This window comes from Pseudomonas salicis, assembly GCF_057128705.1.
The window spans coordinates 114,504-172,174 of the sequence record NZ_JBSKHU010000008.1; the positions used below are offsets into that span (position 1 = coordinate 114,504).

A 57,671-nucleotide genomic window follows, 5' to 3' on the forward strand; every position below is an offset into this window, starting at 1 on the left:
ACCCAGCCCCAGGGCGAGAACAGCGACACGTAGGAGGTTTTCTGCACTGGCTCGCTGGCGCCCGGTTTCGGCCAGCGATAGTTGACTGTACCCGCGCCTTTGGCCTTGACCACGGCCACGATTTCATTGAAGACCTGAAAACCGTCCGGGTCCTTGATGCCCGAGAGGTCCTGTCCCACCAGCTTGGGGTTGGCGGGGTGCATGATCATTACCGGGCGCAGGTCGTTGATCCAGAAATAGTCAGTCTGGTTGTAGCGCAGGCCTCGAATGGCATCCATCGCCTGCTGCTGCGCCTGTTCGCGGGTCAGCTTGCCGGTGGTTTCCAGGCCCTGGTAATAGTCGAGCAGGCCCGCAGCTGTCTGCACCACGTGCATGGTCTTCTGCGCCTTGGCGTCGTACAGGTCGTCGTGGATTTGCTTGAGCATGGCCACCGCCAGCGTGAACAACATCAACACAGCGACGATGAGGATCAGCCACAGCCGGCGGCTGATGGAGAAGTTGCGCATATTCATGACCGTCACTCCGTTCATTGTTCTTGTTATGACGCGGGCTGCGTGTTTGAGACCAGCCCCCGAGACGGAAAATCATCCACAGCCAAGGCCAGGCGATTCATTCCCGTCATAAAGCATCTCGGCGCTGCGAAGCCAAACCTGAGAGCCCTGTGAAGTTATTTACGGTAATCAGGCGAGTGTGTTTCGAAGGTTTGCCAAATGCCCAAAAAATGACGTCAGAATGTTTACACGTATAGCCAAAGGCTTACACGAAATGGAGCGTTTCGCTCTATGTTGGATCCCATCGAAGCAGTACATTGGATCCATCAACTGCAGCAAAGGATGACTGCAGGATCAAGGATGATCGACCGTTGCCAAGGTACTGGCGGCCAACAGGAAGTTGGACGGTGTTGCACAAACCCGCTTCGGCGGGTTTTTTTATGCCCGCGAAAAACGCCGTTTGGCATGCGTATGCATCCCGGTCTCCGCTACATTCCCCCGTCAGGCATTTGCTCGTACGCGCGCGTGAAACATTCATTTGGATCAAATCTCATCAGCCGATGGAATTTCCAGCGCTGGCGCCGTTCACAGTACCGACAACACCCGAGTCCAGGACAGGGCCGGCCGGGCAGGCAATGGGAAAAATTATGGTGGATGCAGCGCAAATGGCAGCAAACGTGCAACAAAAAGGACTGATCCTGGTGGTTGAGGATGAGTCCATCATTCGTGATTTCGTGTGCGAGATTCTGGGCGATGAGGGGTTTACGACCCATGCGCTGGAAAACGCCGATGACGCCGCGAAGTTTCTGGATGACCACGCAGGCAGGGTGTCATTGTTGCTGACAGATATTCTTATGCCCGGCACGTTGAACGGCGCCGACCTCGCCAACCTGTCCGGCAATAAATGGCCCGAGATTCCGATCCTGATCATGTCCGGCCATGAAACGCCGGAAAGCTCCGGGGTACAGCATGCGGTGACGTTCATCCGAAAACCGTGGAGTTTCGGTCAGTTGCTCGACGGTGTCGACAAGGCGTTGCAGACCCGAAACCCGGCGTGACGCGGGCTAGCGGTCCGGTTCACACCCTTTTAGCACCAGACGGATGATGGTCTGGGCGGCGGCCTCGTAATCGGCGTCGTCCAGTTTGCTCTTCCCGGTGACCGTGGAAATCTGCCAGTCGAAATCCGCGTAGGTCTGGGTCGCGGCCCAGATGCTGAACATCAGATGATGAGGATCAACGGGCGCAATCAGCCCGTCGTCGATCCAGCCCTGAATACACTCGATGTTATGCCGTGCCTGACCGTTGAGCTGTTCGACCTGCTCGGGCGTCAGATGCGGCGCGCCGTGCATGATTTCGCTGGCAAACACCTTGGAAGCGAAGGGCAGGTCCCGCGAGATGCGGATTTTGGAGCGGATGTAGCCGCTCAAGACTTCGGACGGAATGCCTTCGCGATTGAAGGGCGTCGACGCCTGCATGATCGGTTCGATGATGCTTTCGAGCACCTCGCGGTAGAGGTTGTCCTTGGATTTGAAGTAGTAATAAACGTTGGGCTTGGGCACACCGGCCTTGGCGGCGATGTCGCTGGTCTTGCTGGCGGCGAACCCTTTGTCGGCGAATTCTTCACTGGCTGCGCGCAGGATCAGTTCTTTGTTGCGCTCGCGGATGCTGCTCATAAAGCGGAATGTCCTTGCCTGCTCGGCGGTGGCGAATGTTAGCACCGGCTTCGCGACAGGCTCAAGATTGCTGCAAATCCCTGAATCCTCACTGTTTGTCCCCTGTGGCACCGGGGAGTGCCGGTGGTATTGTGTGCGGGTGGAGACGGGAGTGGAAAAAGGGGGCGCCTTTACGGGGCCTGAACGGGTATTCGGTGACGAGGTGTCGGCTTATGAACAGCCCTTTGTTTTCCAGCGTGGTCGCCTATGCCCAACATTGTGAGCGGCAATTGGTGGAAATCCTGCATCGCCGACCGACCCTCGACCGGCAGCAGGTCATGACCTGGGTCGACGAGCAGAGTCATGCGATGAAAGACCGTGATCCTCTGGATCTGCTGCGTGCGCTCAATGCCAAGGTCCGGGCGGGAAAGCCCTTGCCGTGGGAGTCGCATTGATGCGCCGATCCGGGGATTGCTGCTGCCGGAACGCCGTGCGCTGATTCCCCTGTGGGAGCGAATTCATTCGCGAAGGATCTTCCGGCGACGGAGGTGTGTTGCCTGTACCGGCTTTTCGCGAATGAATTCGCTCATACAGGTTGGATTGCTGTGAATGTCTGTGCTGTCAGTTGTCTGCGATCTGACCGTAGGCCTTTTCTGGTCTGCGGTTGTAGAACGTCGCCAGGCCCACCAATACCACCAGAATGGTCAGCAACACCAGCGATGATCCCACGGTGCCGAAGTCCAGACCGCCTTTGTCGTAAGGCTTGGTCAGCACGTCGCCCAAGGTCGCGCCAAACGGCCGGGTGAGGACGAAGGCGATCCAGAACAGGGCCACCGACGACAGCCGCGTGGTGTAGTGCAGGAGGGCGACCAGCGCAATGGCCGAGCCGATCAGCAGCGCGCCGCCCATGAAACCCAACCCCGAATCGTCCGCCAGGAAATCCCCCAATGCGGTGCCGAGGGTGTTGGAAAACAGGATCGCGAACCAATAGAACAACTCGGCCTTGAGCGTGGTCACGCGGGTGACCGACAGCGACTTCTCGCTCAGGTACCAGACTGAAAAAATCGCCAGCAGAATCGCCACCAGAATCGCAGACCCCGCCGCGTAACCCAGCCCCAGCGTGCGGTCCATGAAATCCGACATCGTGGTGCCTGCCGTGCTGGTGGACAGGATCACCAACCAGTACAACGCCGGGTTGTATCGCTTGGACGCCAGCTGTGTCAGCAGCGTGACCACGAACACGCTGATCAGAATCAGCGAACTCACCAAATAGCCCACGTCCAGCGTCATCGACAACAGGTCGCCTGCGGTTTCCCCCAGCGTCGTGGCACAGATTTTCATGATCCAGAACGCAAGCGTGATCTGCGGAAGTTTATTCATCGTTCATACCCGAGAAGGTCGGACAGCATTGTTCGAAATAGGGCACCTCAGCCATTGGCTGACGGTGGCTCATGATCCCGAGGCCGGTGTTAAAAATAGGTCGAACAAAGATGAAAACGTCATGAAAGCGTGCAGGCCGCCATTGACTTGGGATTCAGTTCCGGACAGAGGGCGCATCCGGAGTGCTGCGCCGGTGTAAACTTGCTGTCGGCGACTCGATGGATCGAACAGCCGTGAATACATCGATGATCTGGAAGAGGGAGATTGACCCATGCATGGATATGGCATGTCCGGCGACTTGTTACACCTGGCGCTTTATTTATTGACGATCGTGGCTTGGCTCTATTTGTGGCTGGTCTGCGTGTTCAACGCCCGAATACCCTTCAAACAAAAACTGGGCGCCCATGCCCTGTTGATCTGTGCGCTGGGCATCCCGAGTCTGGCAACGATCATGGTCGGCGGCGCGTTCCTGGTGTTTGGCCTTGAATACCTGTTGTGGAGTCTGATGATCGTCGGTGTGGGTGTCCCGGTGGCCAGCGCCCGTTTGGTTCAACGCCACACAGCCTGACCATACGTCACCTGCAGTCCTGTGTTGCCGCGTTTGTGTCTAGCCTTTGATCAAGGCTTGGACACGGACGTCGGCACATGAATCTCTGCTCCCATACTCCCAGTCTCAGCGTGGTTGACTCGCGCGGCTTGCCCGTGCGTCAAGTCGGTTTCTACCGTGCCGATGTGCAAGATCGCCCCGAACTCCGGATGACCCGCCAAGCGTTCGACGTGTCAGGGCGCCTCTTGGCAACCACCGATCCCCGCCTTGATCGACCCTCGACTTCCACTGTTTACAGCCTCTCTGACCAGCCGTTGTTGACCGATAACGTCGATGCGGGATGGCGCCTGACGTTGTTCGGCGAAGCGGGGCAGCCGCTGGAAAACCGCGACAGCCGGGGCACGCTGTTGGCGTTTGAATACGACGAGTTGATGCGGTCTGTGGCGATTGCCGAAACGCTCGATGGAGAACTCGCTCGGGTTTCTGACCGGTTCATCTATGCCGACGCCAGCGCGCAATGGTTGGCGCACAACCAGTGCGGCACGTTGCTGCGACGTGACGATTCAGCGGGGTCTGTGTGGTGTTCGGCGTACGGCCTGACGGGGGCCTTGTTGCATCAAGAACGGCGATTTCTCGCACCAACAGAGCGCGTTGACTGGCCGCAAGAGCCTTCGCAACGTGACCTGTTGCTTGAAGCGGAGCGCTTTATCTCGACGAGCGCTGTCGGTGCTGACGGGGATGTCATTGTGCAGACCGATGCCCGAGGCAATTGCCGGTTTCTGACGTACGTCTGCTCAGGGGAACTCCAGAGCACCGGTCTTCAATCGTCGGGCAGCGATAAGGTGCACGTTTTAGTGAGCGATATTCACTACGACGCAATGGGCGCCGCCGAACGGGAGACCGCAGGCAATGGTGTCGTCAGCACTGCGACGTACGATGCGGCAGATGGGCGGCTGACCCGGCTGTTGGCACTCACTGGCGAGGGACAGGTGCTACAGGATCTGAATTACGGCTACGACCCCGTTGGGAATGTCGTGAGCGTCGAGGATGCTGCGCAGCCGGTCTCGTTTTTCAGAAACCAGCGCGTTGATCCGGTCAACCGTTACGCCTACGACAGCCTTTACCAACTGATCGAAGCCACTGGGCGGGAAGTGGCGCCGGTTTCCCATCTGCCCGGACTGCCCGACCTTCAACCCCTGCCGCTCGATCCCGGCAACCTCATCCATTACACCCAGCGCTTTGAATACGACGCAGGTGGCAACCTGGTGGCTCGGCACCATTCGGGCGGTGAAACCTGGCGTATGGCGGTGTCGTCGACGAGCAACCGCAGCCTGCCACAGCGGGCTGACGGGAGGCTGCCTGATGAGGGGCAGATCGCCGAAGCTTTCGATGGCAATGGCAACCTCAAAGAGCTGCAACCGGGTCAGGCAATGAAGTGGGATGCGCGCAATCAGTTGAGCCAAGCGACTTTGGTGAAGCGCGACGATGGACCTGATGACAGCGAGCTTTATCGCTACGACGGTGGTGGTCAGCGGGTCCGAAAGGTGCGGGTAAGTCAGGCGCGCAGTCACACGCTGACGGCTGAAGTGCGTTACCTGCCGGGGCTGGAAATACATCGCAACGAGGCAACCGGCGAAGTGCAGCATGTGCTCACGGTCGAGGCGGGGCGTAGCAGCGTGAGGCTATTGCATTGGGAGTCCGGCAAACCCGACGGCATCGAGAATGATCAGTTGCGCTATAGCCTCAGTGATCACCTGGGCTCCAGCACCCTCGAACTTGATCGAGACGCGAAGTTGATCAGCCACGAAGGTTATTACCCGTTTGGCGGCACCGCGTGGTGGGCGGCGCGAAGCGCTGTTGAGGCTAAATACAAGACCGTGCGGTATTCCGGCAAAGAGTGTGATGCGACGGGGCTTTATTACTACGGGTTCAGGTATTACGCGCCTTGGATGCAGCGGTGGGTTAGTCCGGACCCGGCGGGGGATGTGCAGGGAGTGAATCGGTATGGGTTTGTTGGTAATTCACCGGTAAGAAATCTCGAAGTAAACGGTGCAGTTTATGAAGGGCTCAATGATCGAGTTGAAAATATGTTGGAGAGGGGAGGGGACCGCATTATTTGGAGAGGCCTGGGTGAGCTACAAACCATTGATGCTTCTGGGGCGCAAGCGGTCAGGCTCGCATTAGCGGGCGTTGATCAAGTTTTAAAGGGTGCCATTGCTGCTGCTCAAGATTCGAACTGGGACAGGTCTTCCGTTAGCATGAAATATTTTGGTTATTATCACAACGAAGCGATGCCATACGTCTTGCGTGATTGGCAGCGAACGCAGGCGTTGGTCTCTGATTATCGCAGTCTTGAGGGGTACGATAAATTCGTAGGGATAGAACCCAAAGAGTCCGAGGAAACAGCCAGTGTGGTGCGAAATGACCCACACGGACGGGTTTTTCTGAATGTGGATAAGTTACGGAACTCTGAACTTCAGAAAACAATAGCTCACGAAATGTCGCATCTGGGGAAGGTCAGTGGTTTACACAATCATGAGGGATCAAGGACGGTGGATAGCTTTTATTTGAATGATCAATTTGCGATATATTTGCCTTCAATCGGAAGCAGGCCAGATATAGGTGAGATTTCGAGCGCTGTGGTGAATGGGCAATTGACATCAACCTACCTTGAGAGAACGTTATCCCCAGTGGCATTTTTTACTGATCAGGTGCAAGCGCTGCATCATAATGTTGGACGGCAACATGACTTGCCGGCGATCATTCATGATTTCAATCAATCTCCTCATATTGCATCTGTAATGGCCTCTCGGAACGCCGACAGCGTTACCGAAGCGGCATATGATTTTTACCACGCCCGAGGAAGGCGATTACTGGCTGAACGCAGCAACGGCTCGTTGCGATAATCCTTGAAGGGGTGCGAGTCAATCACTCGCACGCCCAGTGACGCTTTAAAAAAACACCTTCACCAACAAACTCGCGGTGTTCTGATCCGTATCAAAATACCGGGTGTCATTGATCCCGTATTTGTTGGTCCAGTAGTCATACTCGATCCCCACGTACAACTGCCGCTCCGGCAAATTCATCGCCTTGCCCAAGTCATATTTGATCTGCGGGTTGAAGTGCAGGTTAGAGTGGTAGTCGCCTTTGGTATTGGACTGTTTGTTGTCCACGACCCAGTCCATGAAACCGTCGATCAAAATGTCCGACTTGCCCACGGGGATGGTGTACGACCAGACCGGGGTGATCTGCCAGGCGCCATAACCCGCACGGTGGCCATCGTTGTAGCGCTTGTAGAAGTTGAGTTGGAAGTAGTCGAAACCGGGGATGTTCAGGTCGAAGCCGGGGCCGATCAGGTACGACTCGACGTCGCCTTCACCAAACTCGTAAGTACCTGCCAACAGCACGTCCTTGATCGGGCCGAGCTCGAATTTCTGGTCGAATATCTTGCCCAGCGACAGGCGAGGGGAGAACTCGCCGTATAGCGTGTTATTGCCCACGCCCGGATCTTTCTTGCCGTTGTAGAAGATGTTGTCGACGAACAGGAAGTTGTCGCCGTATTTCCAGCCGTCTGCGTGTTCGAAAGTAAAGGTCTGCTGGGTATCCGGGTTGACCTCGAAATTCTGGCCGTACAGATACGTCAGGCTGTTGCTCTGCCATTGCAACAAATCGCCAGACATCGCGGGGGTGGCGGCCAGCAGGCTACTGGCGGCCAACAGGCTGGAAAGCGAACGGTTCATGCGGTACTCCCTTGGGTTCAAAGTCGGTGTTGCGATGAGTTGGCGCTCTGTCTTGGCGCCTTTCTTTGCTGCTTTAGTTGTCCAACTGATCAACTTTTTACAGATAGCAATCTCTACGGCAACCCTCTGAAAAAAGACAAAAAAGCCTCGTCGGCTGTTATTGAAAACAGTCGATTCCATGATTTTTCGAGCGAGGCGCGGCTGGACGGCAACTTGGCCGTTCGGTCAGATTATTGTATGCGGGTGGTCAAGCCCTGTTTTTCGAGGCGCGGTCGAGCGGCGGCGGAGGATACTGACTCGCGCCGCATCGCTCAAGTGCGCTGCAAAAGAGCGGTGCGTCTAAAACAGGGCACCCACGATTAGTGCGAGTGCAGCGGCCCGGCCATCGCGGCACGCTCGGCACCGCCGAGCACGTTGAACAGCAGGTTCAGCAGCACGGCACTCAAGGTCGCCATGGCAATGCCGCTGTGGGTGATGGGCCCCATCCAGTGCGGCAACTGGCTGAAGAACTCCGGCCGGACGACCGGGATCAGGCCCATGCCGATGCTCACCGCCACCAGCAGTTGATTACGACGATCCGAGATGTCGGCCTCTTGAAGAATCTTGATGCCGGTCGCCGCAACCATCCCGAACATGGCAATCGCCGCGCCGCCCAGCACCGCTGGCGGAATCGAGGCCACCAGATAGGCCGCTTTCGGCAGCAGGCTCAGCAACACCAACAAGCCGCCCGCGACCATGGTCACCGAACGGCAACGCACGCCGGTCATCTGCACCAGGCCAATGTTCTGCGCGAACGAGGAGTGGGTGAAGGTGTTGAGGAAACCGGCGAGAAAGGACGCGGCCGCGTCGCACAGCAAACCGCGACGCAGCATGCCCGGCGTGACTTCGCGGTCGGTGATCTTGCCCAGCGCCAGGAACATCCCGGTGGACTCGACGAAGATGATCACCACCACGAGACACATCGAGAGAATCGGCGCGAGGCTGAAGGTCGGCATGCCGAAGTGCATCGGCGTGACCACTTTCACCCAGTCCGCCTGAGCCAGACCGCTCAAATCCACCATGCCGATGAAGCCTGAAAGGATGTAGCCCAGGCCCATGCCGATCAGCACCGAAATGTTGACCCAGAAGCCGCGCATGAAGCGGTTGATCAGCAGGATCGTCAGCAGCACCAGCGCCGCGACGCCCAGGTACAGCGGGTCGCCGAAACTCATCGCCTTGCTGCCGCCGCCCGCCCAATTCACGGCGACGGGGAACAACGACAAGCCGATGGAGGTGATCACCGTGCCCGTGACCAAAGGCGGAAAGAAGCGAACGATTTTCGACATGAACGGCGCGATCAGCATGCCGAAGAAACCGGCCGCGATGGTCGCGCCGAAGATCCCCGGCAAGCCCACGCCCTGCATGCCCGCCATGGCGACCATGCTGCCGACGGCGGCAAAACTGGCGCCCATCATGATCGGCATGCGAATGCCCAAAGGACCGATGCCGAACGACTGCACGACCGTCGCGATGCCCGCGACGAGCAGGTCGGCGTTGATCAAAAAGGCGATTTCTTCACGGGAAAGGCCAGCGGCCTGGCCGATGATCAGCGGCACCGCGACGGCACCTCCGTACATCAACAGGACGTGTTGCAGGCCGACCAGGATCAGTTGCATCAGTGGCAGGGGCTGTCGTGGTGGCGCAGCAGGGATGCGCGCGTGAGTTGACTCGGACATGCAACACCTCATTGTTCTTATTTTTGAGTACGCCCGTTGCGGCTGGGCGGTGGAACCTCGACTTCGGCAAACACGCCCCTGTAGGAGTGAGCTTGCTCGCGATGGCGGTGAGTCAGTCGACAATGATGAAACTGTCAGACCGCGATCGCGAGCAAGCTCACTCCTACAGGGATCGGCGACATCAGGCAGATCCGGGGCATCAAGCGACGCCCCCTTACATCAATTCGTCTGCGCCCCCTTGTCAATCCACTGCCCCAGCAAGTCACGCTCCTGCTGTGTCATCTGGGTGATGTTGCCCAGTGGCATGATTTGCGCGGTCACGGCCTGGGCCTGGATGCGCGGGGCGAGTTGCTGGATCTGTTGCGGGGTGTCGAACATGATCCCGGCCGGCGCACTGCTGAACAGCGGGCTGGTCGGTTTGGCCGAATGGCAGACCGCGCAGCGTTCTTGAATCACGCTGTGCACCTTGTCGAAATCCACGTCACCAGCATTGCTCGCTTGAGCGGGAGCGGCAGGCGCAGCAGGGGCTGGAGTGGGCGCGACCTCAGGTTTCGGCTCGTCGGCACGGTGTCCGCCAATTGCCGTACCGGGCAGCGGCTGGTACTGGATGTTCGCCGCGACGTCCGGACCGCGTTGCATCTGCGCAGGCCCCGTGACGTACGCCAGGCAGATCATGCCCAGTGCGCCGACCGGCAAGGCCCATGCAAATTTGTGGCTGTCGTGACGGGTGTTGAAGTAGTGACGCACCAGTACCGCACATACCGCGATGGCCGCCAGGATCAGCCAGTTGTACTGACTGCCGTAGGTGCTCGGGAAGTGGTTGCTGATCATGATGAACAGCACGGGCAGGGTGAAGTAGTTGTTGTGACGCGAACGCAGCAGGCCTTTGGCGGGCAGGGTCGGGTCCGGTGTGCGGTTCTCGGCGATGGCCGCCACCAGTGCGCGCTGGGCGGGCATGATGATGCGGAACACGTTACCGACCATGATGGTGCCAATGATTGCGCCGGTGTGCAGGTACGCACCGCGACCGCTGAACACCTGGCTGAAGCCATAGCAGGCGCCGATGACCAGCACGAACAACACCAGGCCCAACAGGCCAGGACGCTTGCCGAGCGGGGAGTCGCAGAGCAGGTCATAAATGAACCAACTGGCGATCAGTGCGCCGACGCCGATGGCGATGCCTTCGCCGCCGCTCAAGGTGCTGCCGGGGGCCAGCAGGTAAAGGGTGGGGTTGGAATAGAACACAATGCACAACAGCACGATGCCCGACATCCAGGTCCAATAGGCTTCCCATTTGAACCAGTGCAGGTTGTCCGGCATGGTCGGTGGGGCCAGCTTGTATTTTTCCAGGTGGTAGATCCCGCCGCCGTGGATCGCCCACAGGTCACCGGACAGCCCGTCGCGCGGGTTGGCACGGTTGAGGTTGTTCTCCAGCCAGACGAAGTAAAAGGATGCGCCAATCCAGGCGATCCCGACGATCATGTGAATCCAGCGCACGCCCAGATTCAGCCATTCCATCAGATGTGCAGCCACAGTCTTTACCGTTTGCCTGTCGTCACTGGCGGACGCTTAGGCCCTTCTTATTAGTGGGGATCGAGAATCATCATCTGACTCTCTTCGAAGAAATGCTCATCGCAGTTATTGCCACTGCCACTGCGATCAACCACCAGGAAGTCATCCCGCTTTTCGATCGTCAGCACCGGGTGGTGCCAGACGCCGCGATGGTAATTGACACCCTGCCTGCCGTTGGTGAGGAAGGCGCGGGTCAGCTCCGGGTCAGGTGCATCGCCAAGTGGCGCGACCACGACCAGAAAAGGGTTGCCGAGCAGCGGTATGAACGCCTGACTGCCCAGCGGATGCCGCTCCAGCATGCTCACGGTCAGTGGCATCTCCAGCGCTTCGGCGCGGAAGATGCTGATGATCGCGTGATCCTCCGGCGTTGCCGTTTCCACGGTCGCCAGCTTGTGAAAGCGCATGGTCGAGCCGTTGTTGATCATGAAATGATCGCTGCCATCGGTTTCGATGACATCACCGAAAGGGGCGAAGGCTTCTTTGGTCAACGGCTCGATAATCAGTGTGCGCATGCGGGTTCTTCTGTTCTCTTGATTGACGGGTCATTTGTAGGAGTGAGCTTGCTCGCGATTGCGTTATGTCGGTCACGCCTGTGTTGTCTGATCCGACGCTATCGCGAGCAAGCTCACTCCTACAGATTCATGGGGTGTCCGTTCCGGCATCAGTGCGGGAACGGCACTCTGTTATTTGGCCACCTTACCCAACACACGCAAGCGGCTCACGCCACCATCCGGGAACACGTTCAGGCGGATGTGGGTGATCGGGCCGAGCGCCTTGATCTGCTCGACGAAGGTGTGTTCAGCGTGCATCTCCAGTTTCTGGCTCGGCAGCAGTTCGCGCCAGAACAGGCTCTGGGTTTCGATCTGGCTGTCGGTGCCTCCTTTGACGAATGCGCCCTGGATCGAGCAGCTGTCCGGGTAGTTGCCCTTGAAGTGCAGGGTGTCGACGACGATCTGCTCGACTTCACCGGCATGGCCCAGCGCGACGATGACCCAGTCGTTGCCCGGCGTGCGGCGACGTGCGGTTTCCCAGCCGTCGCCCATGTTCACGCCACGGCCCGGGTTGAGGATGTTGCTCATGCGGCCGAAGTGTTCGTCGGAACAGGCCAGGGCGCGACCACCGTTCAACGCGGCGACCAGGTCCACTTGCTCGTTGTCGCCCACCGCCGACCAGTCGCGGTGCGGCACGCCGTACACGCGCAGACGCGCCACGCCGCCGTCCGGGTAGATGTTGAAACGCAGGTGGCTGTAGGCCTGGGTGTCGCCGATTTCGTGGTAGTGGTGACTGTCGCCTTTCAGTTCGACAGCAGGCAGCACTTCAGTCCACACAGTATTGTCATCCGGCTCGCCCGAGGCCAGGAAGCAGGCTTCCAGCGAGGCCGATGGCGGGTAGTTGCCGGTGAAGAACGAGGTGTCGATGTCCACGCCCTTGATCGAACCCGCCACGCCCAGGCGGATCACGGCGCTGTCATAACCTTCGAAACGCTTACGGCGCGATTCCCAGCCGTCCATCCATTTGCCGTTGTCGTCGAACACGCCTTCCTTCCACACCGCAGGGGTCGGCTGGAACAGGCGGTTGGCGTCGGCGAACCAGTCGTCGGTCACGGAAATGATTTTGGTGCCCAGACGGGCATCGGCCAGGTTGACGAATTTTTCGAAGGGTACGGCGTAAGCTTTCATTCTTTTTGTCTGCCTTTGATTAGGGGCGTGGGGATGGTCAGGGTTAAAGCGTCTGCAAGCGGAACATCGCGATCTTGTTGATCTCGGCCAGGGCGCAGGCGAACTCGGTTTGGGCCGGGTTGTGAATGCGCGTCTCGAAGGCCGCGAGGATCTGATGCCGGTTGCTGCCTTTCACCGCCATGATGAAGGGGAACGCGAACGTCGCTTTGTAGGCGTCGTTCAGCTCGGTGAAGCGAGCGAACTCTTCAGCCGTGCATTGGTGGATACCGGCGCCAGCCTGTTCATTCGTGCTGGCTTCGGTCAGTTGGCCTTGCACGGCGGCTTTGCCGGCAAGGTCCGGGTGAGCGTTGATCAGCGCCAGTTGCGTGGCGTGGTCGGCGCTCAACAGGATGTCGCTCATACGGGCGTGCAGGGTCTCGATGTCGTCGAGGCTTTGCAACTCGCCAAGGTCATAGGCTTTTTCAGCGACCCAGGGCGAATGCTCGTAAATGTCGGCGAAGGCTTCGACGAAGGCTTCGCGGCTCAGGGAAGAGGGCGTCAGGGTCTGGAAACGGCTCACTGGGCGGCTCCTTTCAACGGGCTGCTTGTGAAGGGATGAATGTCGTGCCAGTGGCGGGCGATTTCCACGCGGCGTGCGAACCACACCTGCTCATGGGCTTTGACGTATTCGAGGAAACGTTGCAGCGAGGCCAGACGGGCAGGGCGGCCGATCAGGCGGCAGTGCAGGCCGATGGAAAGCATTTTCGGCGCATCGGCCCCTTCGGCGTAGAGCACGTCGAACGCGTCTTTCAGGTAGTCGAAAAAGTCGTCGCCCTTGTTGAAACCCTGCACTTGGGTGAAGCGCATGTCGTTGGTGTCCAGGGTGTACGGAATCACCAGATGCGGCTTGCCGGTGCTGTTGTTCGGCTCCCAGTAGGGCAGGTCGTCGTCATAGGTGTCGCAGTCGTAGAGAAAGCCGCCTTCTTCCATCACCAGACGCCGGGTGTTCGGGCCAGTACGACCGGTATACCAGCCCAGCGGGCGTTCGCCAGTGAGTTCGGTAAGGATGCGGATCGCTTCGAGCATGTGCTCGCGTTCCTGAGCCTCGTCCATGTTCTGATAGTCGATCCAGCGATAGCCGTGGCTGCAGATTTCGTGACCGGCCTCGACCATCGCGCGGATCACGTCCGGGTGGCGCTGGGCGGCCATGGCCACGGCGAAGATGGTCAGCGGAATGTCGAATTGCTTGAACAGCTTGAGGATGCGCCACACCCCGGCACGGCTGCCGTATTCGTACAGCGACTCCATGCTCATATTGCGCTGGCCTTGCAGCGGCTGAGCGGCGACCATTTCGGACAAAAACGCCTCGGATTCCTTGTCGCCGTGCAGAATATTGCGCTCGCCGCCTTCTTCGTAATTGAGTACGAACGACAACGCGATACGGGCATTGCCCGGCCAGTGGGGATGGGGCGGGTTACGGCCGTAACCGATCAGGTCGCGTGGATAGTCGGCGCTCACTGCAATCTTCCTTATCTACGTGTTGTCTGTGACGGTGGAGGGGGATCGATCTGCACTGAGGTGTGATCGTGATCCGTCGACCGTCGCGGCGATGGGACGATTGTATACAAGTTTAATTGTGATTTGTAAGCTTGTTTTTTCGCTTTTCTCATGACAGATGACGCTGCAAGAAACTTGCCTGAGTGGTCAGAATCCGCCAAAAAACTTCAACAGGGGCCTAGCTATCCGGCGTTTCGGGGCTTTCGGGCGTGTCTGGCAATGAGCCGCATAAAAAGTGATTTTTATTGTGTACAATTTCTTTCGAAAATGTCTTAATTCGTCATCGCTCGCGCTGTTCAACCGCGCTCCGTTCTCCAAAGCGGCACTGAAACGGTGCGATTCCACTCAATTTCCAAGCGAGGCAACGACGCCCCATGGGACGACTGACCACACACGTGCTGGACGCCGCACACGGCTGCCCCGGCAGCAACATCCGCATTGCCCTGTACCGGGTCGACGGCGAACAGTTGGAAAAGATTGCTGAAGCCGTGACCAACAGTGACGGCCGCTGCGACGCCCCCTTGTTACAGGGCGAGGACTACCGTTCGGGTGTCTACCAGCTGCAATTCAGCGCCGGCGATTACTACCGGACCAAGGGCGTGAAGCTCGGTGATCAGGCCTTTCTCGACGTCGTGGTGCTGCGGTTCGGCATCGACGCCAGCCAGGATCACTACCACGTTCCGCTGCTGATTTCGCCGTACAGCTATTCCACCTATCGCGGCAGCTAGGCGATACGCGTAACCGAGCAACCTGTGACATCGCTTTGCCCCTGTACCTCTTGCCCGCCCCACACTGCGGGCTTTTTTTCGCCCGATGAATATGTACCGCCGGGCCGGTTGCAACCTGTGAACACTCCAGTGCATCTCACACACCTGGAGCCCGCCATGACCGGTACCGTTTTACCGCCCCTCGATCTGCTGACCGCAGACGAACCCCACGATCAACCCTTGCAGTCACTCAGCATTGCGATGCCCGGCTGGCTGAGCGCCGTCGAGCAGCCTGTGCGCGATGAATACGCCCAGCGGCTCACCGAGTACCACGCCAGCGCCCAGGCACTTGAAAGCCATCTGGATCACGTGCTGCCCTCGTTCGAGGATTTCGTTCGAGCGCGCATCAAGGCCAGGATCAAGGATGATCTGGGCATCGATCTCGATCCGGATCGGGTCACTGTCGAGCTGCCGAAACGGGTCTGGCGCGACTACCGAATCGACCCTCAATACGGGCGGGTGACGAATTATTTCGCACCGTGGGTCGCCAGTCGGGAGCGTGAGCACCTGACGTTGGCGGCGCTGGCCGAGCGCAATTTCGCAGCGGATGACGCGCAGATGGCGCGGCGTTTCGATTTCGCCGCGATCCATGGCACGTCGGGCCTGATGGGCACTTGGCTGCACGCGGTCATTCCGAAACTGGACGTTGCGCTGCACTATCGTAATTTGCTCAAAGAAGTGTTCCGGCTGGCACCCGGGTCCACGGTGCAACAACAACTCGACGCCGAGCGCCTGCTGGAACCCTATCAGCACAAGATCGTGCTGGAGGCGTTTTGCGAAATCAAGCGGCGACGCCTGAGCGAAGCGGGTGGTCTGTTGCTGCAACTGGCAGCGCAGTCTCGCTCTCAGGCCGAAAGCGACGCCGCTGGCATCGAGATGAACTGGTTGCAGTTCAAGCCGGGCACCTCGGTGAGTGGCGAGCAGGACAGCCACACGTTGAGCGGGCTGTGTGCGATCCGCAGCAGAAGCTCGAATAACACCGTGATCTACCTGCCCGACGCGCCCGGCGATCTGCTGACTATCGAGGGGGCTGATCCCGCATCGGCCAAATCCCGATTAATGCAGCGACTGATCAGCACGCCTGCACTGGTGACTTACCTGGCTCAACGGACGTTGGAGGCTCAGCAGGTCGCTAGGCATGTCAGCTACATCAACCAGGCGCAGGCTCGGGGGTTCGAAGGCTTTCTGCGGTTCGTCCCGGCACTCGACCTGCAACTCGCCGCCCAGCAGCTCGACACCCGCGCCTGGATGCTTCAGCAGGCGATTCAGAGCCGCGCGCGCACCCGCTTCGACATCCAGACCGAGCAGAACCGGCAGCAAGGCGAGACCTATGTGGGGTACCTGAAAGCGCTGTTGGGTCTGCTTCCCGGCATCGGCACCCTGATCAGCGTCCAGGATGGCTGGCTGGATGGGCACGACGCCATGAAAGCCTTTAGAGAGGGGCGCCTCGATGACGGGCTACTGGCGTTGGGTAGCACGGCGATGAGTGTGCTGGACGTGGCGATGTCGGTGATTCCCGGTGCCGCCAGCGTGTTCGTGCTGGGGCGGATGGCGCGGCGCAGCGCGAGGCTGAAGACTGCGACGTCCGGGCTGCGCGAGCACGTGCTGACGCCGTTCGAGGGCTATGCAGTGCCCAAGTCACTGAATGATGCGGTGCCGCAATCCGGTCGCGATCTCGGCACGCTGCTCAAGGACGGCCAGCTCTGGATCGAGCGCGAAGGGCAGGCGTACGAGGTCTACCGACGCGCGGGGGAGCAAACGCTGCGCTTGAAGAAGACCGCCGTTCATGGCTTCGAACCCCCGGTGCGGTTTCACAATGGCGCCTGGGTGTACCACTCGGATGTCGGGCTCAGGGGCGGCATGCGCTCGACCATTGCCGAAACACTGATCGCCCAAGCCCACGGCGACCCTGCGTTCAAGAACCGGCACGCGCGGCAGTTGCTTGATGAGTTCGAATTCCCCGCTGATCGTCAGCGCAGACTGGAGCTGGACATCGCCGTGCACTACCAGCAACACAAGGCGACCCCGGAATGGGCCGAGGCCTATCGTCGGCCGCCCCAGGCCGAGCCACAACCTGGTACCAGCGGCAGTAAACGCAAGGAGCCACCTCAACCTTCGGCGCTGCGCGATGCGCTGGACGGCGCCGACCGCTGGAAGCGTTGGGGCCGCCCTCTGGATGACGCTGGCAGGGTGCAACAGGTCGAAGTGTTCCCACCGATCTTCCAAGTCAACGATGAGCCGGGGAGCACATTCGTGCAGATCGACGGCCAGCGTTACGACATCCTGCCGAGCGGGGCGAGTCAGAACCCTTCTATCGTGTTCCTGAAACATCCGACGCCGCTTGAGGACAGCTTTTCAGGACTCAACGAAACCATTCGCCGCGACCGCTTCAACCAGCCGGGCATGGCGTCTTTCAAGGACGGGCACTGGACAGTGCATGGTCCGCTGTTTCGCTTGAAGATCCAGCATCTGGTGGAGGAAGCGCGGCCCGGGCTGAGCCCGGTCACCTGCCGGATTCTCGCGGAGAAAATCTACGATGCCGCTGATCAGGCGCACACGGGCCTGACGGCAACTCGGCTGATCAACATCAAGGCCACCCTTAACGCTTGGAAGAGGGGGCAGCTTGCGCCGTTACCGCAGTTGAATGATCCGCTGCTGATGCTTGAAGGCGCTCAAATCACCGGGATTGGCACCACCATGTCCCGCCTGTGGATCAGCTACGGCCCGTCGATTCAGGAGTTCAAACGTCTGGATTTCGCGGTCTCGAAACCTCCGCTGGTGACCCTGCTGGAAAGGGTCACCGGCGGCCCTCGTATAGGCGCACCGGCAAAAACGGCAATGCGTGAGTTCATGTCGGCGTTGATCACCGACGCAGGCTACCGCATGGTTTCCGATGGTGAGGCGGTGTTGCAGGTGCGTTCGATCCTGTTGTTCCGACGCACCGGACAGGAGCACCTCTACATGCTCCACACGCATCACGTCTCTGCTTCGCAAGTGGAGTTTCAGACCCTGACGCCAAACGCCGCCGTTCCCCTGTCCAATCGCTGGATCGATGAGTGGGCGGCGGCGCGACCGGGAGAAGGTGCGTTGAATACCTTGCTCGAAGCCCGGGATCAGGGGCGTCTGGTGAAATTGATCGGGGGTGTCAGAAGCGGCAGCTCGCTGGAGCCGGCGCCGCAGGTGTTCATACAGCGCGTCGCCGAACCGTGACGAACACGCCGCTGCCTTGAGAGGACAACAGCGTGCAGGGCGTCAATGGCTGAGCAGTGCAGCGCTGCCCGCGCCACCGAACAGCCCGGCGCTGATGCGGTTGAACCAGGTTTGACCCTTGCCGGTGCGCAGGTAACGCGCGGCACCCTGGGCGCTCAGGCCGTAGAACAGCTTGCAGGTCAGGTCCAGCAGCGTCCACGTGATGATCATGGTGATCAGCTGGCCGAGGAACGGTTGATCCGCCTTGAGGAACTGCGGCAGGAAGGCGGCGAAGAACAGGATGTCTTTCGGGTTGCTGCCGCCGAGCACGAAGGCGCGCCAGAACAGCGACGCGAAGCCCGGATGGCTGAGGGCCGCCGGCACGTCTGCGCCGGTCGCAGGTTGGCGGGACTGTTTCCAGCTTTGCCAGGCGAGGTAGAACAGGTACAGGCCGCCGACGATTTTCAGCGCGCTGAACAGTTGCTCCGAAGCCATCAACAATGCGCCCAGGCCAAGAGCCGAGGCGCTGAGCAGGCAGATCGATGCACACACCCCGCCGAAAAATGCCGGGTATGAGCGCAGCACGCCATAGTTCAGGCTGTTGCCGATCATCAGCAGGGACAGCGGCCCCGGGATCAGAATCACTACCAGCGCGGCGCCGCTGAACAGCAGCCAGGTTTCCAGGGTCATGGGGTTTCTCCTTGTTGAAATCGGAAAAGCAAAAACGCCACCCAATGGGCGACGTCATGTGCGGATCTACAGCGCTCCCACAGGGGGTGTTGCATCAGGCAGATACGGGCCTCTTTACAGGAACACAAACTTGGCAATGAAGATCGCGCACAGCGCCCACAGGCTGACCGAAATCTCCTTGTGACGCCCGGTAAACGCCTTCAGCACGACGTAGGTGATGAAGCCCAGTGCGATGCCGTCGGCCACCGAGAAGGTCAGCGGCATCATGATCGCCGTGACGATGGCGGGAATCGCGTCGGTGGCTTCGTCCCATTCGATGTGGGCCATGCCGCCCATCATCAGCATCGCCACGTAAATCAGCGCGCCTGCGGTGGCGTACGCCGGGATCATCCCCGCCAATGGAGCGAAGAACATCGCGGCGACGAACAGCACGCCCACGGTCACGGCCGTCAGCCCGGTGCGGCCACCCGCCGCCACGCCCGAAGCACTTTCCACATAACTGGTGACAGGCGGCACGCCGACCATCGCGCCGAACACGCTCGATGCACTGTCGGCCTTGAGGGCGCGGGACAGGTTCTCGATGCGGCCATCGTCATTCACCAATCCGGCCCGTTGCGCGACGCCCATCAAGGTGCCAGCGGTGTCGAACATGTGCACAAACAGGAACGCCAACACCACGCTGATCATGCTGACGTTGAACACCCCCGCGATGTCCATCGCCATCCAGGTCGGGGCCAGGCTCGGTGGGGTAGAAAAAATGCCGTTGTAATGCACCAGCCCCAGGCCCCAACCGGCGGCGGTTACGGTGATGATGCTGATCAGGATCGCGCCGAACACGCGGTGATAGCTGAGCACCGCAATCATCAAAAAGCAGATCGCCGCCAGCAACGGACCGGGTTCACGCAGCGAACCCAGCTTGATCAACGTCGCGGGGCTGTCGACCACGATGCCCGCTGTTTTCAGGCCGATCAGCCCGAGGAACAGCCCGACCCCCGCGCCCATCGCGAACCGCAGGCTCACCGGAATGCTGTTCAGCAGCCATTCGCGGACGCGGGAGAGGGTGAGGATCATGAAGATCACGCCCGAGATGAACACCGCACCCAGCGCCGTTTGCCAGCTGTACCCCATCGTGCCGACGACGGTGTAGGTGAAGAACGCGTTCAAGCCCATGCCCGGCGCCAGGCCCACCGGCCAGTTGGCGTACAGACCCATCAGCAGGCAACCCAGCGCCGCGGCAATGCAGGTGGCCACGAACGCGGCGCCATGATCGATGCCCGCGTCGGCCATGATGTTGGGGTTGACGAAAATGATGTACGCCATGGTGATGAACGTCGTCAGGCCCGCCAGCAGCTCGGTCCGAACGGTGGTGCCGTGCAGGCTGAGCTTGAAGAGGCGTTCAAGCAGGCCCGAGCGTGTCGGCCTGAGGTCTCCTTGAGTGGCTTCCAGCGGCGTGGCTTCGGTTTTGCGACTTTCCACAGTGAATCCCTCGAAACGTTTTTGTTGTTTTTTTCAGAGCCGGTAACTGCTCCGTGGGGCGAATTGACCGCCAGCCTGATTTGTTGACTGGAAGGTCAGAAACGTGCACGAGCGAATTATGCTTTTGTATACAAAAAATGCAAATAATGTTTTCGATTTTGTCGTGGGGATTTTTGGGATTGTGTGCATAACGAAGCGAACGGCAGAAATCTGTTCAGCCGCTGCGCACTGTGTACAATGCGCCATTACTTTTACTGTGACTTTGCCCTGATATCTGCTATTGCTTTTGTCATCGCCGTCACGGTCACGGCTTACATGCCGGATTCAGTTCTCACGAGTGCCCATGAACGATCAGTTGCAACCCCTCAAGAAACAGCCGCGCACCGCCAAGGCGGGCCGTAGCGGCACCCAGGACGACATCGTCTACGCGCACATTTTCGAGGCCATCCTCGAACAACGGCTGGCGCCCGGCACCAAGCTTTCCGAAGAAGCCTTGGGTGAGATTTTCGGGGTCAGCCGCACCATCATTCGTCGCGCTTTGTCGCGTCTCGCCCACGAAGGCGTGGTGTTGTTGCGCCCGAATCGCGGCGCGGTGGTTGCCAGCCCGAGCGTGGACGAAGCGCGGCAAGTGTTCTTCGCCCGGCGCATGGTCGAGAAGGCGATCACTGAATTGGCGGTCGAACACGCGACGCCGGAGCAGTTGAATGAACTGCGCAAGATGGTCAGCGACGAGCGCGACAGTTTTTCCAGAGGGGATCGTGGAGCGGGGATTCGCCTGTCGGGCGAGTTCCACTTGAAATTGGCCGAAGCGGCGAAGAACGCGCCGCTGATCAGCTTCCAGCGCAGCCTGGTGTCGCAGACCTCGCTGATCATCGCCCAGTACGAAAGCGGCAACCGCTCGCACTGTTCCTACGATGAGCACACCCAGTTGATCGACGCCATCGAAGCCCGCGACGCGACGCTGGCGGTGAGCCTGATGATGCACCACATGGACCACATCGACAGCAAGCTCAACCTCGACGAAGAAAGCGCCTCCGACGACCTGCACGCGGTGTTCTCGCACCTGATGCTGCCGAAGAAAAAGCCGGGGCGCAGCACGGCGGTTTGATTGCGCAAACCCGCCGCACGTTTTTTAGCCAAGCGGATTTGCGGCGGACGCAGATTTAATCTGTGGGAGCGAATTCATTCGCGAATCGGCGTCTTGGGCGATGCATCTCTGTTGGGTGTACGGCCGCCGCATCGCGAATGAATTCGCTCCCACAGGGGATCTTGTCCAATTTCAAAATTGGGTGCTGACCTCAGCGCTTATGCACCAACACTCCCGCCGAATACGTCTCGCTCACCGTCCGGTCATCCCCCAGGGTCATCAACACGAACAGCTGTTCTTCGATGCTCTTCGCCTGTTTCATGCGGTAGGACAGCAGTGGGGTGGCGTTGAAGTCCAGCACCACGAAGTCCGCCTCAGTCCCGGCGTGCAGGTTGCCGATCTTGTCTTCCAGACGCAGCGCCCGCGCACCCCCCAAGGTCGCGAGGTACAGCGATTTGAACGGGCTCAGCTTGGCGCCTTGCAACTGCATGACCTTGTACGCCTCGTTCAGGGTTTGCAGCAGCGAGAAGCTGGTGCCGCCGCCCACGTCCGTTCCCAGTCCCACATTGACCTTGTGCTTCTCCGCCATCGGCAGGTTAAACAGCCCACTGCCGAGGAAGAAGTTGGACGTCGGGCAGAAGGCGATGGCTGACCCGGTCTCCGACAGACGCTGACATTCCTCGTCGCACAGATGCACCCCGTGGGCAAACACCGAGCGCTCACCCAGCAGCTTGAAGTGGTCGTACACGTCCAGGTAATTCTTGCGCTCCGGGAACAGCGCCTTGACCCACTCGACTTCCTTGAGGTTTTCGCTGATGTGGGTCTGCATATAGAGGTCGGGGTATTCGGTCAACAACTGGCCGGCGAGGGCAAGCTGCTCGGGCGTGCTGGTCGGTGCGAAGCGGGGCGTGACCGCGTAATGCAGACGGCCCTTGCCATGCCAGCGCTCAATCAGCGCCTTGCTGTCGACGTAGCTGGATTCGGCGGTGTCCACCAGATAATCCGGGGCATTGCGGTCCATCATCACCTTGCCCGCGATCATCCGCAGGTTGAGCTTTTCGGCGGCGGTGAAGAACGCCTCCACCGACTCCTTGTGACGGCTGCCGAACACCAGCGCCGTCGTGGTGCCGTTGCGCAGCAGCTCCTGAATGAAGATGTCGGACACTTCAGCGGCGTGTGCAGGATCTGAGAACTGACGCTCGACAGGGAATACGTAGGTGTTGAGCCAGTCCAGCAACTGCTCGCCGTAGGAACCGACCATGCCGGTCTGCGGCAAATGGATGTGAGTGTCGATGAAACCGGCGGTGATCAGCGCGTCGGTGTAGGTCACCACTTCAACGTCGCTGCCAAGGCTGCCCAGCAAATCCCGGGCATGGCCGACGGCGGAAATCTTGCCGTTCTCCACCACCATCAGGCCGTCTTCGAAATACTCGTAGGACGCTTCGGCCACCACCTCGGCAGGGTCGGCGATGCTGTGGACGATGGCGGCGCGGTAGGCTTTCTTTTTAATAGTCATGTTTACGATTCGTTCTTCTAAAAATTCATTGAGCCTGGGCGCGGCGGGAGACCGGCATCAGCTTGGCGATGGGTTCGGAGGTTGAGCCATGCTCGCCGCTCTCAGTGCCGAAATGCAGGTTGTACGTGGCGATCACCTCGGCGGCGACCGACACGGCAATCTCCATCGGCAACTTACCCTTCACTTCGGACAGCCCCATCGGGCAGCGCATGCGTTGCACCAGTGCCGGGTCGAAACCGCGATCGCGCAGGCGGTGTTCGAACTTGGCGCGTTTGGTCTTCGAGCCGATCAGCCCGAACCAGGTGAAGTCGCCGCGCTTGAGGATGGCGGCGGTCAGTTCCAGATCGAGCTGGTGATTATGGGTCATGACAATGCAGTAACTGCCAGCGGGCAGGTGATCCACTTCATCGACCACTTCTTCGTTGACGATCTTGCTCACGCCTTCAGGCAGGTGCGTCGGGAATTCCGCTTCCCGCGAATCGATCCAGCGCACGCGGCAGGGGAGGCTGGCCAACAGCGGGACCAACGCACGGCCGACGTGGCCAGCACCAAACACGGCAATCTGCGCCTGCGGCTGACCCATCGGTTCGAACAGCAGCACGTTCACGCCGCCGCAGCACTGCCCCAGACTCGCGCCGAGACTGAAGCGTTCGAGGCGGGTTTGCTGGCTGCCGCTTGCGAGCATCTCGCGGGCGATTTCCATGGCCTTGTATTCCAGATGGCCGCCGCCAATGGTGTCGTAGATCCGCTCGGCGCTGACCACCATCTTCGACCCCGCGTTGCGCGGCGTCGAGCCACGCTCCTCGATGATCGTCACCAGCACGCAGGCTTCACCCTGGCTTTGCAACTCGGCGAGGGCGCTGATCCAGTTGTTCATGTGTTTCTCCTGATCGCCTGTGGCAGATCAAAAATCTTGTTTGGCTGTACCGGCGTCATCGCGAGCAAGCTCACTCCTACAGGGATTGCGCACTGCCTGTAGGAGTGAGCTTGCTCGCGATGAGGTCCATCCAGACGCCGCTAAACCGGTGAAACCGTCAGCTCATGGGCCACACCGACTGCCTCGGAACTGGCCACCTTCAACTGGCGCATCTGCTCACACCCCCACAGCACCCGCTCCGGCGTCGCAGGCGCGTCGATCTTCGGGTGATGCTTGTAATCGCCGAGACTCGCCACGGCATCCTTGATCGCACACCACGCCGCAATCCCCAACATGAACGGCGGCTCACCCACGGCCTTGGAATGGAACACCGTGTCTTCGGGGTTCTTGCGGTTTTCCACCAGCTTGACCCGCAAGTCGGCGGGCATGTCCGCCACCGCCGGGATCTTGTAACCGGCCGGGCCGTTGGTCATCAGCTTGCCCTTTGCGTTCCACACCAGTTCTTCGGTGGTCAGCCAGCCCATGCCCTGAATGTAGCCGCCCTCGACCTGGCCGATGTCGATGGCCGGGTTCAGCGAGGCGCCGACGTCGTGGAGGATGTCGGTGCGCAGCATCTTGTATTCACCGGTCAGGGTGTCGACGACCACTTCGGTGCACGCCGCGCCAAACGCGAAGTAATAGAACGGCCGACCCCGCGCCTGACTGCGGTCGTAGTAAATCTTCGGCGTCTTGTAATAGCCGGTGCTCGACAGCGACACCTGACCCATCCACGCCTGCTGGGCCAGGGTGTCGAAGCTGATCACCTGCTCGCCGACGCGCACGTGGCCGTTGCGGAATTCGACCTGCGTGGCTTCGCACTTGTAATGCTTCGCAGCGAATTCGATCAGCCGTTGCTTGATGGTTTCCGCTGCGTTCTGCGCCGCCTTGCCGTTCAAGTCCGCGCCGCTGGACGCTGCCGTTGGCGAGGTGTTCGGCACTTTGTCGGTGTTGGTCGCGGTGATCTGCACGCGGCTGATGTCCACCTGAAACACCTCGGCCACCACCTGCGCAACCTTGGTGTTCAAGCCCTGGCCCATCTCGGTGCCGCCGTGGTTCAGGTGGATGCTGCCGTCGGTATAAATGTGGATCAGCGCACCGGCCTGATTGAGAAAGCTGGCCGTGAAGGAAATGCCGAATTTAACCGGGGTCAACGCCAGGCCTTTCTTCAGAATCGGGCTGTGGGCGTTGTAAGCCGTGATCGCTTTTCGACGCTCGGCGTACTGGCTGCTTTCCTCCAGTTCGGCGGTCATCTCTTCGAGCATGTTGTGCTCGACTTCCTGGTAGTAGTGGGTGACGTTGCGCTCGGTCTTGCCGTAGTAGTTGGCCTTGCGCACCGCCAGCGGGTCCTTGCCCAAATGGCGGGCAATGGCGTCCATCACTTCCTCGATGGCGACCATGCCTTGCGGGCCGCCAAAGCCGCGATAGGCGGTGTTCGACGCGGTGTTGGTCTTGCAGCGATGACCGTTGATGGTGGCGTCGCCGAGGTAATACGAGTTGTCCGAGTGGAACATCGCGCGGTCGACGATAGAGGCCGACAAGTCCGGCGAACAGCCGCAGTTCCCGGCCAGTTCCAGCTGAATGCCGTGCAGGCGCCCGTCGTTGTCGAAGCCCACGTCGTACTCGACGTAGAAGGGGTGACGCTTGCCGGTCATGATCATGTCTTCCATGCGCGGCAGGCGCATCTTGGTCGGCTGACCGGTCAGGCGTGCGATCACCGCGCACAGGCACGCCGGGCTGGCGGCTTGCGTTTCCTTGCCACCGAATCCGCCACCCATGCGGCGCATGTCGACCACCACCTTGTTCATCGACACGTCGAGCACTTCGGCGACCAGCTTCTGAACTTCGGTGGGGTTTTGCGTAGAGCAGTAAACGATCATCCCGCCGTCTTCAGTGGGCATCACCGAGGAGATTTGCGTCTCCAGATAAAAGTGTTCCTGCCCGCCAATGTGCAGCGTGCCCTGAATGCGGTTCGGGGCCGTATCCAGCGCCGCGACCGAGTCGCCGCGCTTGTGGGTGTGGCTGTCGAGGACAAAATGCTTTTTGCGGTAGGCCTCGACCACGTCGAGCACCGGCTCCAGGTCTTCGTATTCGATGATCGCTGCCATCGCCGCCTTGCGCGCGGTTTCCAGATCGCGCGCAGCAACGGCAATCACCGGCTGGCCGACGAACTCGACCTTGTCGATGGCCAGCAGCGGATCGCCCGGCAGCAACGGGCCGATGTCTTTCAGGCCGGGAATGTCTTCGTGAGTGATGGCGATGCGCACCCCTTCGAAGTCGTAGCAGGGCGACACATCGACGCTGACGATGCGCGCGTGGGCACGGTCCGACATGCGCGCATAGACGTGCAACTGATTAGGGAATTCGAGCCGGTCATCGATGTAAATCGCTTCGCCTGAGACGTGTTTGTCGGCGCTGTCGTGCTTGACGCTGCGGCCGACGCCCGAGGTGAGGTCCTGCTGAAACAGGGCAACCAGTTCTTCTTGAGTCTTTTGCGGTGCGTGATTAGACATAGTCGGTCACCCGTGTCTCGATGTGTGGCGTTTGCAGCTCGATGAAGTATTTGCGCAGCAGGTTCTGCGCGCTCAGCAGGCGGTATTCCTTGGTGGCGCGGAAGTCCGACAGCGGGGTGAAATCCTGCGCCAGTGCGGCACAGGCGCGCTCGACTGTGGCCGACGTCCACGGCTGGCCGATCAGGGCTTTCTCGCAATTCGCGGCACGTTTCGGGATCGCCGCCATGCCGCCAAACGCCGCACGGGCATCGACGATGGCGCCGTTTTCCACCTGCACACGGAACGCCGCGCAGACCGCCGAAATGTCGTCGTCCAGACGTTTCGAAACCTTGTAGGCCCGGAACGCCTGTTTGGCGTTGGCCTTGGGCACGACGATCTTCTCGATGAACTCGCTTTCCTGACGTGCGGTGACGCGGTAATCGATGAAGTAATCCTCCAGCGCCAGAGTGCGCGTCTTCTCGCCTTTGCGCAGGATGATGCTGGCGCCCAGCGCAATCAGCAGGGGAGGCGAGTCGCCGATGGGCGAGGCGTTGCCGATGTTGCCGCCCAGCGTGCCCTGATTGCGGATCTGCAACGACGCAAAACGGTGCAGCAATTCGCCGAAGTCCGGGTATTCGCTGCTCAACGCTTCGTAGCAGTCGGTCAGCGCCGTGGCAGCGCCGATTTCGAGGCGGTCGTCGAAGTGCTCGATCTTCTTCATGTCCGCGACGTTGCCGACGTAAATCATCACCGGCAGGGCGCGATGGAACTGGGTCACTTCCAGTGCCAGATCGGTGCCCCCCGCCAGCAGGCGCGCCTGGGGATAAGAATCGTAGAGATCGGCCAGATCGGCGACGATCAGCGGAACGAGGCAGCGTTTGTCGCCGCTGTTCAGCTCTGCGGTTTCCGCAGGCTTGATAGCTTTCAGGCGCGCGACGGTCTGCGCCTTCAAGGCATCGAACTGATCGGGTTGGCGTTGTTGGCCGCAGGCCTGTTCGGCGGCGGCGAGAATCGGGCGGTAACCGGTGCAGCGGCAGAGGTTGCCAGCGAGGGCTTCGTGGGCCTGAGCAGTGTCCGCAGTGGTGCTGTTTTTCTGCAAGGCGAACAGCGACATCACGAAGCCCGGCGTGCAGAACCCGCATTGCGAGCCGTGGCATTCGACCATGGCCTTTTGCACGTTGTGCAGCTCGCCCTGGTGTTTGAGGTCTTCGACGCTGATCAGCTGTTTGCCGTGCAGCGACGCGACGAAGGTCAGGCAGGAATTCAGGCTGCGATAGCTCAAGTGCTCCTGGCCATCGTCATGAGTGGTCAATTCGCCGACCACCACGGTGCAGGCGCCGCAGTCGCCGCTGGCGCAGCCTTCCTTGGTGCCGGACTTGTGCAAATGCTCGCGCAGGTAGTTGAGCACCGTCATGTTGGGGTCCAACGCATGTTCGGTTTTCAACGTCTGGTTCAGTAGAAACTGGATCACCGGTTGTGCCTCGTTTTTTTTTTTAATAGAAGTGGTCATCGAACCTGTCGATGAATCTATCAGTTCTGACTATGGGGTCAATGAAAATCTGACCTTTAAGTCAAGAAATCGGGTTTTGCCGGGACTTGCCGATTAACGGCAGCCTGAGGTTGCAATGAATCGCTGCGCACACGCTCAAAGTTTTGCTTATTTCGTGCCACATTGCGTGACATGGCCCTGCGCCACGGGTATCCAGTGCGATACACTTCCGCGCTTGTGTACAGCTATGGGTTTAAAGGAAAGAAATGACGTTCAAGGCACCGGACAGCCTCGCTGAGCAGATCGCTCATCACCTTGCCGAGCGGATCATTCGTGGCGAGCTCAAGCCTGGTGAGCGGATTCAAGAGCAGAAGGTCACGCAAGCCCTCAACGTCAGCCGCGGTTCGGTCCGCGAAGCACTGTTGATCCTCGAACGCCGCCACCTGATCGCCATCCTGCCGCGCCGGGGTGCGCAAGTGACGGTGCTCACGGCGCACAACATCCAGAGCCTCTGCGCGTTGATGAGCGAGCTGTACATTTTGCTCGGCCTCGCGGTGGCCAAAAGCTGGACCGAACAGCTCGATCTGGCGCCCTTCCTGCAAATCCAGCAACGGCTGATCGCCAGCTGCGAGCGGGGCGACGTGAAGAACTTCGTCGAGGACAGCTTCAACGTGATGCGCGCCGCGTACCCGTTCGCCAACAACCCGTACCTGCAAGAGACCGTCGAGAACTTTCAGCCGTCCATGAGCCGCTTCTATTACCTGGCGCTGGATCAGCGTCAGGCCGAGATGAGCGAATACCTGACGCTATTCGGCCAGCTGCTCGAAGCCGTGGTTGCCCGGGACCTGGCGCGCATCCGCGAGGTGCTGACTGCTTACGCCGAGCGCAGTTGCCAATCCATTCTTTCTGCCTTGGCGGCCAGCTAATCCATGCGCCTCAAATGCATCAGGCTGGCCGGGTTCAAATCGTTCGTCGACCCGACGACGGTGAACTTCCCCAGCAACATGGCGGCCGTGGTCGGCCCCAATGGATGCGGCAAATCCAACATTATCGACGCGGTGCGCTGGGTCATGGGCGAAAGCTCGGCCAAGAACCTGCGCGGCGAGTCGATGACCGACGTCATCTTCAACGGCTCCACCAGCCGCAAACCGGTGAGCCAAGCGAGCATCGAGCTGGTCTTCGACAACTCCGACAGCACCCTGGTGGGCGAGTACGCGGCGTACGCGGAAATCTCCATTCGCCGCAAGGTCACCCGCGACAGCCAGAACACCTATTACCTGAACGGCACCAAATGCCGTCGTCGCGACATCACCGACATCTTCCTCGGCACGGGCCTGGGGCCGCGCAGCTACTCGATCATCGAGCAGGGCATGATCTCCAAGCTGATCGAAGCCAAGCCTGAGGACCTGCGCAATTTCATCGAGGAAGCGGCGGGCATCTCCAAGTACAAGGAGCGCCGTCGCGAGACCGAGAACCGCATCCGCCGCACCCACGAAAACCTCGCGCGCCTGACCGACTTGCGCGACGAGCTCGAACGCCAGCTAGAGCGACTGCACCGGCAGGCTCAGGCCGCCGAGAAGTATCAGGAATACAAGGCCGAAGAACGCCAGTTGAGGGCGCAACTGTCGGCCTTGCGCTGGCACGCCCTGAACGAACAAGCGGCGCAGCGCGAGTCCGTCATCGGCAGCCAGGAAGTCGGTTTCGAGGCATTGGTGGCCGATCAACGCAGCGCCGATGCCGCCATCGAACGGCTGCGGGACGGGCATCACGACCTGTCCGAGCGCTTCAATCTGGTGCAGGGCCGCTTCTATTCGGTGGGCGGCGACATTGCTCGCAACGAACAGAGCATCCAGCACGGCCAGCAGCGTTTGCGGCAGTTGCAGGACGACCTGCGCGAAGCCGAGCGCGCGCGGCAGGAAACCGAATCCCACCTGGGCCACGACCGCACCTTGCTCGCGACCCTTGGCGAAGAGTTGGAAATGCTCGAACCCGAGCAAGAGATGACCCTCGCCGCCGCCGAGGAATCCGCCGCCGCGCTGGAAGAAGCCGAAGCCGCGATGCACAGCTGGCAGGAGAAGTGGGACGCCTTCAACCTGAGTTCCGCCGAACCCCGCCGTCAGGCCGAGGTTCAGCAGTCACGCATCCAGCAGCTGGAAACCAGCATGGAGCGGCTGGCCGAGCGTCAGCGTCGCCTCGGTGAAGAACGCCAATTGCTGGCGGCCGATCCGGAAGACGCGGCGATCCTCGACCTGAGCGAAGACCTCGCCGCCCGCGAGATGGCCTCCGAAGAACTGCTGGCCGAAGAAGAACAGCTCATCGAGCGCCTTGAGCACCTGCGCGTCGAACTGCAACGGGCCAGCCAATTTCAGCAACAGGCGCAGGGTGAACTGCAACGCCTTGACGGCCGAATCGCGTCGCTGGAAGCGTTGCAACAGGCGGCGCTCGATCCGGGCACCGGCACCGCCGAATGGCTGCGCGATCATCAGTTGAGCGAGCGTCCGCGCCTGGCTGAAGGCCTGCGTGTGGACGAGGGTTGGGAGCTGGCGGTGGAAACCGTTCTCGGCGCTGACCTGAACGCGGTGTTGGTCGATGACTTCGGCGGACTCGATCTGGCCGGTTTCAGCCAGGGCGACCTGCGCCTGGTCAGCCCTTCGAAAGACATCACGCGGATCCCCGGCAGCCTGCTGGACAAGGTCGAATCCCGCGTCGATCTGACCCCATGGCTGGGTCAGGTGAAACCGGTGGAAACCCTCGACGACGCGCTGTCGATGCGCGGGCAACTGAGCGCCGGGCAGAGCCTGATCAGTCGCGACGGTTATTGGGTGGGGCGCGATTTTCTGCGGGTCCGTCGGGCCAGCGAAGCCGAAAGCGGCGTGCTGGCACGAGGGCAGGAGTTGCAGCGCCTCGAAGCCGAGCGTGATGAGCGGGAAGCGACCCTCGCCGCGCTGGAAGACCAACTGCTGACCCAGCGCGAGCAGCAGCGGGTGCAGGAAGACAGCCGCGAGCAACTGCGCCGCCGCCTGCAAGACGAAACCCGTCAGCAAAGCGAACTCAAGGCTCAACTGTCGGCGGCCAAGGCCAAGGTCGAGCAGTTGACCCTGCGCCGCACCCGTCTCGACGAAGAGCTGACCGAACTGGGCGAGCAGCGCGCCATCGAGCAGGAAAGTCTCGGCGAATCCCGGCTGCAATTGCAGGACGCCCTCGACAGCATGGCGCTGGACACCGAACAGCGTGAGCTGCTGCTGGCCCAGCGCGACAGCCTGCGCGAGCGGTTAGACCGGGTGCGTCAGGAGGCCCGGCAGCACAAGGACCACGGCAACCAGTTGGCCGTTCGCCTGAGTTCACTGCGGGCGCAGCACGACTCGACCCGTCAGGCGCTGGAGCGGCTGGAGATGCAGTCCGAACGCCTGACCGAAAAGCGCGAGCAGCTGAACCTCGGGCTGGAGGAGGGCGAAGCACCGCTGGAAGAACTGCGCCTGAAACTCGAAGAACTGCTGGAAAAGCGCATGGTCGTCGACGACGAAATGCGCATCGCCAAAAACGCCCTGGAAGACGCCGACCGCGAACTGCGTGAAGCGGAGAAACGCCGGACCCAGGCCGAACAACAATCCCAACTCCTGCGCGGGCAACTGGAGCAGCAGCGGCTTGAATGGCAGTCCCTGACCGTGCGCCGCAAAACCTTGCAGGAGCAATTGCACGAAGACGGCTACGATTTAAATGGTGTGCTGGCGACCCTGACGCCGGAGGCCAACGAGAAAGAAGCCGAAGAAGAACTGGAGCGCATTGCGGCCCGGATTCAGCGTCTCGGCGCGATCAACCTCGCGGCCATCGACGAATACCAGCAGCAGTCCGAGCGCAAGCGCTATCTGGATGCGCAGGACGCCGACCTCGTCGAAGCGCTGGACACCCTGGAAAACGTGATCCGCAAGATCGACAAAGAAACGCGCAATCGCTTCAAAGAGACCTTTGATCAGATAAACAGCGGAATTCAGGCACTTTTTCCAAAAGTTTTCGGTGGCGGCAGCGCTTACTTGGAACTGACGGGCGAAGATTTACTCGATACAGGGGTGACGATCATGGCGCGTCCTCCGGGCAAGAAAAACAGCACGATCCATTTGCTGTCCGGCGGCGAAAAAGCCCTGACCGCACTGGCGCTGGTTTTCGCCATTTTCAAACTCAACCCGGCGCCGTTCTGCATGCTCGACGAAGTCGACGCACCACTGGACGACGCCAACGTGGGCCGCTATGCCCGACTGGTCAAGGAGATGTCGGAAACCGTGCAGTTCATCTACATCACCCACAACAAGATCGCCATGGAAATGGCCGATCAACTGATGGGCGTCACCATGCATGAGCCGGGGTGTTCGCGCCTCGTGGCAGTGGACGTTGAGGAGGCGATGGCGCTGGTGGATGCGTAGCGGGTGACACAGGATTAGACGGATTTGAAGGGAAAAGTGAGGCGCAGAGGCTTCAGCACAGGTTTTACCGTCGCAGCAGTACAGATGCTCGCGACATGCCAGATGTAACAGACGGTGTAAAGTTACCTTTGGTCGTGCTAGCTTAATGTCCACTTTTTCTTGTTACGTGGGTAAAAGGCCATTCAGAACAGAGAGTTGGCTCCACGTTTTAAAGGGGTTTACGCCCTTAATTTTCAGAATTTTCATTAGAGGCACGGGATTACATGGAAATCGGTCTGCGAGAGTGGCTGATCGTCATCGGCATTATTGTCATTGCCGGTATTCTTTTTGACGGCTGGCGCCGGATGCGCGGCGGCAAAGGCAAGTTGAAATTCAGGCTGGACCGCAGCTTTTCCAACCTGCCGGACGACGAAGAAGGCTCGTCCGCCGAGGTGCTGGGCCCTGCGCGTGTCCTCGAATCCCAGAAAGAACCCCAGCTCGACGAGCACGACCTGCCCACCATGAGCGCGGCCCGCGAACGGCCTGAGCGTCCGGAGCGCGAAAGCAAACGCGGCAAGCGTAAAGACGAGCCGCAGCAGGGCGACCTGAATCTCGACACCGACGGCCCGAGCCTGTTCAGCGCCCGTGATGACGATTTCCCGGACGACAAGGCGCCGCAGCGCATCACCGAAGACAAGGACCTGGCCCCGGTCGAAGAAGTGCTGGTGATCAGCGTGATTTCCCGCGACGAAAGCGGCTTCAAAGGCCCGGCGTTGCTGCAGAACATTCTGGAAAGCGGTCTGCGCTTCGGCGAGATGGACATTTTCCACCGCCATGAAAGCATGGCGGGCAATGGCGAAGTCCTCTTCTCCATGGCCAATGCGGTCAAGCCGGGCGTGTTCGACCTGGACGATATCGACCACTTCAGCACCCGCGCCGTGAGCTTCTTCCTCGGCTTGCCAGGCCCGCGTCACCCGAAACAGGCTTTTGACGTGATGGTGGCGGCAGCCCGCAAGCTGGCCCACGAACTGAACGGCGAGTTGAAAGACGATCAGCGCAGCGTCATGACCGCGCAGACCATCGAACACTACCGCCAGCGCATCGTCGAATTCGAGCGCCGCGCCCTGACTCAGCGTCGTTGATAAACGCAATACCTGTAGGAGTGAGCTTGCTCGCGATGAGGCATGTCTGACACGCCGCGTAGCCTGATCCAATCGCGAACAAGCTCACTCCTACAGGTTTATATCGCAATATAGATCGAGCAGCCCCGGCTGCTCTTTTGCTTTTTCGAGAACACACTTATGAACGCCGCCGAACAACGCATCCTTGAACTGCGCGCAGAGCTGGATCTTCACAACTACCGCTACCACGTCCTCGACGAGCCGAGCATTCCGGACGTCGAATACGATCGCCTGTTCCACGAACTCAAGGCGCTGGAGGCGGAAAACCCGCACCTGGTGACCCCGGATTCGCCGACCCAGCGCGTCGGCAGTGCGGCGTTGTCGGCGTTCACCCAGGTGCGTCACGAAATCCCGATGCTCAGCCTCGGCAACGCCTTCGAAGAAACCGACCTGCGCGAGTTCGACCGTCGTGTGAACGAAGGCCTCGACCTGCCGGTGGGCGACCTGTTTGGCGCAGGGGCCAAGGTTGAATACAGCTGCGAACCCAAGCTCGACGGCCTGGCCGTGAGCCTGCTCTATCAAAACGGCGCACTGGTGCGCGGCGCCACCCGTGGCGATGGCACCACCGGCGAAGACATCAGCGTCAACGTGCGTACCGTGCGCAACATCCCGCTCAAGCTGCACGGCAAGGGCTGGCCGGAAACGCTGGAAGTGCGGGGCGAAGTGTTTATGTCCAAGGCAGGCTTCGAACGCCTCAACGCCAGTCAGCTGGAGGTCGGCGGCAAGACCTTCGCCAACCCGCGCAACGCGGCGGCGGGCAGCCTGCGTCAACTGGACTCGAAGATCACTGCCAACCGCCCGTTGGAATTCTGCTGCTACGGCATCGGCCAGGTGTCCCACGACATCGCCGACAGCCACATCGGCAACTTGAAACAGCTGAAAGAGTGGGGCATGCCCATCAGCCGCGAGCTGAAAGTGGCGGACGGCATTGAAGACTGCCTGACCTATTACCACGACATCGGTGAGCGTCGCCTGTCGCTGCCCTATGAAATCGACGGCGTGGTGTTCAAGGTCAACAGCATCGCCTCCCAGCGCGAACTGGGCTTCCGCGCGCGCGAACCGCGCTGGGCCATCGCGCACAAATTCCCGGCCATGGAAGAACTGACCGAACTGCTCGACGTGGAATTTCAGGTGGGCCGCACCGGCGCTGTGACGCCCGTTGCGCGTTTGAAGCCCGTGAAGGTTGCAGGTGTGACCGTCGCCAACGCCACCCTGCACAACATGGACGAAGTGGCGCGTTTGGGCCTGATGATCGGCGACACCGTGATCATCCGCCGTGCCGGTGATGTGATCCCGCAAGTGGTGCAGGTGGTGCTGGAACGCCGCCCTGACGATGCCCGCCAGGTCGAGATTCCGCAGACCTGCCCGGTGTGCGGTTCGCAGGTCGAGCGCACGCAACTGATCAAGCGCAGCAAGGGCAAGGAAACCGTCAGCGAAGGCGCGGTGTACCGCTGCGTCGGCCGTCTGGCCTGTGGCGCGCAGCTCAAGCAGGCGATCATCCATTACGTGTCCCGCCGGGCGATGGACATCGAAGGCTTGGGCGACAAGACCATCGAGCAACTGGTGGACGAGAAACTCATCGGCTCGCCCGCTGACCTCTACAAGCTCCAATATGATCAGATCATCGATCTGGAGGGCTTCGCTGACATCTCCAGCAAGAAGTTGCTCAAAGCCATCGACGACAGCAAAAAGCCGACGCTGGCGCGCTTCATCTATGCGCTGGGCATTCCCGACGTGGGCGAGGAAACGGCCAAGGTGCTGGCTCGCTCGCTGGGGTCCCTGGAGAAGGTCAAGGTCGCGCTGCCGGAAGTGCTGACGTACCTGCCGGACATCGGCCTGGAAGTGGCCCACGAAATTCACAGTTTCTTCGAAGACGACCACAACCAGAACGTCATTGGCGCGTTGCTGGGCGAGTGCAAGATGCAATTGCAGGACGTCGGCGAGCTGGGCGCGGAGTTTGCGGCCAGCGCAACGTTGGGCGGCATGCTCGACAAGCTGAACATCCCGTCGATTGGACCGGGCGGTGCGCAGAAGCTGGCCGACAAGTTCGGCACACTGGAAGGCGTGGTCAAGGCCGACTGGCTGGACATGCGCCAGACCTTGCCGGAAAAGCAGGCGCAATCTGTCAGAGCCTTCTTCGATGTGGCCGAGAACGCGGACCGCGCCCTCCAGATCGAGCAGCAGCTCAAAGACTTCGGCATGCACTGGCAGAGCGAGAAGAAGGTCGTCGAAGGACTGCCGCTGACCGGCCAGACCTGGGTGCTCACCGGCTCGCTGGAACTGATGAGCCGCGACGTCGCCAAGGAAAAACTCGAAAGCCTGGGCGCCAAAGTGTCCGGGTCGGTTTCCGCCAAGACCCACACCGTCGTCGCCGGGCCGGGAGCGGGTTCGAAACTGACCAAGGCCAACGAACTGGGGTTGAAGGTCTTGGATGAAGAGGCGTTTGTGGCATTTCTCAAAAAGCACCACGTTTCTGTGGAGTGATTCAGAGCCTTTGATTGCAGTCTTGTTGGAGGAGGTGGGTCAGCTCAAAAGGGGGTGTCTGAAACACCGCCTTCGCGGCTGTCGCACAGCGCCTGCAGCTCCCACAGGTTTTGCGTTTGCCACAGAATATTGAGTTGTCTGGATTTCCTGTGGGAGACGCCGGAGGTTACGACGGCAGCGACAGCGGTGGGCCAGATAAAACCGGATTTTCATCACAGATCTACCCCTTCAGAAAATATCCGGAACCCCCGCAACCGCCCGTGATCTAGTGCTTGCAGCCCACTCAGGAGATCGCTATGTTCCAGTTCTTCGAACAACTCAGCACACGGATCGCGGCGCCTTTCGCCGGTGAAAGCAAGCGCAACAGCAAGGTCTGGCAGTGCCGCTGCGGACAGTCGGTGTTTTTCCGCAACAGCCAGTGCCTGGCCTGTTCGGCTGCCCTGGGTTATCTGCCGGAACAAAGTAAAATCGCGGCCCTGGAACCCGGCGTCGATCTCAACACCTGGCGCCTGAGCGACGAGCCTGAAGCCGGGCTGTATCGCCGCTGTGCCAACCTCGACACCCCGGCGGCCTGCAACTGGATATTTCCTGCGCACAATGCTGGCGAGTTCTGCGTGGCCTGTAGCCTCAACCGCACCATTCCCGACCTGTCCGTCCCGGAAAACCCTGAGCGCTGGCTGAAGATCGAAACCGCCAAGCGGCGTCTCGTCGCGCAACTGATCACCCTCGGGCTGCCCGTCATCCCGAAAACGGTCGATGAAGAACGCGGATTGGCGTTCGAATTCCTCGGTGTCGATCTGGACGGCAACCTGCCAACCACTGGCCACGCCAATGGCCTGATCACCCTCAACGTCGAAGAAGCCGACGACGCCATTCGTGAGAAAGTTCGCGTGCAGATGCACGAACCCTACCGCACGCTGCTCGGGCATTTCCGTCACGAAGTGGGGCATTACTACTGGGACCGTCTGATCGCCAACACCTACTGGCAGGACGGTTTCCGCAATCTGTTCGGCGACGACCGCGCCAGCTACGCCGAAGCCCTCGATCATCACTACCAGAACGGCGCCCCGTCCGACTGGCAGCAGCACTACGTCAGCGCCTACGCCACCATGCATCCGTGGGAAGACTGGGCCGAAACCTGGGCGCACTACCTGCACATGATGGACGCCGTTGATACCGCACTCAGCCTGGGCATGAGTGCCCGGGACATGGACCTCGACTACCAGCCTTTTGAGCTGAACACCCTTTACGACCCGCAACATCCGGGCGGGCCGTCCTTCCTTGCCTTCGTCAATGCCTGGATCGAACTGGCGGGCATGCTCAACGAACTTTCTCGCGCCATGGGGCAACAGGATTTCTACCCGTTCGTGTTGCCGCCTGCGGTGATCACCAAGCTCCATTTCATTCATTTGGTGATCCAGGGCGCGGGCGGCAAGGCAGATGAGGTGCTTCAGGTGCAGTAACCCCTCCAACTGAGGGGATGGCCGTTTAACTGCAACTTTGCAACGGCGGTTGTGTCATCACCGCCGGTCTGCGAATGCCTGCACGTCGCTGAATCTAATGCTACTTTCCCTCAACAATATCGTTTTGATACTAGTGGCACAGAGCAGTTGCAAAGGGATTCGCATATGGCCAATAGCGCTCCAACTCCGTCAAACGAGGCCTCGCGTCTGTCCCGAATTCAACACATGGGGCTTCTCGATTCAGGCTCGGACGAAGTGCTCGATCACATCGTCGCGATGGTCACTCATTATTTCGACGTGCCCATCGCGCTGGTCTCCATCGTCAGTGAACACCGGCAATGGTTCCGCGCAGGCGCTGGCCTGGATGAGCGGGAGACGCCTCGGGAAATCTCGTTCTGCGCGTATTCGATCCTTTCCCACGACGTGTTCCAGGTGCCGGACGCCCTGCTTGACGAGCGCTTCTGCGACAACCCGATGGTCACCGGCGATCCGCACATCCGCTTCTATGCCGGTGTGCCGCTGGTCACCGCCGATGGCCTCGCCCTCGGCACGCTCTGCATCATCGACCACAAGACCCGCCCGCCCCTCGATGCCCGCGACATCACCATGTTCGAGATGTACGGCCAGTTGGTGATGAAGCGACTGAATAACCTGCGTAAGGCCAGTTATGTTGACCAACCCACGGGGCTGTTCAACCGCCTGCGTCTGGAGGAAGACATCATCGCCCTGGCTGACCGGGACGACCACGCGCTGGTGGCGCTGGACATGGTCAACCCGGTGTTCCTCGACAGCATTATCAAGGCACTGGGCTACAGCTTCGCCCAGGAGTTGGTGCGCTGCATGATCGACAGCTGCCGTGAGCAATTGCCCCCCGACACTGCGCTGTACAAAGTCAGCCCGACGCGCATCGCGTTGGTCATGCGGCACGGCGGACCGGAGCAGGCCGAACTGCTGTTTCGCAGACTGATCAAGCATTTTCAGCGCCCGTTGATCTGCCGCAACATCCCGATTCAGATGGACCTTGGCATTGGCGTTTTGCCGCTGGGCCTGGGGCGTTGTGACGAAAAGGACTGGATTCGTCTGGTGGTCAGCGCCGCCGACGAAGCGCGAGGCAAGTCCACCGGGTGGCGCTGGTACGAACCGCATCTGGATTTCGCGCAGCAGCGTGCCTTCTTGTTGCTGGCTTCACTGGCCGACGCGGTGCGCAGCCCGGACCAGCTGTCGCTGGTGTATCAGCCAAGAATGGAAGTCAGCACGGGGCGCATTGTCACCGTCGAGGCACTGCTGCGCTGGCAGCATCCGGTGTTGGGGCCGATCAGCCCTGCGGAGTTCATTCCGCTGGCAGAGAAGACCGCGCTGATTCGCTCGCTCAGCCTCTGGGTGCTTCGCCATGCTGTGGAGCAGGCGCGGACCTGGCAGCGGCAGGGTTACGCGTTCAAGGTCGCGATGAACGTCTCGGCCATTGATCTGGCAAATTCGCAATTCAGCGATGCGCTGTTCGAACAGCTGGCCCTCAGCGAGATGGACCCCGGCCGTTTCGAACTTGAATTCACCGAAAGCGCACTCTGCGACAACCCCGACATCACTCGCCAGCAACTCGAACGCCTGCGCGCGCTGGACATCGACATTGCCATCGACGACTTCGGCACGGGCTACAGCAACTGGACCTACCTGCGCCAACTGCCAGCCACCACCGTCAAACTCGACAAATCGCTGGTGGAAAACCTCGACGCCAATGAAAAGGATCGGCGCCTGGTCGAAGCCATCGTCGACCTCGCCCGGCGGCTGGGGTATCGCGTCGTCGCGGAAGGCGCCGAGACCGAAGACGTCTATGAAATCCTCTGCCAGCTCGGCTGCCACGAAGTGCAGGGCTACCTCGTCGCACGGCCCATGACCGTCAGCGCGCTGGAACACTGGATGAACGGCGAGCGCAACAACAAGGTCCGACAACTGCGGGCGCTGTCCCACTGAGACCGGCGGGACGGGCACTCACGCCTTGCACACAAGTGCTTGAGCCCCCTCATATTTTTTTATCTGACACGAGAGGTTGTAACTTCGCGTCAGACCGGTACAATGGCGCGGCTCGCCGACTGGCGAGTGTCGTTATGGTGACCCCATCGGTCCCCCCGCAACGATTACCCGTTAACCTGGTCAGGCCCGGAAGGGAGCAGCCACAGCGGGAACATTGTGTGCCGGGGTGTGGCTGGTGGGGTTGCCTCCTAGCGGTTCAGCCGTTTCGCACTACCCTTCCTTTTTGTTCCCCCCCCAACACGCGCCATTTTTGACCGAGTGAACTCAACAGCTCGCCACTCGATTGCTGCCACAGCGCACTCATGACGATGTCTTGTCCGCCCATTCCTTGAAGATCAGATTCCGGAATCCTGAACGTCACTTCTGACGTCGTGTCCTTGACCTCCAGCACGTATGAAAACCCCGGGCCTTCTCGGTCGATCACCAGCATCAAGCGCTCGCCGGCCTGTGGGGTGTCAGTGCCAAACATCTGAGTGACGGGCGCGTAATACTCCCCATTTTCAAACTCAACCACTGCTAAAAAGAGTTTGTTGCCGAATGGATCGGTCTCTTGATGGACCGGCTCGGGTGCCGCGAGCAGGGCGGTTACAGCGATTTCGATGAGATGCGACACCAACTGGTGAGAGCTGTGCGAAACGGTATAGCCGAGGTTGATCGTTCCGGGCACCAGCTTTGTCAGCTTGTCTGCCTCATAGGGAAACTCGAGGGTTTTGGCCACATCGTCTTGCGTGACCGAATACTCCCGCCATACCCCCGCCCCGTGACGGGACGCCGTCGCGAAGAGGGTGACGCTGTCGCCAGGTGCCATGTTTTCATAAGGCGGAATGAGGATGGTCAGGCCGTTTTCGACGGCATCACCGGGGATGATGAAATCGTCCCTGTTGTTCTCTACGAAACCTTCTACCTGTGGCGTCGGAATGGGCTCCTGGAAATAGGCGACTCGTTCTTCTGACGTCCCGAGCGGGCCTTGCAAGATGACGTATTGAACGTACCCGTTCCCGGCAATGGACTGCAACTGATCCGGCTCGAAGCGAATGCTGATCGGCGTTGTAGGGTCGTCGAGGGTGAACGGTGTGCCTGACATTCCGTACTTGCTGACGACGGCGACCGTGCCCGAGTTGCCGCGAACGGCGTTGGGTATCGGTGGAATCTTCACCGTAAATCCGCTACGCAACAACGCGAGCGAGATTGTGTGTTCATCCGTTTCCACAATGCTTGGTGCCGCGAATTCGTGGTCGGCTGAGGTAAGGTCTTGATTGGCGGTCCGTGTCATGGCGGAAACTCCCTGGGCTATACGCTGAAAACTAGCAGCCACGTGTGGCTTCCCCAGACCGTTTCGCGATAGGAATTATCGCCAAGCTTGCGCCCGCGGTTCAGTCCGGCACCTCAATCAATGGCATAATCCGCCACCCGACAGCGAGAGGTGGCGCAGTGGACAAGATTGACGACCTGACCCGGCGACAACTCCGGGAATGGCAGATGCGTCGCCTTGAACTCAAGGACCGGATGCAGTCGCACCCCGAGCAGACGCTTGAGTTGTCGAAGGTGCTGGACCTGATGGACGAGGAACACGCAGCGATTCTGGCAGGTGCCACGCGCGTGCCGTTGCAGCCTGAACCCGAGTCTGAGTTGGCGCAGGCATCCACCGCTGTTCAACCGGAACCCACCGAGGATGTGCCGGCGCCTGCCGCGCCCGCGTTCGACCTGAACCTGCGCGTCACCGCTCACTCCCGCGAGGGCTTGCGAAAGCTGCTGGAGATGGCGGTGTACGAACTGCGCGAGCAGGTCGATAACGTTGCCACCGACGAAGCCCGGTCCTGCCCCGGCGGCATGTCCGGCACGTTGGGCGACTATGAATACACGCTCGACATCCACTGCCTTTCCAAGCCCTGAGACGCCATGCAACCGGAACATTCCGATTTATCCACGCCGGTCTTTCTGCCTGTCACATCGGTGACCTGTGAAGCGCTGAAAACCGACGGTGCCACTGCCCTCGACACGCTGACCGACCCGGAACTGGCCGCCGTGCTGGTCATCCAGAATCTGGCGCAGATGAGCGAAAAGGACCTGAGTGGCGCGGCGGCGGAGAAAATTCTGGCGCGGCTGATCGCGTGGTCTGTCACGGGTCAACATTCAACAGGCACGGGCTTGCTGTCGGAAGCGCGGCGCTTGTTCGATCCGGGCCAGCTGTATTTCGGGCTGGAGGCGATCAAAGGCCTGAACCTGCGTTTGCTGCTAGCCGAGGAAGTGGCAGCGCGGGAGTACCTGTTGGCGGATGGGCAATGGGACGTCGAGTACAAGGTTCGCCATCACCGCAACCACGACCCGTTCAGCCAGCAGATGGTCACGCCGCGTTTTCGCGAGCGTTGGTTGAGTGCGGCGCAGGACAAGCTGGTCCGGACCTTCCGCGCCAATCTCGATGAAGACCTGCACGTGCAAGGCTATGCCGGGATCGGCAAAAGCCATTTGCTCGGCGTGTTGATCGAGTGCCTGCGACCCGAGAAAACGCTGTTGTTGGCGCGCACCCCCGCCAAGCTGAACACCCTTCGCGAGCGGATGAACCACGGCAAGGGCAAGGCACCCGGCTCGACCTTCAAAGCCTTCGCCCAGGCCTTGCTGCGCGGTCCGCGATTCCAGCCCGAACGTGTGCAGACCAAAGGCCCCACCCGGCAGGCCCTGGCCCAGGATTTGAACATCCTGGGCTTTCGCGACCACGGCGCCCAGGCCACCCTCGACATCTGCCTGAAGGTGCTGGAGCTGTACTGCCAGTCGTGGGATCGCAGCCTGTCGAGCAAACATCTGCCGCATTTCAATCAGCCGCTCAGCAGCCTGGAGCTTCAGGTGGTGTTGGAATACGCCAGTCGGCTGTGGGTCTGGCTGGAGGCGCACCCGGCTTGGGCGAGTCAGACCGGGTTCGAAGCTCTGTGGATGATCAAACGGGCGAATCTGGAGGGCTGCGTGATGCCCGACCGTTACACCCACGTGCTGATCGACGAGAGCCAGGACATTCCGCCGTCGTTGTTGCAAATCATCGAGCGTGGTCGACAGGTGCTGATCACCCTTGGCGACGAGTACCAGCAGCCGGGCAGGGTGATGGTCAAGCGCGAGCGCAGGGTTCGACAGACGGACATCAGCTACTCGGTGCGCTCGGGCCGTAACGTCGAACGCCTGGTCAATCCGCTGATCTACCAGCACTCCGAGAAGGGCAAGGTGCCCTTCGAAGGCACCCGTGATGCGGATGTCACGATTGTCGAATACCCGCAAGGGTTCGTGCCGCCGGAGCGTTGCGTGGTCCTGACCGCTTCGCCTTGGGACACGATGCGCTGGGCCATTGAATTACACAGCTCGAAGAGTCCGTTCGGGTATCCGGACGACACGACGCGGCGCAGTTTCGAACACTTCATGACCACGGCCGTCGGTTTGTCAGACCCGGACTTTTACGCGCCGGAACGCAGTGCCGAGGGGCTGCATCCCTATTTCAGCGACCTGACCGATTGGGCGCAGGTGCGTGAGGCCAACCGGTTCGACGAGTCGTTTCTGCAGGTCGAAGCCTTGCTCAAGAACAAGGATTTCCGCATGGCCGACGTGACCCGCCTGAGCCGACTGGTCGGCGACCCGGACAAGCGCTGTCTGTTGATGCAGGCCGATGAGGCCGGTGGGATGGAGTTCGATGAGGTGCTGCTGACGCCGGAATTGCTGACCAACGTGAAATTCAAGGACGCCTACGCGTTCGATCAGCGGATCTGCGCGGTGTACATCGCCATTTCACGGGCCAAACGGCAGCTTTATGTGCCTTACGACGTGGTGGAGTGGATCGAGTACCACCAGTACCAGAAATATCGCGAGTCTCATGGTTACTGAGGTTGGCGCTCCCCCGCTCAGCGTCGATACCTCGGTCGCGAGGGGCCACCGGCACGGTCACTGGCGAACTGCTTACCGGCGGCCGTGCGCTCGGCCACCACGCAGCCATCCTTGACCGACACCGCGGCATAACCCTGGTCCCGCAAATACAGCAGCGCGGTGAAGTCCAGCGGATTGACGCGGGAGGCGACTTCATCGGTCAGGGTGGCGAGCAGTGCGATAGCCAGGGATTCAAGCCGCATCGAGGGTTGCCTCTGGTTGCGAGTGAGTTAGTGGCTATTTGTCACCACGGCTCAAACCAGAGTTCCATTTATTTTCGGCCTCGTATGAAAGGCTTCTGAACCCGCGCTCAGAAGCCGTTTCCCGTATCAGGCGCCGGAAATTGCGTCCTCATGCAGCAATTTCGCAATGGTTGCGCTGACACCATGCCCCTCCCGAATCAGCGCCGCGAACCGGTGCAGCATCTGTGGGCCGGTGTCATGGAGCAGCGCATCGCACAGCAGCCGTTTGACCGGCCCGTTCTCTGGAGGCGCTTCGGCAGCAAAGGGTGGGTCGGGAATGAGCGCGGTCAGACGCGCGTAAACATCTGCGCCCGGGGTGTCTTCGTCGATGCCGAACAGGTCGCTGAAGAGCATGCCTAACGTGCCGGCAGGTTGGTAATTGGGCCGGTCCCACTTTGGGACGTCCGTGCTTTGCTTTTCGATCTTTTCGAGATTCCGGCGGATCTTGCCGGGAATCGTGGCCGTCGCGCGGGCTTCGGAGTAGTAGACCATTCGGGCGAGACTGGCGGCGTCCTTGACGTTTTTCCAGATGACGTACCAGATCTGCGAAACGCTGTGGGTTTTCAAGCCTTCGCGCAACGTGCTCCTGATTTCGTCGAACTGGGATGCGTCCAGATCGTGATCGAATGCGCTGCACTTGTCCGCCAGGTAACTCATGGCGTCGGCACTGGCGAAATCCAGCCAGAGGTTGAACAACGCCAACCCGTCGCTGTACTCCCGGTCCAGTTGGCTGCGCAGGATTGCCGTGCTCGCCTCCGGTTGCCGGTCGGGCGCCAGGGTGTAGACGACCTGTCGGGTTCGAATCACCAAATGGCCATCGAGCAAGAAATACGTGCCGGGTGCGGCCAGGCGCGGAACCTCGCGCAACACGTCCGCTGTTACAAGCCGTTCGATAAATCGATCGGCGTCGGCAGGCACCAGCGATGTGCAGTCGTCGACGGTGAACGCCCCATCGGTCAGTCGGGGTGACAGGGCCGCATTGAGCGCCAGCAGCAGTAAAGCCTGATCGTCTTTCAACTGCGCGTAATCGATCTCGTGGTTCGGAAGCTGGGCGACGTAAGCGTCGAGCTGGACGTCAAGCGCTGCGGTGGCGGCGGCCTGTGCTTCGCGGTCCTTTTGATCCTGCAGGACTTGGCAAGCGGGGCACGGGCGGATGGACCTTTGTGGAAACTTCTTGGCCAGTGAGCGGCTTTTGACTTCCATGATCGCGCTGCAGTACCGGCAGGTCAGGTTTTCATCGAATGCACGACACCATTCCCTGACATGCCCTGCCAGCGAGCCGCTGTGGGCGATGTCCCGAAAGGGCACCAGATCGATCACCTTTTCCTTGAATTCCCCGTCTTCGGTCATGGCCCAATAGCGAACGGCCAAGGCCTTTTCTTCGGGGTCACTCGTGAGCATTTCGAGCTTGATTGGCATAGCTGGGATCAATCCATTGTTCATGATGAGTTGAATGACAGGCGTTGTCGGCTTTATGCAGCGGCCTCGCCTGCAGAGCGGTCGAAACAACAAGTAACGACCGCCTTCATCATCCTTGGACGGAGGTTGGGGTCGCTGTCAGTCAAGGATGGCGTGAGTTGTAGTCCGGGTCCGTTAACTGTCCTGTTCAGGGGTGGAAATCTGTTCGCTCGGTGTGCTCGCTCGGGTAAACGTCTGAGATTCTGCTGAAACGATTCGGGAACGGCGGGGCGTGGTGCACGAGGTTTCTCACCTGACCACCGAATACAGGATGTCGTGAAACGGATTAATTGAGAGTGGCTTGATTTGGCGCAATGCGCGGGATTGAGACAGCGTTTTCCGCGCCAATAATGCGTGGGAAATCAAAGAAATCTGCCCTGTTTTTGGGTCAATACGATAGTCTTCGCACCATTGTCGATACGGACACCTGGATTGGAAGGCTATAGATGGCGCCTGATGACTATCTCGTAATGACCAGCGCGGAATGGGCGGGGCTGCGCGCCAGCACGCCACTGACTTTATCCGAAGAAGATCTGGCGGCATTACGGGGCGTAAACGAAGATATTTCCCTGGAAGATGTCGTCAATATCTATCTTCCGCTGTCGCGCCTGATCAACTTGCACGTCAACGCGGCCCGCAGTCTGGCCAGCATCAAGGACACGTTCCTTGGCCGTCCGGCAAAAAAACAGACGTACGTGGTGGCCGTTGCAGGCAGCGTCGCCGTGGGCAAGAGCACTTTCGCCCGTGTGTTACAGGCGCTGATGGCCCGCTGGCCCGATCATCCGCGGGTCGATCTGGTCACTACCGACGGCTTTCTCCACCCCAATGCCAAGCTGGCAGCAGGGGATATCATGCACCGCAAGGGCTTTCCGGAAAGCTACGATCGCAAGCGCATGGTCAAGTTTCTTTCCGACCTCAAGGCTGGCATTCCGGTGATCAGCGCGCCGGTGTATTCGCACATCAGCTATGACATCGTGCCGGACAAATTCATCGAGATCAGCCAGCCGGACATCCTGATTTTCGAAGGGCTGAACGTTCTGCAAACCGAAGGCAACGACGGTCAGAAGCCGGGCAGCATCGTGTCGGACTTTTTCGACTTCTCGATCTATCTGGACGCTGCCGAGGGCGATATCGAGCGCTGGTACGTCGAGCGGTTCCTGATGCTGCAACAAACGGCGTTTCGTGCGCGTGGTGCTTACTTCCGCGAACTCGCTGACTTGCCTCCCGAGAAATCCCCTGACGCGGCGCGCAAGATCTGGCGCGACATCAACCGGCCGAACCTGCTGGAAAACATCCTGCCAACCCGCGAGCGCGCGAGTCTGGTGGTGCGCAAGGCGGCGGATCATTCGGTTAAGGAATTGTGGCTGCGCTGATGCTCAAACCCGTCCTGTTTGCTTCGGCGCTGTTCGCCCTGTGTTTCAGTGCATCTGCCCTGGCGGACGGCAATACGCTGTTGCTCGAATGCCAGGACGGGATCGCCAGCATGGGCGGCGGGACGGCGAAAAATCCCGTGGGGATCGGCCACTGCGTCGGCGTGCTACAAGCCACCATCGACACCCTTGATCTTGTCCACGAAGCGGGCGGTACGCCGAAGCTGGTGTGCGTGCCCGAAGGCGGCATTCCGATGGTTCAGTCGATGCGCATTGTGGTCCAGTCACTGGAAGAACACCCGCAAAGCCTGCATTTGAACGAGTCCGTGCTGGTCACCGCTGCGCTAAAAAACGCCTTCCCTTGCCAATAAACGTCACGCCCCGAGCGTGAACGCCATCAACGTCTAGAGTTGATGGGCCAGCCTGATTTGTTGGCGAATTCTCCTACATCTATAAGCCCATCTTCAGCCGGTTTGAAGGTGCATTTCTGGTACTTGCCTGGAAAAGAAAGGACGCTGACCATGCGCATCAATGCGTTGATCGTGGTGCTGCTGACCGGCCTGGTCGCAGCCACCTTCGGTTTCGGAATTTACCTGTTTGCCCAGTTGGTGCCGGACATGCGCGCCAGTCTGGGCTTCGACATTTCCTACGTGGGCACCCTGACGGCTGCCGGGCAATTCGGCTATCTGACGTGCGCGTTGGTGGCTGCCTGGTTGACGGCGCGGCTCGGCGGCGGCTGGGTGATTTTTGGCTCTGGCGTGGTGTGCGCCTTGGCGCTGATCGTACTGTCGATGGCCCAGAGTGTGCTGCTGATCGGCGTGCTGCTGACCGTATTGGCGGGCACGGCGGCCACGGTGTTCGTGCCGATGGTCGACGTCATCTCGCGCACGGTCGCTTACAAATACCGCGGCATGGCCATGGGACTGGTGTCCAGCGGCACCAGCTACGGCGTGTTCGTCAACAGCCTGTTGGTGCCGCTGTATGCGCCGCAGGGGGAATGGCGCACCGTGTGGTGGATCGTCGGGCTGATCACCACCATGTTGGCCGTCGGCGTGCTGATCGTGTTCAAACGTGCGCGGCTGTTCGTCAACACCTCCCGCGCCACTGCTGCAATCGATCCCACGGCGAAGGTCGGAAAAACGGCGATGTTGCAACCGTGGGTGCTGATGGTCTGGGCGATTAATTTCCTGCTCGGCTTCTCGACCTTTCCGTTCCAGAACTACCTGTCGTCCTACCTGCGCACCGAACTGAATTTCGACGTGACCTACACCGCGCAGATCTGGGCCAGCATCGGTTTCGTCGGCATGTTCGCGGGCCTCGCAGTGGGCTGGCTGTCGGATCGCATCGGACTGCGCATTACCATGATGCTGGTGTTCGTCTGCGTGGCGGTGGCGTCGTTGATCCTCGTCGTGCACCCGGCCGGGTATTGGCCACTGGTGGCGGGGGTGCTGTTCTCCCTCGCGTTCTACCCCATCTTCGGGCTGATCCCGGCCTACGTCTCGAAAATGGCCAGCACGGCTGCGTTGGCCGTCACCCTTTTTGGTGTCGCGAACATCATGCAAGGGGTGGGCGGCATGCTCGGCAACTTCAGCGGCGGTGTGCTGGCGAGTTTCAGCGGATCGTTTTCAGGGCTGTATGTGGCGATCGGACTGGTCGCGCTGGTGATGGCTGGGCTGGCGTTGCGGTTGCCGAGGGAAGGAAAGGAGCTGCCGTCGGAAGACGCACCGGTTGCTGCGGGCGTCTGAGCGGGCGATGTCAGGACCGGCCGCAATTGATCGCGGACCGGTCGTTTGAGAGGGACTACAACGTCACTCGACCCACCACACAGGGCTGCACATCGCCACCGACCCAAATCCGCTCGCCGATCTGTTCGATGTGGATTCGCCCCTTGTGCCCAATCACCGTGCCTTGGCGGGCGGTGTAGGCGCTTGGCGCCAACCCTGCGCCAATCAGCCATTGCGCCAGGCTTGCGTTGAGGCTTCCGGTCACCGGGTCTTCCGCAGCGATGTCACCGATCAGGGCGCGCACTTCGAAATCGGCCTCGGCGTCGGCGCCTGTCCAGGGTGCGACGGCACCAATATTCATGCCTTTCAGCGCTGGGTAATCCGGTTGGATCGCCAGCAATTCGTCCCGGCTTTCGAGCAGGATCGCGACCCAGCCGGGGCCATTGTCGGCCCATTGGCTGGCAACGATGCGCTCGGGCTGGATCTGCAAACCGGTGGCGATGGCCTGCAACACCTCCGCTTCTACCGGACCGCTGCGTTTCAACGGGGGCGCCGCGAAGGCAAGGCGGGAACCGTCGCGACGCAAGCGGACCAGTCCCGCGCCGCATTCCTGAACCACTTCATCGCCCTTGGGAATGCCGCCGTTGTCGAGCCAGACGAAACAGCTGCCCAACGTCGGGTGCCCTGCGAATGGCAGCTCGCGGGTGGTGGTGAAAATGCGCACGCGGTAGTCGGCGTCGGGGTGCGTCGGACGTAGCAGGAACGTGGTCTCGCTGAGGTTGGTCCAGCGGGCGAACGCGGCCATCTGCGCGTCAGTCACGTCATCGGCGGCGATCACCACGGCCAGCGGGTTGCCCTCGGTGGCGGCGCTGGAAAAGACATCGACCTGCTGAAAACTCAGTGGTTGGGGCACGGTACTCTCCTGTTTATGCGGTGGGCGCGGTCACTCTAGGCAGGCGCGACCACGCTGTACAGGCACAGATTCACACTCATTCCCGGCCAATGTGTGTGGTCTGCAGAGACGTCACCCGGCCAGTTCGCGGCCCGATAACCAGGCGGTCACATCGAACGAGGGACAGGCCTTGATGAACTCATCGGCGCTGATGACGCCGTCGCCATTGCGGTCCGGTGACAGGTCTCGATGGCCCAGGATGCGGGCGTCGGGATAGCGTTTGCGCAGGTCGTCCAGCAGTTGTCCCAAGGCGGCGAATTGCGCGGTGGTGAAGGTGTTGGCGGGTTTCCCGGCTGCGTCCAGGCCTCCGGCCAGGCATATGCCGATCGAGCGTGAGTTATGGCCTTTGACGTGAGCGCCGACGGCTGTCTCCGGGCGACCGGTTTCCACGGCGCCGTTGCGGCGGATGACGTAGTGGTAGCCCACCGTATCGAAGCCACGCTGGACGTGCCATTGAGTGATCTCCCTCACGCCGATGTCGTACGTGGGACGAGTCGCCGAGCAGTGGACCACCAGCAGATCGGTGGCCGTGCGAAAGGTCGGTTTATAAAGTGGAGGTGATGCTTTCATGGTTTTGCTTCCTTGCAAGGTCAATAGGAACCCTGAAGGAATACGCAAGGAGGGCGAAGGTCAACTCCGCAAACGTTGCAGAACGTCTCCATGACGGCTGCAACGTTGCGAAGGAGGCGGAGCTTCGATCAGGCCGGGAAGTGCAGCGCGTTGGTCAGGTCGCCCATGGGCGTTTGGCCACGGGCGATCATCGCGTTGTCGCGTTCGGTCAGGCCGTCGAGTTTTTCCAGGCCGTGCACACGGGTTATCAGGCGCAGGATCGACGCCGTGTCATAGACCGTGTGGTCCACGGTGCCCTTGCGGGCGAACGGCGAAACGACGAGGGCCGGAACCCGCGTGCCCGGACCCCAGCGATCACCTTTCGGCGGTGCCACGTGGTCCCACCAGCCACCGTTCTCGTCCACGGTCACGACAACCACCATGTTTTTCCATTGCGGGCTGTTACGCAGGACTTTCAGGGCGCGGTCGATGTGACGGTCACCGGCGGCCACGTCGGCGTAACCGGCGTGCATGTTCAGGTTGCCCTGTGGCTTGTAGAACGTCACGGCAGGCAGCTTGCCCGCCTCGGCGTCGGCGAGGAACCTGTTGGTGCTGGCTTCATCCCCCAGGCCGCCGTCGCGCAGACGTTTCTTACGCTCGGACGGGTTCTCCGGGCCTTGCTGCTTGAAGTAGTTGAACGGCTGGTGGTGGTACTGGAAGTTCGGGATCTTCGGGATGCCCGTGGAATCCTTGTACTCGTCCAGGGTCACCTGCCAGGCCCCGGCGTACCAGGCCCAGTCGATATCCTTTTTCGACAGCTTGTCGCCGATGTGATCGTGGCTCTGGGGCACCAGCACGTTGGCCAGGTTCGGCTGCGAGTAGTCCGGTTTTTCCTTGTCGCGCAGCCAGGTCGGCCAGTAGGGCGGGGCCATGGTGTTGACCGCATAGCCGTCCGGCGTCAGGGCGCTGGGGCCGAATTGCGGCGGGCCGGACATCGCGCTGGCCGGGGATTTTTCCAGCGGCTTGAGGCGGTAGTCCAGCGGATCGCTGCTTTCGAGGGTGGCGATTTGCGACTTGGCGGCAGAATTCGCGGCGTCCGGGTAGAACGGCGCGCGGGCGGAAATCAGGTACTGGTGATTCAGGAACGAGCCACCGAAGGCGCCTTGGAAAAAGTTGTCGCAGAGCACGAACTCGCGGGCGACGTCCCACAGGCGCAAGGAATATTGGGTCTGGCTGTAATAGCCCATGGTCAGGCCACCGGAATCGGCCCACGCCACGAAGGCGTCGTTCTTACCGCCGTTGATCTGCATCTGGTTTTGGTAGAACACGTGCCACAGGTCGCGGGTGATCAGCCCCAGCGGCAGGTCTTCGCCGGACGGACCTTTGAGGGCGTACGGCGCGTTGGGCAGGTTTTCCTGATATTGCACGCCGGTGGCGTAGGTCACGCCGTCGAGGCTTTGCGGGCCAATCTGGCACACGCCACCCCAGGCGGGTGGCAAGTTGTCGAGGACCTTGCCGTCGCGGTCGCGCTGACGGAAATCGTCCTTTTTGACGGCGGACAGGGGTTTTTCCACGCCCGGGAAATCGGCGAACAGGTTGTTGAAGCTGCGGTTTTCCGCGTAGATCACCACGATGGTTTTGACGTTGTCGTGCAGCGCCTTATCCAGATGAGGACCGCTTAGCGTGGTTTCCAGCGCGGCGGCATCGCCGCCTTTTTTCGATTCGCTGGCTGTGACGACACCGCTCAGCGTCGCACCCGCGCCCAGCACGGCGACACCGCCCAGAAAGCGGCGACGGCTGGTGTCGGTGGGGCTGTCGATCGAAGTTTCAGGGGTGGACGGTTTGCTTGGGTCTTGAGGTGTGTCGCTCATCACGGCTCCTGCTCACAGAACTGAAGTGTTGCGAATTATGTCGAGGGAGCCTAATCCTGCAATGTGACGGTATTGCTACAGGCTAAGAGGTGCAGGGTTGAGCCCTTTCACCCTTTTGTCATGACGCACACAAACAGAAAGGCCTGCGCGGACCTGTGGGGTTGCGATGACCTGTGGGAGCGAATTCATTCGCGAAAAGGCAGTGCGGCTGACACCTCTCTATCGGCTGGACGATTTTTCGCGAACGAATTCGCTCCTACGGAAGGCCGCGGTCATCCTGCGACACCGCAGTGTGACTTCGGGATACGCAAAGGCTTACGGCATCGCAGGCCCATCCACGGGTAACCCGGAGGAGGTGTTGTAGCGGCTCATGATCCGGTCGATCTCGCCAGACATGCGCATCCTCAACAAAATTCGCATCAACCGCTGCGCCGGAATGTCGGAGTCGTTGCGCACGATGCAGCCCACCGGTTGCTCGTCGATCACTGCCACGCCGCGCAGCTTCTGGTCGTCCGGCAGGTTGCGGTTGAACCAGTCCAGCGACCATTGATTCCCGACCGCGTAGCGATAGCGATGAATCTGAAGCTTCTGTAGGACCTGGACTTCACTGCGGGCATCGTCGCGGCGCAGGGTGTGGTTGTCGAACGCGGTCTGCAAGGTGGGGTAGGCGTAGCCCAGCACCGTGCCGATGGTTTCGTTCGTCAGGTTGTCGGGCGTTCGCGGGGTGGCGTTGTCCGGGGTGCTGATCAACAGGTCGCGCTGAATCAACAGCGGCAGGCTCCAGGTGTAATCCCCGGACAGACTGGGCATCCACGACTGCGCCGCATAACAGCGCACGTCAATGGCGCCGCGCTCCAGCGTGCGTTGCACACGTTGGATGGGCACGACACGGTATTCCGCGCTCAGGTTGGCGTGGGCGGCCATGCTCTGCATGATGTCGAAGATCAACCCGCTGGTGGGCTGATGATCTTCGATCTGCACCAGCGGCATTCCCCACGCATCGGCAATGGAGAACCGCAACGGTGCCTGTTCGGCCACGACCGGCCCACTTGTCAGCAACACAGCGCTCAACGCCAGCAGACGCATAAGGTCTCCTTTAAGAGCAAAACGGTGCTATCGGACAGTGGTGGCAGTCTAGCGGCAGATTCTTTATATGCGCGCACTCATATTGCCCGGATGCAATTTTGGCCCCGCTCCGCTAGCATTAGCGGTCTTCCGCATCCCAGTCGCGACGGTTTTCAATGAGTTATCAGGTTCTTGCACGTAAATGGCGTCCGCGCTCGTTCCGCGAAATGGTCGGCCAGACCCATGTGCTCAAGGCCTTGATCAACGCCCTGGACAGCCAACGCCTGCACCACGCCTATCTGTTCACAGGCACGCGGGGCGTCGGCAAGACCACCATCGCGCGGATCATCGCCAAGTGCCTGAACTGCGAAACCGGCATCACGTCTTCGCCCTGTGGCGAATGTTCGGTCTGCCGGGAGATCGACGAGGGCCGTTTCGTCGACCTGATTGAGATCGATGCCGCGAGCCGCACCAAGGTCGAAGACACCCGCGAACTGCTCGACAACGTGCAGTACGCCCCGAGCCGAGGACGCTTCAAGGTCTACCTGATCGACGAAGTGCACATGCTCTCCAGCCACTCGTTCAACGCCTTGCTCAAGACGCTGGAAGAGCCGCCGCCCTACGTCAAATTCATCCTCGCGACCACTGACCCGCAGAAACTGCCCGCGACCATCCTGTCGCGTTGCCTGCAGTTCTCGCTGAAAAACATGACGCCCGAGCGCGTGGTCGAGCACCTGACCCACGTGCTGGGCGCTGAAAACATTCCGTTCGAAGACGACGCGCTGTGGCTGCTGGGCCGCGCCGCCGACGGTTCGATGCGCGACGCCATGAGCCTCACGGATCAGGCGATCGCGTTCGGTGAAGGCAAGGTGCTGGCCACTGACGTGCGGGCGATGCTCGGCACGCTGGATCACGGCCAGGTCTATGACGTCCTCACGGCGCTGATCGACGGCGATGCGCGCTCGTTGCTCGAAGCCGTGCGCCATCTCGCCGAACAGGGGCCTGACTGGAACGGCGTGCTCTCGGAAATTCTCAACGTGCTACACCGCGTGGCCATCGCCCAGGCACTGCCTGAAGGCGTGGACAACGGTCATGGCGACCGCGATCGGGTGTTGGCACTGGCGCAGGCGCTGCCCGCCGAAGACGTGCAGTTCTATTACCAGATGGGCTTGATCGGCCGTCGCGACCTGCCTTTGGCGCCGGACCCCCGTGGCGGCTTCGAAATGGTGCTGCTGCGCATGCTGGCGTTCCGCCCGGCCGACAGCGACAGCGCGCCGAGACAGCCGCTAAAGTCAGTGGGGATCAACCCGGCCACGGTTGATTCCCAGACAGCGGTGGCCGGTGCAGCCCCTGTTGCATCGGTTCCGGCTTACATCCCGGCGCCCGTTGCGCAAGCCCCTGTCGCGATCCCGCCTCCCGTGGAAACACCGGCCCCGGTCGCAGCCGCTGTCCAGCCGCCCGCTCCGGCGGAAGAAGTTGATCTGCCGTGGAACGAGCCCAAGGCTGCGCAGCCGATCAACACTCCCGCGCCGGAACCCGAGCCGGTCGCAGCGCCCGTTGTCGAAGCCATTCCCGAGCCTGTGCTCGACACCGTCGCCGAACAGCCCGACCTTACGCCGATGCCGACGCCCGCCCCGGCGAGCCCGGTCCCGGATGCACCGGAGGTGGAATCCGAAGCGCAGCTGCAAGCCGCTGCCGAGACCGTCACCCCGGCCATGCTCGAACACGTGCCCGATGCTGTGCCGTATGTTCCCGCGCCCATGGAGCGCGACGACGAGCCGCCACCGGACGACGATTATTACGAACCGGACGTGGACATCGATCCTGCGTCGTTCGCCTATCTCGATGATTTAGCTCACGACGCAGTCGAGGCCGTGGAGAAAGAGCCCGAACTGCTGCCGGCCGCCAAGCCTGCCACAGGCCTGGCCGCAGACTGGCTCGAACTGTTCCCGAAACTGCCGATTTCCGGCATGACCGGCAGCATCGCCGCCAACTGCACGCTCATTTCAGTGGACGGCGACAGCTGGCTGTTGCACCTGGACCCGGCCCACAGTGCGCTGTTCAACCCGACGCAACAGCGCCGTTTGAACGATGCGCTGAACCAATACCACGAACGCACCCTCAATCTGACCATCGAGCTGATCAAGCCCGAACAGGAAACCCCGGCCCAGGCGGCGGCGCGTTGGCGTGCCGACCGTCAGCGCCAGGCGGAGGCGTCGATTCAAAGCGATCCGTTCATCCAGCAGATGATGCAGCAGTTTGGCGCGATCATCCGGGACGATACGATTGCCCCCGTGGATGCACCGGCGACCCCTTAATGACCGCGAGGCGCTAAGCTTTAACAGCGCCGCGCAACGACCCATCGACTTTCGAGGAGAACAACCATGATGAAAGGTGGCATGGCAGGCCTGATGAAGCAGGCCCAGCAAATGCAGGAAAAAATGGCCAAGATGCAGGAAGAACTGGCCAATGCCGAAGTGACCGGCCAATCCGGTGGCGGTTTGGTCAGTGTGGTGATGACCGGTCGCCATGACGTCAAACGCGTGAGCCTGGATGACAGCCTGATGCAGGAAGACAAAGACGTTCTCGAAGATCTGATCGCCGCGGCACTCAATGACGCCGTGCGCAAGATCGAAGCCGCGAGCCAGGAAAAAACCGCCAGCATGACCGCCGGTATGCAACTGCCGCCGGGCATGAAGCTGCCGTTCTGATCGAGCGGTCGTTGCGTCACCCGAATGCCAGGCCTCGTGCCTGGCATTTTTGTGCGTGGGGTCACCGATTCCTCAGCGTGTGCACGACCTGGAGCAGCGAATTCCTTCGCGAATAATGGTTCGGCCACTGCAGGCGTGCTGGATGTACCGGAGTCTCGTCGGAATGCCGCCCAGCGTGAATTCGTGTCGACAGGATTCTGCGGCGACTCGCAGTATTGCGTGTGCCATATTGAGCGCCCACATCCAACCGAACGCCGCCCGACAGCTACGGTCTGCTTTTTATAGCCATTCAAGGAGCCGCTCCCGATGTCGCAAGAACTGATCCTCAACCAGCGTATCGTCCTCGCTTCACGCCCCGAAGGCTCGCCGACCCCGGAAAACTTCCGACTCGAACGCGAGGCGTTGCCCGACCTGCAAGACGGTCAGGTTCAACTGCGCACGCTGTACCTGTCCCTCGACCCTTACATGCGCGGTCGCATGAGCGATGCGCCGTCCTACGCGCCACCGGTGGAAATCGACGGGGTGATGGAAGGCGGCGCGGTCAGCGTGGTCGAGCAATCGCGCAACCCTGCATTCAACGAGGGTGATCTGGTGGTGGGGCAGACTGGCTGGCAGACCCACAGCATCTCCGACGGCAAAAACCTCATGGCCATGCCCAAAGACCTGCCCAGCCCGTCGATGGCGGTCGGGGTGCTCGGCATGCCGGGCATCACCGGCTACATGGGGTTGATGCACATCGGCCAACCCAAGGCCGGTGAAACCCTGGTGGTGGCTGCGGCGTCCGGCGCGGTGGGTTCGGTGGTGGGCCAGGTCGCCAAGCTCCACGGCCTGCGCGTCGTGGGCATTGCCGGGGGCATCGACAAGTGCCGTTATGTAATGGACGAGCTGGGCTTCGACGCCTGTATCGATCACAAGAGCCCGCACTTCGCCGAACAGCTCAGCGAGGCTTGCCCCAGCGGCATCGACATTTATTTCGAGTTGGTCGGCGGCAAGATTTTCGAAGCGGTCATCCCACTACTCAATCAGCACGCCCGCATTCCGCTGTGCGGCGTCATTGCGCAATACAACGCCCAACGTTTGCCGGAAGGCCCGAATTACTTGCCGTTGCTGATGCGAACCCTGCTGACCAAACGCGCGCGGATTCAGGGCTTCATCGTGTACGAAGAGTATTACCACCGCCTGGACGAATTCATGCGCGACATGGTGCCGTTGGTGAAGGACGGCAAGGTCAAGTTCCGTGAGGACGTGGTCGAAGGCCTGGAACATGCGCCGGATGCCTTCATCGGCATGCTGGAGGGCAAGAACTTCGGCAAGCTGGTGGTGAAGGTGTCCTAAGCGCCATTTGACGCTTGTCAGAGGCGCGGGTATAAACCGCGTCTCGTGTTTTTGTGAGACTTTTCTTCAATGAGCTTCAGCCCCCTGATTCGCCAGTTGATCGACTCCCTGCGCATCCTGCCCGGCGTCGGTCAGAAAACCGCCCAGCGCATGGCGTTGCAGCTGCTGGAGCGTGATCGCAGCGGTGGCTCGCGTCTGGCTCAGGCATTGAGTCAGGCCATGGAAGGTGTCGGTCACTGCAAGCAATGCCGCACGCTTACCGAAGACGAACTTTGCCCGCAATGCTCGGACAACCGCCGCGACGACACGCTGCTGTGCGTAGTGGAAGGACCGATGGACGTGTATGCGGTGGAGCAGACCGGTTATCGCGGTCGCTACTTCGTGCTGAAGGGGCACCTGTCGCCGCTGGACGGGCTAGGGCCTGAAGCCATTGGCATCCCGCAACTGATGACGCGGATCGAAGAGCAGGGCACCTTCGCGGAAGTGATCCTCGCCACCAACCCCACCGTGGAAGGCGAGGCGACGGCCCATTACATCGCGCAACTGCTGACCGACAAAGGCCTCATCACCTCCCGCATCGCCCACGGCGTGCCGTTGGGCGGCGAGCTGGAGTTGGTGGACGGCGGGACCCTGGCGCATTCGTTTGCAGGGCGTAAACCCATAAAGCTTTGAGCTGAGACTAGGTGCTTTTGATTCTGGCCGCAGGCCGTAGGAGCAAGCTTGCTCGCGATCGGCTGCGCAGCAGTCGTAAAACCTGTGTTCGCCGTCTGCCTGACACCGCCGAGGTGTCAGGTTTTGCTGCCGCTTTGCGACAGATCGCGAGCAAGCTTGCTCCTACGCCCTCCGGGCAGAATCAAGATCTGATCCGCGGCGTTGCGGGTTTTACTTATCGCTCAACGCAAACTGCGTCAGGCAGAACGTCGGGATTTCCATGTCTTCCAGCCGCTGAGACCCGCCCAGTTCCGGGAGGTCGATGATGGCGGCGGCTTCGTGGACCTTGGCGCCCA

46 protein-coding genes and 1 other RNA gene (2 of these 47 cut by a window edge) are annotated in these 57,671 nt (G+C 60.6%); 23 read left to right on the forward strand and 24 right to left on the reverse strand.

All coding sequences use genetic code 11. The annotated features are described in order from the left end of the window. On the reverse strand, positions 1-512 hold the beginning of the coding sequence (locus ACWKWE_RS26285) for a methyl-accepting chemotaxis protein (protein ID WP_483852132.1). It extends 1,120 nt beyond the left edge of the window; the window shows 512 of its 1,632 coding nt (coding positions 1-512); the start codon lies at positions 510-512; its stop codon lies beyond the left edge, outside the window. A gap of 644 nt (positions 513-1,156) precedes the next feature. Here ACWKWE_RS26285 and ACWKWE_RS26290 point away from each other — a divergent pair. Then, positions 1,157-1,549, forward strand: a complete 393-nt coding sequence (locus tag ACWKWE_RS26290) for a response regulator (RefSeq protein WP_371928616.1) — start codon at positions 1,157-1,159, stop codon at positions 1,547-1,549. Between the two features lie 6 nt (positions 1,550-1,555). On the opposite strand, the gene ACWKWE_RS26295 is transcribed toward ACWKWE_RS26290, so the two are convergent. Beyond that, positions 1,556-2,164, reverse strand: coding sequence for a TetR/AcrR family transcriptional regulator (locus tag ACWKWE_RS26295; protein WP_166597899.1), 609 nt, complete (start codon positions 2,162-2,164; stop codon positions 1,556-1,558). A 212-nt stretch (positions 2,165-2,376) separates the two neighbouring features. On the opposite strand from ACWKWE_RS26295, the gene ACWKWE_RS26300 reads away from it, so the two are divergent. Continuing rightward, positions 2,377-2,598, forward strand: coding sequence for a hypothetical protein (locus ACWKWE_RS26300; RefSeq protein WP_166597898.1), 222 nt, complete (start codon positions 2,377-2,379; stop codon positions 2,596-2,598). A 166-nt stretch (positions 2,599-2,764) separates the two neighbouring features. On the opposite strand, the gene ACWKWE_RS26305 is transcribed toward ACWKWE_RS26300, so the two are convergent. Then, positions 2,765-3,523 carry a COG4705 family protein gene (locus ACWKWE_RS26305; RefSeq protein ID WP_166597897.1) on the reverse strand — a complete coding sequence of 253 codons (759 nt, stop codon included), beginning with the start codon at positions 3,521-3,523 and terminating at the stop codon, positions 2,765-2,767. 286 nt (positions 3,524-3,809) lie between these two features. Here ACWKWE_RS26305 and ACWKWE_RS26310 point away from each other — a divergent pair, with 286 nt between their 5' ends. Together ACWKWE_RS26310 and ACWKWE_RS26315 are read left to right on the forward strand one after the other, a co-directional pair. Next, entirely contained in the window at positions 3,810-4,091 is a 282-nt protein-coding gene (locus ACWKWE_RS26310; protein ID WP_401151243.1) for a hypothetical protein, read from the forward strand. 77 nt (positions 4,092-4,168) lie between these two features. Then, positions 4,169-6,976, forward strand: a complete 2,808-nt coding sequence (locus ACWKWE_RS26315) for an RHS repeat domain-containing protein (RefSeq protein WP_483852133.1) — start codon at positions 4,169-4,171, stop codon at positions 6,974-6,976. A 45-nt stretch (positions 6,977-7,021) separates the two neighbouring features. Here ACWKWE_RS26315 and ACWKWE_RS26320 read toward each other — a convergent pair whose 3' ends face one another. The 7 genes from ACWKWE_RS26320 to puuE form a co-directional block, all read right to left on the reverse strand. Then, on the reverse strand, positions 7,022-7,810 hold the full coding sequence (locus ACWKWE_RS26320) for an outer membrane protein OmpK (RefSeq protein ID WP_166597893.1): 789 nt from the start codon (positions 7,808-7,810) through the stop codon (positions 7,022-7,024). A gap of 359 nt (positions 7,811-8,169) precedes the next feature. Then, a complete protein-coding gene (locus ACWKWE_RS26325) occupies positions 8,170-9,525 on the reverse strand; it encodes a nucleobase:cation symporter-2 family protein (protein ID WP_483852134.1) in 1,356 nt (451 codons plus the stop codon). Positions 9,526-9,744: 219 nt separating this feature from the next. Continuing rightward, positions 9,745-11,058, reverse strand: a complete 1,314-nt coding sequence (locus ACWKWE_RS26330; RefSeq protein WP_166597891.1) for a urate hydroxylase PuuD — start codon at positions 11,056-11,058, stop codon at positions 9,745-9,747. Between the two features lie 50 nt (positions 11,059-11,108). Next, positions 11,109-11,609, reverse strand: coding sequence for an ureidoglycolate lyase (locus ACWKWE_RS26335; RefSeq protein WP_483852135.1), 501 nt, complete (start codon positions 11,607-11,609; stop codon positions 11,109-11,111). A 171-nt stretch (positions 11,610-11,780) separates the two neighbouring features. After that, entirely contained in the window at positions 11,781-12,776 is a 996-nt protein-coding gene (alc, locus tag ACWKWE_RS26340; RefSeq protein ID WP_166597889.1) for an allantoicase, read from the reverse strand. Between the two features lie 43 nt (positions 12,777-12,819). Further along, positions 12,820-13,335: a 2-oxo-4-hydroxy-4-carboxy-5-ureidoimidazoline decarboxylase gene (uraD, locus tag ACWKWE_RS26345; RefSeq protein WP_483852136.1), complete on the reverse strand. Its 516-nt coding sequence runs from the start codon at positions 13,333-13,335 to the stop codon at positions 12,820-12,822. Further along, entirely contained in the window at positions 13,332-14,273 is a 942-nt protein-coding gene (gene puuE, locus ACWKWE_RS26350; protein ID WP_483852137.1) for an allantoinase PuuE, read from the reverse strand. The genes uraD and puuE overlap by 4 nt, the downstream gene beginning before the upstream one ends. A 413-nt stretch (positions 14,274-14,686) precedes the next feature. On the opposite strand from puuE, the gene uraH reads away from it, so the two are divergent. Continuing rightward, positions 14,687-15,040 (forward strand): hydroxyisourate hydrolase, encoded by a 354-nt coding sequence (gene uraH / locus ACWKWE_RS26355; RefSeq protein WP_166597886.1) that lies wholly within the window; start codon positions 14,687-14,689, stop codon positions 15,038-15,040. 156 nt (positions 15,041-15,196) lie between these two features. Continuing rightward, complete coding sequence (locus ACWKWE_RS26360; protein ID WP_483852138.1) at positions 15,197-18,289, forward strand: dermonecrotic toxin domain-containing protein; 3,093 nt, start codon at positions 15,197-15,199, stop codon at positions 18,287-18,289. A gap of 42 nt (positions 18,290-18,331) precedes the next feature. Here ACWKWE_RS26360 and ACWKWE_RS26365 read toward each other — a convergent pair whose 3' ends face one another. Then, entirely contained in the window at positions 18,332-18,958 is a 627-nt protein-coding gene (locus ACWKWE_RS26365; RefSeq protein ID WP_483852139.1) for a LysE family translocator, read from the reverse strand. A 114-nt stretch (positions 18,959-19,072) separates the two neighbouring features. Then, positions 19,073-20,434 (reverse strand): NCS2 family permease, encoded by a 1,362-nt coding sequence (locus ACWKWE_RS26370; protein ID WP_483852140.1) that lies wholly within the window; start codon positions 20,432-20,434, stop codon positions 19,073-19,075. Positions 20,435-20,777: 343 nt separating this feature from the next. Here ACWKWE_RS26370 and ACWKWE_RS26375 point away from each other — a divergent pair, with 343 nt between their 5' ends. Next, a complete protein-coding gene (locus ACWKWE_RS26375) occupies positions 20,778-21,542 on the forward strand; it encodes a GntR family transcriptional regulator (protein WP_166597883.1) in 765 nt (254 codons plus the stop codon). Positions 21,543-21,732: 190 nt separating this feature from the next. Here the strand turns inward: ACWKWE_RS26375 and guaD are convergent, their stop codons facing one another. The 4 genes from guaD to xdhA form a co-directional block, all read right to left on the reverse strand. Beyond that, positions 21,733-23,037, reverse strand: coding sequence for a guanine deaminase (gene guaD / locus ACWKWE_RS26380; RefSeq protein WP_483852141.1), 1,305 nt, complete (start codon positions 23,035-23,037; stop codon positions 21,733-21,735). Positions 23,038-23,062: 25 nt separating this feature from the next. Then, positions 23,063-23,914: a xanthine dehydrogenase accessory protein XdhC gene (gene xdhC, locus ACWKWE_RS26385; protein WP_483852142.1), complete on the reverse strand. Its 852-nt coding sequence runs from the start codon at positions 23,912-23,914 to the stop codon at positions 23,063-23,065. Positions 23,915-24,054: 140 nt separating this feature from the next. Then, positions 24,055-26,463, reverse strand: a complete 2,409-nt coding sequence (gene xdhB / locus ACWKWE_RS26390) for a xanthine dehydrogenase molybdopterin binding subunit (protein ID WP_483852143.1) — start codon at positions 26,461-26,463, stop codon at positions 24,055-24,057. After that, the gene (gene xdhA / locus ACWKWE_RS26395; RefSeq protein WP_483852195.1) at positions 26,456-27,913 is read right to left on the reverse strand and encodes a xanthine dehydrogenase small subunit; all 1,458 of its coding nucleotides are present in this window, start codon (positions 27,911-27,913) and stop codon (positions 26,456-26,458) included. The genes xdhB and xdhA overlap by 8 nt, the downstream gene beginning before the upstream one ends. A gap of 284 nt (positions 27,914-28,197) precedes the next feature. Here xdhA and ACWKWE_RS26400 point away from each other — a divergent pair, with 284 nt between their 5' ends. From ACWKWE_RS26400 to ffs, 7 genes are all read left to right on the forward strand, one after another. Next, entirely contained in the window at positions 28,198-28,857 is a 660-nt protein-coding gene (locus tag ACWKWE_RS26400) for a GntR family transcriptional regulator (RefSeq protein WP_166597878.1), read from the forward strand. Between the two features lie 3 nt (positions 28,858-28,860). Next, positions 28,861-32,349, forward strand: coding sequence for a chromosome segregation protein SMC (smc, locus tag ACWKWE_RS26405; RefSeq protein WP_483852144.1), 3,489 nt, complete (start codon positions 28,861-28,863; stop codon positions 32,347-32,349). A 263-nt stretch (positions 32,350-32,612) separates the two neighbouring features. Further along, the gene (zipA, locus tag ACWKWE_RS26410; protein WP_166597876.1) at positions 32,613-33,470 is read left to right on the forward strand and encodes a cell division protein ZipA; all 858 of its coding nucleotides are present in this window, start codon (positions 32,613-32,615) and stop codon (positions 33,468-33,470) included. Between the two features lie 159 nt (positions 33,471-33,629). Beyond that, positions 33,630-35,993 (forward strand): NAD-dependent DNA ligase LigA, encoded by a 2,364-nt coding sequence (gene ligA / locus ACWKWE_RS26415; protein WP_483852145.1) that lies wholly within the window; start codon positions 33,630-33,632, stop codon positions 35,991-35,993. A gap of 296 nt (positions 35,994-36,289) precedes the next feature. Then, positions 36,290-37,456, forward strand: a complete 1,167-nt coding sequence (locus tag ACWKWE_RS26420) for a zinc-binding metallopeptidase family protein (RefSeq protein ID WP_483852146.1) — start codon at positions 36,290-36,292, stop codon at positions 37,454-37,456. 165 nt (positions 37,457-37,621) lie between these two features. After that, positions 37,622-39,427, forward strand: coding sequence for a sensor domain-containing phosphodiesterase (locus tag ACWKWE_RS26425; RefSeq protein WP_483852147.1), 1,806 nt, complete (start codon positions 37,622-37,624; stop codon positions 39,425-39,427). A 144-nt stretch (positions 39,428-39,571) separates the two neighbouring features. Beyond that, positions 39,572-39,668: signal recognition particle sRNA small type (gene ffs, locus ACWKWE_RS26430), an RNA gene on the forward strand. A gap of 15 nt (positions 39,669-39,683) precedes the next feature. On the opposite strand, the gene ACWKWE_RS26435 is transcribed toward ffs, so the two are convergent. After that, positions 39,684-40,760, reverse strand: coding sequence for a hypothetical protein (locus tag ACWKWE_RS26435; RefSeq protein ID WP_166597872.1), 1,077 nt, complete (start codon positions 40,758-40,760; stop codon positions 39,684-39,686). A 158-nt stretch (positions 40,761-40,918) separates the two neighbouring features. Between ACWKWE_RS26435 and ACWKWE_RS26440 the strand changes: the two genes are divergently transcribed. After that, positions 40,919-41,380, forward strand: a complete 462-nt coding sequence (locus ACWKWE_RS26440; RefSeq protein WP_483852148.1) for a hypothetical protein — start codon at positions 40,919-40,921, stop codon at positions 41,378-41,380. A 6-nt stretch (positions 41,381-41,386) separates the two neighbouring features. After that, entirely contained in the window at positions 41,387-43,348 is a 1,962-nt protein-coding gene (locus tag ACWKWE_RS26445) for a hypothetical protein (protein WP_483852149.1), read from the forward strand. 17 nt (positions 43,349-43,365) lie between these two features. Here the strand turns inward: ACWKWE_RS26445 and ACWKWE_RS26450 are convergent, their stop codons facing one another. After that, positions 43,366-43,590, reverse strand: a complete 225-nt coding sequence (locus ACWKWE_RS26450; protein ID WP_166597869.1) for a hypothetical protein — start codon at positions 43,588-43,590, stop codon at positions 43,366-43,368. Positions 43,591-43,716: 126 nt separating this feature from the next. Continuing rightward, on the reverse strand, positions 43,717-45,048 hold the full coding sequence (locus tag ACWKWE_RS26455; RefSeq protein WP_166597868.1) for a hypothetical protein: 1,332 nt from the start codon (positions 45,046-45,048) through the stop codon (positions 43,717-43,719). Between the two features lie 509 nt (positions 45,049-45,557). On the opposite strand from ACWKWE_RS26455, the gene coaA reads away from it, so the two are divergent. The 3 genes from coaA (at position 45,558) to ACWKWE_RS26470 (ending at position 48,202) form a co-directional block, all read left to right on the forward strand. Further along, the gene (coaA, locus tag ACWKWE_RS26460; RefSeq protein ID WP_483852150.1) at positions 45,558-46,460 is read left to right on the forward strand and encodes a type I pantothenate kinase; all 903 of its coding nucleotides are present in this window, start codon (positions 45,558-45,560) and stop codon (positions 46,458-46,460) included. Then, a complete protein-coding gene (locus ACWKWE_RS26465) occupies positions 46,460-46,828 on the forward strand; it encodes a Rap1a/Tai family immunity protein (protein ID WP_483852151.1) in 369 nt (122 codons plus the stop codon). Before coaA ends, ACWKWE_RS26465 begins: the two co-directional genes overlap by 1 nt. A gap of 150 nt (positions 46,829-46,978) precedes the next feature. Continuing rightward, on the forward strand, positions 46,979-48,202 hold the full coding sequence (locus ACWKWE_RS26470; RefSeq protein WP_483852152.1) for an MFS transporter: 1,224 nt from the start codon (positions 46,979-46,981) through the stop codon (positions 48,200-48,202). Positions 48,203-48,257: 55 nt separating this feature from the next. Here ACWKWE_RS26470 and ACWKWE_RS26475 read toward each other — a convergent pair whose 3' ends face one another. The 4 genes from ACWKWE_RS26475 to ACWKWE_RS26490 all read right to left on the reverse strand — a co-directional run bounded on the left by ACWKWE_RS26475 (position 48,258) and on the right by ACWKWE_RS26490 (position 52,639). After that, a complete protein-coding gene (locus ACWKWE_RS26475) occupies positions 48,258-49,094 on the reverse strand; it encodes a PhzF family phenazine biosynthesis protein (RefSeq protein ID WP_483852153.1) in 837 nt (278 codons plus the stop codon). A gap of 111 nt (positions 49,095-49,205) precedes the next feature. Beyond that, positions 49,206-49,703, reverse strand: coding sequence for an N-acetylmuramoyl-L-alanine amidase (locus tag ACWKWE_RS26480; RefSeq protein ID WP_483852154.1), 498 nt, complete (start codon positions 49,701-49,703; stop codon positions 49,206-49,208). Between the two features lie 128 nt (positions 49,704-49,831). Next, positions 49,832-51,553 carry an acid phosphatase gene (locus ACWKWE_RS26485; RefSeq protein ID WP_483852155.1) on the reverse strand — a complete coding sequence of 574 codons (1,722 nt, stop codon included), beginning with the start codon at positions 51,551-51,553 and terminating at the stop codon, positions 49,832-49,834. Between the two features lie 315 nt (positions 51,554-51,868). Further along, positions 51,869-52,639, reverse strand: coding sequence for a substrate-binding periplasmic protein (locus ACWKWE_RS26490; protein WP_166597861.1), 771 nt, complete (start codon positions 52,637-52,639; stop codon positions 51,869-51,871). Between the two features lie 155 nt (positions 52,640-52,794). Between ACWKWE_RS26490 and dnaX the strand changes: the two genes are divergently transcribed. From dnaX to recR, 4 genes are all read left to right on the forward strand, one after another. Continuing rightward, positions 52,795-54,936: a DNA polymerase III subunit gamma/tau gene (gene dnaX / locus ACWKWE_RS26495; protein WP_483852156.1), complete on the forward strand. Its 2,142-nt coding sequence runs from the start codon at positions 52,795-52,797 to the stop codon at positions 54,934-54,936. A 66-nt stretch (positions 54,937-55,002) separates the two neighbouring features. Next, positions 55,003-55,329, forward strand: coding sequence for a YbaB/EbfC family nucleoid-associated protein (locus ACWKWE_RS26500; RefSeq protein ID WP_166597859.1), 327 nt, complete (start codon positions 55,003-55,005; stop codon positions 55,327-55,329). Positions 55,330-55,635: 306 nt separating this feature from the next. Further along, entirely contained in the window at positions 55,636-56,664 is a 1,029-nt protein-coding gene (locus ACWKWE_RS26505) for an NADP-dependent oxidoreductase (RefSeq protein ID WP_341958895.1), read from the forward strand. A gap of 69 nt (positions 56,665-56,733) precedes the next feature. Then, entirely contained in the window at positions 56,734-57,336 is a 603-nt protein-coding gene (recR, locus tag ACWKWE_RS26510; RefSeq protein WP_166597857.1) for a recombination mediator RecR, read from the forward strand. Positions 57,337-57,546: 210 nt separating this feature from the next. Here the strand turns inward: recR and ACWKWE_RS26515 are convergent, their stop codons facing one another. Beyond that, positions 57,547-57,671 carry the 3' end of an adenine phosphoribosyltransferase gene (locus tag ACWKWE_RS26515; RefSeq protein WP_483852157.1) on the reverse strand. Its footprint extends 424 nt past the window's final position, so the window shows 125 of its 549 coding nt (coding positions 425-549); its start codon lies off the right edge, out of view; it ends in the stop codon at positions 57,547-57,549.

Coding starts and splice junctions, on each gene's coding strand:
- ACWKWE_RS26315 (WP_483852133.1), top strand. CDS start 4,169: ATGAATCTCTGCTCCCATACTCCCAGTCTCAGCGTGGTTGACTCGCGC.
- ACWKWE_RS26335 (WP_483852135.1), bottom strand. CDS start 11,609: ATGCGCACACTGATTATCGAGCCGTTGACCAAAGAAGCCTTCGCCCCT.
- ACWKWE_RS26300 (WP_166597898.1), top strand. CDS start 2,377: ATGAACAGCCCTTTGTTTTCCAGCGTGGTCGCCTATGCCCAACATTGT.
- ACWKWE_RS26320 (WP_166597893.1), bottom strand. CDS start 7,810: ATGAACCGTTCGCTTTCCAGCCTGTTGGCCGCCAGTAGCCTGCTGGCC.
- ACWKWE_RS26465 (WP_483852151.1), top strand. CDS start 46,460: ATGCTCAAACCCGTCCTGTTTGCTTCGGCGCTGTTCGCCCTGTGTTTC.
- xdhB (WP_483852143.1), bottom strand. CDS start 26,463: ATGTCTAATCACGCACCGCAAAAGACTCAAGAAGAACTGGTTGCCCTG.
- ligA (WP_483852145.1), top strand. CDS start 33,630: ATGAACGCCGCCGAACAACGCATCCTTGAACTGCGCGCAGAGCTGGAT.
- ACWKWE_RS26450 (WP_166597869.1), bottom strand. CDS start 43,590: ATGCGGCTTGAATCCCTGGCTATCGCACTGCTCGCCACCCTGACCGAT.
- ACWKWE_RS26290 (WP_371928616.1), top strand. CDS start 1,157: ATGGCAGCAAACGTGCAACAAAAAGGACTGATCCTGGTGGTTGAGGAT.
- ACWKWE_RS26435 (WP_166597872.1), bottom strand. CDS start 40,760: ATGACACGGACCGCCAATCAAGACCTTACCTCAGCCGACCACGAATTC.
- recR (WP_166597857.1), top strand. CDS start 56,734: ATGAGCTTCAGCCCCCTGATTCGCCAGTTGATCGACTCCCTGCGCATC.
- ACWKWE_RS26470 (WP_483852152.1), top strand. CDS start 46,979: ATGCGCATCAATGCGTTGATCGTGGTGCTGCTGACCGGCCTGGTCGCA.
- ACWKWE_RS26400 (WP_166597878.1), top strand. CDS start 28,198: ATGACGTTCAAGGCACCGGACAGCCTCGCTGAGCAGATCGCTCATCAC.
- coaA (WP_483852150.1), top strand. CDS start 45,558: ATGACCAGCGCGGAATGGGCGGGGCTGCGCGCCAGCACGCCACTGACT.
- ACWKWE_RS26485 (WP_483852155.1), bottom strand. CDS start 51,553: ATGAGCGACACACCTCAAGACCCAAGCAAACCGTCCACCCCTGAAACT.
- smc (WP_483852144.1), top strand. CDS start 28,861: ATGCGCCTCAAATGCATCAGGCTGGCCGGGTTCAAATCGTTCGTCGAC.
- ACWKWE_RS26490 (WP_166597861.1), bottom strand. CDS start 52,639: ATGCGTCTGCTGGCGTTGAGCGCTGTGTTGCTGACAAGTGGGCCGGTC.
- xdhC (WP_483852142.1), bottom strand. CDS start 23,914: ATGAACAACTGGATCAGCGCCCTCGCCGAGTTGCAAAGCCAGGGTGAA.
- ACWKWE_RS26420 (WP_483852146.1), top strand. CDS start 36,290: ATGTTCCAGTTCTTCGAACAACTCAGCACACGGATCGCGGCGCCTTTC.
- zipA (WP_166597876.1), top strand. CDS start 32,613: ATGGAAATCGGTCTGCGAGAGTGGCTGATCGTCATCGGCATTATTGTC.
- ACWKWE_RS26505 (WP_341958895.1), top strand. CDS start 55,636: ATGTCGCAAGAACTGATCCTCAACCAGCGTATCGTCCTCGCTTCACGC.
- ACWKWE_RS26425 (WP_483852147.1), top strand. CDS start 37,622: ATGGCCAATAGCGCTCCAACTCCGTCAAACGAGGCCTCGCGTCTGTCC.
- ACWKWE_RS26455 (WP_166597868.1), bottom strand. CDS start 45,048: ATGCCAATCAAGCTCGAAATGCTCACGAGTGACCCCGAAGAAAAGGCC.
- alc (WP_166597889.1), bottom strand. CDS start 12,776: ATGAAAGCTTACGCCGTACCCTTCGAAAAATTCGTCAACCTGGCCGAT.
- ACWKWE_RS26305 (WP_166597897.1), bottom strand. CDS start 3,523: ATGAATAAACTTCCGCAGATCACGCTTGCGTTCTGGATCATGAAAATC.
- guaD (WP_483852141.1), bottom strand. CDS start 23,037: ATGACTATTAAAAAGAAAGCCTACCGCGCCGCCATCGTCCACAGCATC.
- ACWKWE_RS26325 (WP_483852134.1), bottom strand. CDS start 9,525: ATGTCCGAGTCAACTCACGCGCGCATCCCTGCTGCGCCACCACGACAG.
- ACWKWE_RS26295 (WP_166597899.1), bottom strand. CDS start 2,164: ATGAGCAGCATCCGCGAGCGCAACAAAGAACTGATCCTGCGCGCAGCC.
- dnaX (WP_483852156.1), top strand. CDS start 52,795: ATGAGTTATCAGGTTCTTGCACGTAAATGGCGTCCGCGCTCGTTCCGC.
- ACWKWE_RS26375 (WP_166597883.1), top strand. CDS start 20,778: ATGAACGATCAGTTGCAACCCCTCAAGAAACAGCCGCGCACCGCCAAG.
- ACWKWE_RS26310 (WP_401151243.1), top strand. CDS start 3,810: ATGTCCGGCGACTTGTTACACCTGGCGCTTTATTTATTGACGATCGTG.
- uraH (WP_166597886.1), top strand. CDS start 14,687: ATGGGACGACTGACCACACACGTGCTGGACGCCGCACACGGCTGCCCC.
- ACWKWE_RS26480 (WP_483852154.1), bottom strand. CDS start 49,703: ATGAAAGCATCACCTCCACTTTATAAACCGACCTTTCGCACGGCCACC.
- ACWKWE_RS26445 (WP_483852149.1), top strand. CDS start 41,387: ATGCAACCGGAACATTCCGATTTATCCACGCCGGTCTTTCTGCCTGTC.
- ACWKWE_RS26365 (WP_483852139.1), bottom strand. CDS start 18,958: ATGACCCTGGAAACCTGGCTGCTGTTCAGCGGCGCCGCGCTGGTAGTG.
- ACWKWE_RS26360 (WP_483852138.1), top strand. CDS start 15,197: ATGACCGGTACCGTTTTACCGCCCCTCGATCTGCTGACCGCAGACGAA.
- ACWKWE_RS26500 (WP_166597859.1), top strand. CDS start 55,003: ATGATGAAAGGTGGCATGGCAGGCCTGATGAAGCAGGCCCAGCAAATG.